61 protein-coding genes and 1 tRNA gene (1 of these 62 running past the window's edge) are annotated in these 55015 nt (G+C 62.9%); 20 read left to right on the forward strand and 42 right to left on the reverse strand.

The annotated features are described in order from the left end of the window. Positions 1–810 (forward strand): tetratricopeptide repeat protein (locus tag AB6802_RS13665; RefSeq protein ID WP_371010634.1); only part of this gene is annotated, 810 nt, incomplete at its 5' end. Between the two features lie 88 nt (positions 811–898). Here the strand turns inward: AB6802_RS13665 and AB6802_RS13670 are convergent. Further along, the gene (locus AB6802_RS13670; RefSeq protein ID WP_371010635.1) at positions 899–2302 is read right to left on the reverse strand and encodes an L-serine ammonia-lyase; all 1404 of its coding nucleotides are present in this window, start codon (positions 2300–2302) and stop codon (positions 899–901) included. 198 nt (positions 2303–2500) lie between these two features. On the opposite strand from AB6802_RS13670, the gene AB6802_RS13675 reads away from it, so the two are divergent. Continuing rightward, positions 2501–3220, forward strand: coding sequence for a DUF599 domain-containing protein (locus tag AB6802_RS13675; protein ID WP_371010636.1), 720 nt, complete (start codon positions 2501–2503; stop codon positions 3218–3220). On the opposite strand, the gene AB6802_RS13680 is transcribed toward AB6802_RS13675, so the two are convergent. From AB6802_RS13680 to AB6802_RS13705, 6 genes are all read right to left on the reverse strand, one after another. Next, complete coding sequence (locus AB6802_RS13680) at positions 3193–3990, reverse strand: YdcF family protein (protein ID WP_371010637.1); 798 nt, start codon at positions 3988–3990, stop codon at positions 3193–3195. The genes AB6802_RS13675 and AB6802_RS13680 overlap by 28 nt on opposite strands. A 108-nt stretch (positions 3991–4098) precedes the next feature. Continuing rightward, positions 4099–4629, reverse strand: a complete 531-nt coding sequence (locus AB6802_RS13685) for a hypothetical protein (protein ID WP_371010638.1) — start codon at positions 4627–4629, stop codon at positions 4099–4101. A gap of 1 nt (position 4630) precedes the next feature. Continuing rightward, positions 4631–6196 (reverse strand): amidase, encoded by a 1566-nt coding sequence (locus AB6802_RS13690; protein ID WP_371010639.1) that lies wholly within the window; start codon positions 6194–6196, stop codon positions 4631–4633. After that, positions 6196–6654 carry a GNAT family N-acetyltransferase gene (locus AB6802_RS13695; protein ID WP_371010640.1) on the reverse strand — a complete coding sequence of 153 codons (459 nt, stop codon included), beginning with the start codon at positions 6652–6654 and terminating at the stop codon, positions 6196–6198. The genes AB6802_RS13690 and AB6802_RS13695 overlap by 1 nt, the downstream gene beginning before the upstream one ends. Before the next feature lie 3 nt (positions 6655–6657). Then, positions 6658–6945, reverse strand: a complete 288-nt coding sequence (gene gatC, locus AB6802_RS13700) for an Asp-tRNA(Asn)/Glu-tRNA(Gln) amidotransferase subunit GatC (protein WP_371010641.1) — start codon at positions 6943–6945, stop codon at positions 6658–6660. Positions 6946–7099: 154 nt separating this feature from the next. After that, a complete protein-coding gene (locus AB6802_RS13705) occupies positions 7100–7807 on the reverse strand; it encodes a metal-dependent hydrolase (RefSeq protein WP_371010642.1) in 708 nt (235 codons plus the stop codon). Between the two features lie 218 nt (positions 7808–8025). On the opposite strand from AB6802_RS13705, the gene ruvX reads away from it, so the two are divergent. Continuing rightward, entirely contained in the window at positions 8026–8511 is a 486-nt protein-coding gene (gene ruvX, locus AB6802_RS13710) for a Holliday junction resolvase RuvX (RefSeq protein WP_371010643.1), read from the forward strand. Here the strand turns inward: ruvX and AB6802_RS13715 are convergent. The 3 genes from AB6802_RS13715 to AB6802_RS13725 form a co-directional block, all read right to left on the reverse strand. Next, complete coding sequence (locus tag AB6802_RS13715; protein ID WP_371010644.1) at positions 8450–8791, reverse strand: DUF6105 family protein; 342 nt, start codon at positions 8789–8791, stop codon at positions 8450–8452. The genes ruvX and AB6802_RS13715 overlap by 62 nt on opposite strands. Further along, the gene (locus AB6802_RS13720; RefSeq protein WP_371010645.1) at positions 8791–9348 is read right to left on the reverse strand and encodes a hypothetical protein; all 558 of its coding nucleotides are present in this window, start codon (positions 9346–9348) and stop codon (positions 8791–8793) included. The genes AB6802_RS13715 and AB6802_RS13720 overlap by 1 nt, the downstream gene beginning before the upstream one ends. 156 nt (positions 9349–9504) lie before the next feature. After that, the gene (locus AB6802_RS13725) at positions 9505–11133 is read right to left on the reverse strand and encodes a DNA alkylation response protein (RefSeq protein WP_371010646.1); all 1629 of its coding nucleotides are present in this window, start codon (positions 11131–11133) and stop codon (positions 9505–9507) included. 174 nt (positions 11134–11307) lie between these two features. Between AB6802_RS13725 and AB6802_RS13730 the strand changes: the two genes are divergently transcribed. The 4 genes from AB6802_RS13730 to dprA are packed head-to-tail and all read left to right on the forward strand — an operon-like array spanning position 11308 to position 15336. Beyond that, positions 11308–12288: an aspartate carbamoyltransferase catalytic subunit gene (locus AB6802_RS13730; RefSeq protein ID WP_371010647.1), complete on the forward strand. Its 981-nt coding sequence runs from the start codon at positions 11308–11310 to the stop codon at positions 12286–12288. Next, on the forward strand, positions 12285–13571 hold the full coding sequence (locus AB6802_RS13735) for a dihydroorotase (protein WP_371010648.1): 1287 nt from the start codon (positions 12285–12287) through the stop codon (positions 13569–13571). Before AB6802_RS13730 ends, AB6802_RS13735 begins: the two co-directional genes overlap by 4 nt. A gap of 59 nt (positions 13572–13630) precedes the next feature. Then, entirely contained in the window at positions 13631–14212 is a 582-nt protein-coding gene (plsY, locus tag AB6802_RS13740; RefSeq protein WP_371010649.1) for a glycerol-3-phosphate 1-O-acyltransferase PlsY, read from the forward strand. Continuing rightward, on the forward strand, positions 14209–15336 hold the full coding sequence (gene dprA / locus AB6802_RS13745; RefSeq protein ID WP_371010650.1) for a DNA-processing protein DprA: 1128 nt from the start codon (positions 14209–14211) through the stop codon (positions 15334–15336). Before plsY ends, dprA begins: the two co-directional genes overlap by 4 nt. Positions 15337–15368: 32 nt before the next feature. Here dprA and AB6802_RS13750 read toward each other — a convergent pair whose 3' ends face one another. The 3 genes from AB6802_RS13750 to AB6802_RS13760 form a co-directional block, all read right to left on the reverse strand. After that, complete coding sequence (locus AB6802_RS13750) at positions 15369–16514, reverse strand: hypothetical protein (RefSeq protein ID WP_371010651.1); 1146 nt, start codon at positions 16512–16514, stop codon at positions 15369–15371. 557 nt (positions 16515–17071) lie between these two features. Next, positions 17072–17365, reverse strand: a complete 294-nt coding sequence (locus tag AB6802_RS13755; protein WP_371010652.1) for an adenylate cyclase — start codon at positions 17363–17365, stop codon at positions 17072–17074. A 219-nt stretch (positions 17366–17584) separates the two neighbouring features. Beyond that, a tRNA-Lys gene (locus AB6802_RS13760) sits at positions 17585–17660 on the reverse strand. A gap of 292 nt (positions 17661–17952) precedes the next feature. On the opposite strand from AB6802_RS13760, the gene AB6802_RS13765 reads away from it, so the two are divergent. Continuing rightward, a complete protein-coding gene (locus AB6802_RS13765) occupies positions 17953–18414 on the forward strand; it encodes a BA14K family protein (RefSeq protein WP_371010654.1) in 462 nt (153 codons plus the stop codon). A gap of 71 nt (positions 18415–18485) precedes the next feature. Here the strand turns inward: AB6802_RS13765 and glpK are convergent, their stop codons facing one another. The 17 genes from glpK to AB6802_RS13850 form a co-directional block, all read right to left on the reverse strand. After that, positions 18486–19979 carry a glycerol kinase GlpK gene (gene glpK / locus AB6802_RS13770; protein ID WP_371010655.1) on the reverse strand — a complete coding sequence of 498 codons (1494 nt, stop codon included), beginning with the start codon at positions 19977–19979 and terminating at the stop codon, positions 18486–18488. Between the two features lie 3 nt (positions 19980–19982). Beyond that, a complete protein-coding gene (locus AB6802_RS13775; protein ID WP_371010656.1) occupies positions 19983–20393 on the reverse strand; it encodes a hypothetical protein in 411 nt (136 codons plus the stop codon). Positions 20394–20455: 62 nt separating this feature from the next. Then, positions 20456–22180 (reverse strand): ABC transporter substrate-binding protein, encoded by a 1725-nt coding sequence (locus AB6802_RS13780; protein WP_371010657.1) that lies wholly within the window; start codon positions 22178–22180, stop codon positions 20456–20458. A 76-nt stretch (positions 22181–22256) separates the two neighbouring features. Further along, on the reverse strand, positions 22257–22544 hold the full coding sequence (locus tag AB6802_RS13785) for a DUF2160 domain-containing protein (protein ID WP_371010658.1): 288 nt from the start codon (positions 22542–22544) through the stop codon (positions 22257–22259). Between the two features lie 67 nt (positions 22545–22611). Further along, positions 22612–23520 carry a carbohydrate ABC transporter permease gene (locus tag AB6802_RS13790; RefSeq protein ID WP_371010659.1) on the reverse strand — a complete coding sequence of 303 codons (909 nt, stop codon included), beginning with the start codon at positions 23518–23520 and terminating at the stop codon, positions 22612–22614. 3 nt (positions 23521–23523) lie between these two features. Then, positions 23524–24390 carry a carbohydrate ABC transporter permease gene (locus tag AB6802_RS13795; protein ID WP_371010660.1) on the reverse strand — a complete coding sequence of 289 codons (867 nt, stop codon included), beginning with the start codon at positions 24388–24390 and terminating at the stop codon, positions 23524–23526. Next, positions 24391–25458 carry an ABC transporter ATP-binding protein gene (locus tag AB6802_RS13800; RefSeq protein ID WP_371010661.1) on the reverse strand — a complete coding sequence of 356 codons (1068 nt, stop codon included), beginning with the start codon at positions 25456–25458 and terminating at the stop codon, positions 24391–24393. Between the two features lie 10 nt (positions 25459–25468). Continuing rightward, on the reverse strand, positions 25469–26548 hold the full coding sequence (locus tag AB6802_RS13805) for an ABC transporter ATP-binding protein (protein ID WP_371010662.1): 1080 nt from the start codon (positions 26546–26548) through the stop codon (positions 25469–25471). A gap of 39 nt (positions 26549–26587) precedes the next feature. Then, a complete protein-coding gene (gene glpD, locus AB6802_RS13810; RefSeq protein WP_371010663.1) occupies positions 26588–28111 on the reverse strand; it encodes a glycerol-3-phosphate dehydrogenase in 1524 nt (507 codons plus the stop codon). A 125-nt stretch (positions 28112–28236) separates the two neighbouring features. Then, on the reverse strand, positions 28237–29004 hold the full coding sequence (locus tag AB6802_RS13815) for a DeoR/GlpR family DNA-binding transcription regulator (RefSeq protein ID WP_371010664.1): 768 nt from the start codon (positions 29002–29004) through the stop codon (positions 28237–28239). A 111-nt stretch (positions 29005–29115) separates the two neighbouring features. After that, on the reverse strand, positions 29116–30528 hold the full coding sequence (locus AB6802_RS13820; protein WP_371010665.1) for an aspartate aminotransferase family protein: 1413 nt from the start codon (positions 30526–30528) through the stop codon (positions 29116–29118). 101 nt (positions 30529–30629) lie between these two features. Beyond that, positions 30630–31361 (reverse strand): peptidase, encoded by a 732-nt coding sequence (locus tag AB6802_RS13825; RefSeq protein ID WP_371010667.1) that lies wholly within the window; start codon positions 31359–31361, stop codon positions 30630–30632. A gap of 32 nt (positions 31362–31393) precedes the next feature. Further along, positions 31394–32188 carry a transglutaminase domain-containing protein gene (locus tag AB6802_RS13830; protein WP_371010668.1) on the reverse strand — a complete coding sequence of 265 codons (795 nt, stop codon included), beginning with the start codon at positions 32186–32188 and terminating at the stop codon, positions 31394–31396. Positions 32189–32215: 27 nt separating this feature from the next. Next, complete coding sequence (locus tag AB6802_RS13835) at positions 32216–33157, reverse strand: alpha-E domain-containing protein (RefSeq protein WP_371010669.1); 942 nt, start codon at positions 33155–33157, stop codon at positions 32216–32218. A 141-nt stretch (positions 33158–33298) separates the two neighbouring features. Next, a complete protein-coding gene (locus AB6802_RS13840; protein ID WP_371010670.1) occupies positions 33299–34711 on the reverse strand; it encodes a circularly permuted type 2 ATP-grasp protein in 1413 nt (470 codons plus the stop codon). 166 nt (positions 34712–34877) lie between these two features. Further along, the gene (locus AB6802_RS13845) at positions 34878–35114 is read right to left on the reverse strand and encodes an Lrp/AsnC ligand binding domain-containing protein (RefSeq protein WP_371010671.1); all 237 of its coding nucleotides are present in this window, start codon (positions 35112–35114) and stop codon (positions 34878–34880) included. A 70-nt stretch (positions 35115–35184) separates the two neighbouring features. Beyond that, on the reverse strand, positions 35185–35790 hold the full coding sequence (locus AB6802_RS13850) for a DsbA family protein (protein ID WP_371010672.1): 606 nt from the start codon (positions 35788–35790) through the stop codon (positions 35185–35187). Positions 35791–36029: 239 nt separating this feature from the next. Here AB6802_RS13850 and AB6802_RS13855 point away from each other — a divergent pair, with 239 nt between their 5' ends. After that, a complete protein-coding gene (locus AB6802_RS13855; protein ID WP_371010673.1) occupies positions 36030–36449 on the forward strand; it encodes a DUF4864 domain-containing protein in 420 nt (139 codons plus the stop codon). A gap of 7 nt (positions 36450–36456) precedes the next feature. On the opposite strand, the gene tgt is transcribed toward AB6802_RS13855, so the two are convergent. The 7 genes from tgt to coaD form a co-directional block, all read right to left on the reverse strand. Next, entirely contained in the window at positions 36457–37587 is a 1131-nt protein-coding gene (gene tgt, locus AB6802_RS13860; RefSeq protein WP_371010674.1) for a tRNA guanosine(34) transglycosylase Tgt, read from the reverse strand. Beyond that, a complete protein-coding gene (locus tag AB6802_RS13865) occupies positions 37580–37849 on the reverse strand; it encodes a hypothetical protein (RefSeq protein WP_371010675.1) in 270 nt (89 codons plus the stop codon). Before AB6802_RS13865 ends, tgt begins: the two co-directional genes overlap by 8 nt. Beyond that, positions 37839–38927, reverse strand: a complete 1089-nt coding sequence (gene queA, locus AB6802_RS13870) for a tRNA preQ1(34) S-adenosylmethionine ribosyltransferase-isomerase QueA (protein ID WP_371010676.1) — start codon at positions 38925–38927, stop codon at positions 37839–37841. The genes AB6802_RS13865 and queA overlap by 11 nt, the downstream gene beginning before the upstream one ends. Further along, positions 38927–39376 carry a DMT family transporter gene (locus AB6802_RS13875; protein WP_371010677.1) on the reverse strand — a complete coding sequence of 150 codons (450 nt, stop codon included), beginning with the start codon at positions 39374–39376 and terminating at the stop codon, positions 38927–38929. The genes queA and AB6802_RS13875 overlap by 1 nt, the downstream gene beginning before the upstream one ends. A 12-nt stretch (positions 39377–39388) precedes the next feature. Next, the gene (locus AB6802_RS13880; protein ID WP_371010678.1) at positions 39389–39901 is read right to left on the reverse strand and encodes a peptidylprolyl isomerase; all 513 of its coding nucleotides are present in this window, start codon (positions 39899–39901) and stop codon (positions 39389–39391) included. Positions 39902–39928: 27 nt separating this feature from the next. After that, positions 39929–40471, reverse strand: a complete 543-nt coding sequence (locus AB6802_RS13885; protein ID WP_371010947.1) for a peptidylprolyl isomerase — start codon at positions 40469–40471, stop codon at positions 39929–39931. A 66-nt stretch (positions 40472–40537) separates the two neighbouring features. Next, positions 40538–41038 (reverse strand): pantetheine-phosphate adenylyltransferase, encoded by a 501-nt coding sequence (gene coaD / locus AB6802_RS13890; protein ID WP_371010679.1) that lies wholly within the window; start codon positions 41036–41038, stop codon positions 40538–40540. 239 nt (positions 41039–41277) lie between these two features. On the opposite strand from coaD, the gene AB6802_RS13895 reads away from it, so the two are divergent. Then, positions 41278–41430: a hypothetical protein gene (locus AB6802_RS13895; protein ID WP_371010680.1), complete on the forward strand. Its 153-nt coding sequence runs from the start codon at positions 41278–41280 to the stop codon at positions 41428–41430. 51 nt (positions 41431–41481) lie between these two features. Here AB6802_RS13895 and gyrA read toward each other — a convergent pair whose 3' ends face one another. Further along, positions 41482–44265, reverse strand: a complete 2784-nt coding sequence (gene gyrA / locus AB6802_RS13900) for a DNA gyrase subunit A (protein ID WP_371010681.1) — start codon at positions 44263–44265, stop codon at positions 41482–41484. 186 nt (positions 44266–44451) lie between these two features. Between gyrA and AB6802_RS13905 the strand changes: the two genes are divergently transcribed. Together AB6802_RS13905 and AB6802_RS13910 are read left to right on the forward strand one after the other, a co-directional pair. Next, complete coding sequence (locus AB6802_RS13905; RefSeq protein ID WP_371010682.1) at positions 44452–46185, forward strand: SulP family inorganic anion transporter; 1734 nt, start codon at positions 44452–44454, stop codon at positions 46183–46185. Then, positions 46182–46805, forward strand: coding sequence for a ParB-like protein (locus AB6802_RS13910; RefSeq protein WP_371010683.1), 624 nt, complete (start codon positions 46182–46184; stop codon positions 46803–46805). The genes AB6802_RS13905 and AB6802_RS13910 overlap by 4 nt, the downstream gene beginning before the upstream one ends. A gap of 69 nt (positions 46806–46874) precedes the next feature. On the opposite strand, the gene AB6802_RS13915 is transcribed toward AB6802_RS13910, so the two are convergent. Next, the gene (locus AB6802_RS13915) at positions 46875–47705 is read right to left on the reverse strand and encodes a helix-turn-helix transcriptional regulator (RefSeq protein WP_371010684.1); all 831 of its coding nucleotides are present in this window, start codon (positions 47703–47705) and stop codon (positions 46875–46877) included. An 86-nt stretch (positions 47706–47791) separates the two neighbouring features. Here AB6802_RS13915 and AB6802_RS13920 point away from each other — a divergent pair, with 86 nt between their 5' ends. From AB6802_RS13920 to AB6802_RS13930, 3 genes are all read left to right on the forward strand, one after another. Further along, positions 47792–48322: a hypothetical protein gene (locus AB6802_RS13920; RefSeq protein WP_371010685.1), complete on the forward strand. Its 531-nt coding sequence runs from the start codon at positions 47792–47794 to the stop codon at positions 48320–48322. Positions 48323–48354: 32 nt separating this feature from the next. Next, the gene (locus tag AB6802_RS13925; protein WP_371010686.1) at positions 48355–48732 is read left to right on the forward strand and encodes a VOC family protein; all 378 of its coding nucleotides are present in this window, start codon (positions 48355–48357) and stop codon (positions 48730–48732) included. A gap of 93 nt (positions 48733–48825) precedes the next feature. Next, entirely contained in the window at positions 48826–49455 is a 630-nt protein-coding gene (locus AB6802_RS13930; RefSeq protein ID WP_371010687.1) for a MarC family protein, read from the forward strand. A 17-nt stretch (positions 49456–49472) separates the two neighbouring features. Here the strand turns inward: AB6802_RS13930 and AB6802_RS13935 are convergent, their stop codons facing one another. The 3 genes from AB6802_RS13935 to AB6802_RS13945 are packed head-to-tail and all read right to left on the reverse strand — an operon-like array spanning position 49473 to position 50885. Further along, positions 49473–49898 (reverse strand): OsmC family protein, encoded by a 426-nt coding sequence (locus tag AB6802_RS13935; RefSeq protein WP_371010688.1) that lies wholly within the window; start codon positions 49896–49898, stop codon positions 49473–49475. Positions 49899–49929: 31 nt separating this feature from the next. Continuing rightward, positions 49930–50328: a DUF2306 domain-containing protein gene (locus AB6802_RS13940; RefSeq protein WP_371010689.1), complete on the reverse strand. Its 399-nt coding sequence runs from the start codon at positions 50326–50328 to the stop codon at positions 49930–49932. Between the two features lie 32 nt (positions 50329–50360). After that, positions 50361–50885, reverse strand: coding sequence for a single-stranded DNA-binding protein (locus AB6802_RS13945; protein ID WP_371010690.1), 525 nt, complete (start codon positions 50883–50885; stop codon positions 50361–50363). 235 nt (positions 50886–51120) lie between these two features. Between AB6802_RS13945 and AB6802_RS13950 the strand changes: the two genes are divergently transcribed. The 5 genes from AB6802_RS13950 to uvrA all read left to right on the forward strand — a co-directional run. After that, positions 51121–51435, forward strand: a complete 315-nt coding sequence (locus tag AB6802_RS13950; RefSeq protein ID WP_371010691.1) for an ArsR/SmtB family transcription factor — start codon at positions 51121–51123, stop codon at positions 51433–51435. Next, positions 51432–51908: an SRPBCC domain-containing protein gene (locus AB6802_RS13955; protein WP_371010692.1), complete on the forward strand. Its 477-nt coding sequence runs from the start codon at positions 51432–51434 to the stop codon at positions 51906–51908. The genes AB6802_RS13950 and AB6802_RS13955 overlap by 4 nt, the downstream gene beginning before the upstream one ends. A 24-nt stretch (positions 51909–51932) precedes the next feature. Further along, positions 51933–52535, forward strand: a complete 603-nt coding sequence (locus AB6802_RS13960) for an ATP-dependent Clp protease proteolytic subunit (RefSeq protein ID WP_371010693.1) — start codon at positions 51933–51935, stop codon at positions 52533–52535. Positions 52536–52622: 87 nt separating this feature from the next. Beyond that, positions 52623–52886, forward strand: a complete 264-nt coding sequence (locus tag AB6802_RS13965; protein ID WP_371010694.1) for a hypothetical protein — start codon at positions 52623–52625, stop codon at positions 52884–52886. Between the two features lie 748 nt (positions 52887–53634). Then, on the forward strand, positions 53635–55015 hold the beginning of the coding sequence (gene uvrA / locus AB6802_RS13970) for an excinuclease ABC subunit UvrA (protein WP_371010695.1). It continues 1541 nt past the right edge of the window; 1381 of the gene's 2922 nt are visible here — the first part of the coding sequence; it begins with the start codon at positions 53635–53637; its stop codon lies beyond the right edge, outside the window.

Raw genomic sequence — 55015 nt, forward strand, 5'->3', positions numbered from 1 at the left:
GCCGCCGGCAACATCAACGCCATGGTCGATCTGGGCTGGCTCGACGAGGATGGGAAGGGCATTCCCGCGCCCGACTACGCCAGCGCCAGAAGCTGGTTCGAGAAGGCTGCGGCCACCGGCGATGACCAAGGGATGAACAGTCTGGGCTTGCTTGACAAGAACGGAAAAGGCATTGCCGCGCCCGACTATGCAAGCGCCCGGAGTTGGTTCGAGAAGGCTGCGGCCGCGGGCAACAGCGACGCCATGGCCAATCTGGGCCTGCTCGACGAGAATGGGAAGAGCATTGCCGGGCCCGACTACACCAGCGCCAGAAGCTGGTATGAAAAGGCAGCGGCCGCCGGCAACAGCGACGCTATGGCCAATCTGGGCTGGCTCGACGAGAATGGGAAGGGCATTCCCGCGCCTGACAACGACGGCGCGCGAAGCTGGTTCGAGAAAGCAATGCTCGCTGCGGCAGCCAAGGCCGACGCGGAGCGGTATTCCGTTGAGGATACAGTCCTAGATGTGAGTTGGTATGCCTTATTAGCCAAGCATTTCGACCGCGCTTTGGATGCAGGCCAGCAAGCGCTAAGGATCGATCCGGCCTCGCTTGATGCGAAATCCAACATTGCGCATGCGTTGATGCTTCTCGGACGAACCGAAGAGGCCCGCATTGCCTATCTAGCTGAACGCGGCAGGATCGTTGCCAACCAAGATTCGTGGGAGGACATTATCCAAAACGATTTCGTTGACCTGCGAAAGGCCGGACTTTCAGATCCACTGATGCATGAAATCGAAGTCGCGTTAGCCAAACCGGTTTCGGCCAAGTAGACTTACAGAAACCGCGATAAATCCAAGCGGGATTTTTTGGCAGCCAATTCGTCGAGAAACTACCAACCGCACTTTGAGCGCGGTCATCTCAGCACTCCACCACGTTCACCGCCAGCCCGCCGAGGCTGGTTTCCTTGTACTTCTCGTTCATGTCGAGGCCGGTCTGGCGCATGGTCTCGATCGCGGCGTCGAGCGGCACGAAATGGGTGCCGTCGCCCTTGATGGCAAGCGAAGCCGCCGTCACCGCCTTGACCGCGCCAAGCGCGTTGCGCTCGATGCAAGGCACCTGCACCAGGCCGCCGACGGGATCGCAGGTCATGCCGAGATGGTGCTCGAGCGCGATTTCGGCGGCGTTCTCGACCTGCTCGGGCGTGCCGCCCATGACGGCGCAAAGCCCCGCTGCCGCCATCGCCGAAGCCGACCCCACCTCGCCCTGGCAGCCGACTTCGGCGCCTGAGATCGAGGCATTGGATTTGATGATGCCGCCGACGGCAGCCGCAGTCAGCAGGAAGTCGCGGATGCTCGGCTGGTCGGCTTCGGGGTGGAAATGCAGCCAGTAGCGCAGCACGGCCGGCAGCGTGCCGGCGGCGCCATTGGTCGGCGCGGTGACGACGCGGCCTCCGGCGGCATTCTCTTCGTTGACGGCCATGGCGTAGATCGACAGCCAGTCATTGGCGAGCAACGGGTTGGGTTTGTTTTGCTGCCACTGCTCCTGGAGCTTGTCGTGCAGCATGCGCGCCCGGCGCCGCACCTTCAGTCCGCCCGGCATGATGCCGTCCTGCGACAGGCCACGGTCGATGCAGCCCTTCATCGCGCTCCAGATCGCGTCGAGGCCAGTGTCGAGCTCCTCGCGCGACATATGCTTTTCCTCGTTGACGCGCTTCATCTCGGCGATCGAAAGCCCGCTCTTGGCCGCCATCGCCAGCATTTCGACGGCGTTCTTGAAGGGGTACGGTACTCGTCTGCCTTCGGTCGTCACCGAGCCCTTGACCTTCATGCGCTGCAATTCTTCCTCGGAGACGACGAAGCCGCCGCCGATCGAATAATAGATGCGCTTGAGCAGCAACCGGTCCGAATTGTCATAGGCATAGAAGGCCATGCCGTTGGCATGACCGGTCAGCGGCGTTTTTCGGTCGAGCACCAGGTCCCTGGCCGGATCGAAGCGATAGGTCGGATGTCCCGGCGGGGAAATGCGCTTTTCAGCGGTAATTCCAGCGACGATGCCCTCGGCTTCGTCCGGATCGACCTTCTGCGGCGTCTGCCCCGCGAGGCCGAGGATGACGGCGCGGTCCGAACCATGGCCGATGCCGGTGTAGGCGAGCGATCCGTGCAGGCTGGCGCCGATCCGATCGACCTTGACGCCGGCAGGACGTGGCCAGTCATCGCCGGCGACCTCGTCGAGGAAACGCCGCGCCGCCGTCATCGGTCCCATCGTATGCGAGCTCGACGGGCCGATGCCGATCTTGAACAGGTCGAAAACCGAAAGGAACACTGGACTTTGGTCTCCTGAGGCCGCCCCGGCACTTCATATGGGACTCGGCACTTCATATAGGAACTGCAATGATGTTTGTGCTGTTTTGTGTTCGGCGGCGCAGCATCTGCCGACCTTGTTTGCTCCGCCAGCGACATTGGAGCGCGCAAGCTTCTACAGACCGTCGAAGCGACCGCCTGGCCTGTGATAAAAGAGGACATGGGCGATTCCCTGCATCTTTCTGCGGCTGACCTGGCGGCACTGGCCTTCTTCCTGGTGGCCTGGGTGCTGCATACCTATGCTTCCGACGGCAAGCTCGTCAGCCGCGTCTCGTTGAGCAACGCGATGAACGCCCAGCGCGAGGCCTGGATGCGCAACATGGCCGAGCGCGAGGTGCGCATCGTCGACACCGCCATCATGAGCGGGCTGCAGCAAGGCACCGCCTTCTTTGCCTCCAGCTCGCTGATCGCGCTTGGCGGCTGCTTTGCGCTACTCGGCGCTTCCGACCGGGTGCTGACCGTGCTGGCCGACCTGCCCTTCGGCGCGCTCGCCTCGCGTGAGGCTTTCCAGACCAAGGTATTCGGCCTGGTGCTGATCCTGGCCTTCGCCTTCTTCAAATTCGGTTGGGCCTACCGGCTGTTCAACTACTGCACGATCCTGATCGGCGCGGTGCCGACCCCGCATGGCGCGGCCTCGCGCAATCCGGTTACCGACGCGGCGGTCTGGCGGGCGACGCGCATGAACGTGCTGGCCGGCAAGCATTTCAACTCCGGCTTGCGCGCCGTCTTCTTCTCGATCGGCTATCTCGGCTGGTTCGTCGATCCGATGGTGTTCGTGCTGTCGACGCTTCTGCTTTTGGCGGTGCTGGTGCGCCGCCAGTTCTTTTCCGCCGCCCGGCAAGCCGTCATCGGTCAGCCGCCCGGCCCGGGAAAGAACTGATCGATCTTGCCGGACAGCCTGTAGGCGAACAGCCCGATCCATTCGCGGATCGCCATCGTGGTCGTCAGTAGGGAATCTGACGGGTTGTCACGATAGAAGCCAATCCCCTCCCGGCCCGATGTGCGGTAGTCGACCGGCCAGGCCACCGTCGGAAATCCTGCCTTGTCGAACAGCGCCTTGGCGCGCGGCATGTGGAAGGCCGAAGTGACCAGCAGCCAGGTTTCGCCCGGCTTCGGCTCGACAAGCTTGCGGCTGAAGACGGCATTTTCGTAGGTGTTGCGCGATTTGTCCTCGAGGATCATCCGATCCGCCGAAACGCCCAAGGCGCCAAGCAGTCGGGGTGCTGTGTCGGCATCGCCCTCGCCATCGAGGAAAAGCGAGCCGTTGCCGCCAGAGACAACGACCTTGGCTTGCGGGAAGCGGCGGGCAAGGATCGCGGTCTCGACCATGCGGTCGCCGCTGCTGTTCAATTCATAACCGCCACGCGCCAAGTTGATGGCGCCTTCGAAGCCACCGCCGAGCACGACGATGCCGTCGACCTTTTCCGGCAATGCAGGCTTCGGAAAGCGTTCCTCGAGCGGCGTCAGCATCATCGCGCCAAGCGACGTCCAGGCCGAGAGGGCCAGGATCAGGAAGCCGAGCACGCTGCCGGTGGCAGCCAGGCGTCGCCGGCGAAACAACGCGGCCAACAGTCCTGCAAGCAGCAGGAAGATCGCCAGGTTGAGCGGCTGGATGAAGAACCAGAAGACCTTGGACAGGATGAAAAACACGTTGAACCCCAAAGCAATTCCAGGAAAAGTGTGAGCGGCTTCACGTCAGGAATTGCGTCAAAACAAAGAGATAGGGCATTTCTCCGTTTCCGTGAAACGGTGAAATGCTCAAGGAGAGCGCGAATTGTTGCGGGCGGTGAAGCGGCTGATGGCCTCGGCGACCGCTTCTGCCTCCGGGCGGCTGAGTTCGCGGCCAAAGGAGATCGAACCGCTGGTGCTGCTCAGGCGCATGACTTCCTTCAGGCCGGTTTCATCGGTCGGGTAAGGATGATCGAGAATCGCGGCCGATAATGGCCCGCGGAAGCTCAAGGAGACTCGGTTCGGGAACACACCCCTGACTTCGCGAAACACAGTATCTCTCGTGAGGCGCAACTCCTCGCCGCTGGACGCCAGCCAGGCGAGTTCCGTGCCGAGGAAATAGGCAAACAGGGCGAAAATCGCCAGGAACGAGAGGAGGCCGAAAAGGCCCATGGCGATCGTTTCAGGCGATCTGTGGAACAGGCCCCATCTTGCGGTGATGGCGACGATCGCGATCGAAATGACGACAAAGCCGACCCTGATCGCCGCGCGTCTCGGCGGATTTCTGATCAGCAGCTCGTTCCCCGTCTCGACAATTGCGATGCGAGACGGGACAGCCATTTTACCACCACTTCTCCGGCTGGAACTTGCCCGCAGCCTGCTCGATGACATGCGCCGTCTGGAACAGCGTTTCCTCATCGAACGGCCGGCCAATCAGCTGCAGCCCCAGCGGCAGGCCCTTGCCGTCGAGGCCGGCCGGCACCGAAATGCCGGGAAGGCCGGCCATATTCACCGTCACGGTGAAGATGTCGTTGAGATACATCTTCACCGGGTCGGAAGCCATGTCCTCGTCGGCGACGCCGAAGGCGGCCGACGGGGTCGCAGGCGTCAGGATCACATCGACGCCGGCGGCAAAGACGTTCTCGAAGTCGCGCTTGATCAGCGTGCGCACCTTCTGCGCCTGCAGGTAATAGGCGTCGTAGTAGCCGGCCGACAGCACATAGGTGCCGATCATGATGCGGCGCTTGACCTCGCGGCCGAAGCCGGCGGCGCGGGTCTTCTCATACATGTCGATGATGTCCTTGCCGGGCACGCGCAGGCCGTAGCGGACCCCGTCATAACGCGCCAGGTTGGACGAGGCTTCGGCCGGCGCCACGATATAATAAGCCGGCAAAGCATATTTGGTATGCGGCAGCGAGATGTCGACGATCTCGGCGCCGGCGTCCTTCAGCCAGGCGATGCCTTTCTGCCAGAGCGCCTCGATGTCTTCCGGCATCCCGTCGACGCGATATTCCTTGGGAATGCCGACCTTCATGCCCTTGATCGGCTTGCCGATCGCCGCTTCATAGTCCGGCACCGGACGGTCGACTGAGGTCGTGTCTTTTGGATCGACCGAGGCCATCGACTTCAACAGGATCGCGGCGTCGCGCACGTCGCGCGCGATCGGCCCGGCCTGGTCGAGCGAGGAAGCGAAAGCGACGATGCCCCAGCGCGAACAGCGCCCGTAAGTCGGCTTGATGCCGACCGTGCCTGTAAAGGCGGCTGGCTGGCGGATCGAGCCGCCCGTGTCGGTCGCGGTGGCGCCGGCGCAGAGGAACGCGGCGACGGATGACGCCGAGCCGCCCGACGAGCCGCCCGGCACCAGCTGGGCGTTGTCCAGCGTGCGCTGGGTCTTGCTGCCGCCGGCGGAGACAAAGCCGCCATCGCCCTGATGCGTCGTCGGCATCACCACCGTGTCGAGCCGCGAGCGGCGCCACGGGTTGATGACCGGGCCATAATAGGAGGTCTCGTTCGACGAGCCCATGGCGAACTCGTCCATGTTGAGTTTGCCGAGCATGACGGCGCCGTCGGCCCACAGATTGGAGGTCACGGTGGACTCGTAACGCGGCTCAAAACCGTCCAGCACGTGGCTGCAGGCCTGGGTGTGGATGCCTTCGGTGGCGAAAAGGTCCTTGATGCCGAGCGGGATGCCTTCCAGCGCGCCGCCCTCGCCCTTGGCGAGCTTCGCATCGGAGGCCTTGGCCATGTCGCGCGCCTTGTCGGCGGTCACGGTTATGTAGGCATTGAGCACCGGATTGGCGCGGTCGATAGCCGAGAGGTAGGCGTCGGTGATCTCGGCAGCGGAGATCTCCTTGCCGCGCAGCTTGGCGCGGGCCTCGGAAATGGTCAGATGTGTAAGATCGCTCATCAGGCTAGGCTCTTTTCGTAAAACACCGACCATTCGGAGTCGGGATAATCCAGCACCGGTCCGCAACGCGAGAATCCGGCGCGCTCATAGACGGTCCAGGCCGCGGGATGGCGGTCGCCGGTTTCGAGAACGAGACGCTTCAAACCTTCCTGCCTGGCCAGCGCCTCGACCTGCCCGACGATCCGGGCGCCGATTTTCTGGCCGCGATGCGAAGGCCGTGTGTACATACGCTTGACCTCGCCGACAGTGCTGTCATGGCGCTTCAACGCGCCGCAACCGATGGCGAGGCCATTGTCGCGGGCAATGAACACGGTCGTGTCCGCGCCGGCCATCTGCTCGACCGTCAGATGATAGCAATGTTCGGGCGGCGTCAGTTCGAGCAGTGTCGCGTTGAGCTCGGCGACCAGCGCGCGCACGTCGTCCTGCAAAGGCGTCTCGACGGCGATCTCGACAGCCACGCTTTACTCCACCACCTTTGGGACGAGGAAGAAGTTCTCTTCCGTCGCCGGCGCGTTGGCGACGATATCGGCGGCTTTGTTGCCGTCGGTGACCGCATCCTGGCGCTTCTTCATCTCCATCGGCGTGACCGAGGTCATCGGCTCGACGCCCGAGACATCGACTTCGTTCAATTGCTCGACGAAGCCAAGGATGGCGTTCAATTCGCCGGTCATGCGCTCGGCATCCTCCTCGCTCGCCGCGATACGGGCAAGACGCGCGACGCGCTTAACGGTCTGAAGATCAACGGACATGTTCTATCGCCTCGGGAAAACCACTGCGGCCTATAGCGGCGCGGCGCTTGGCGCGCAACATCGATGATAACCGGCGATCACGCCGTAGCGCCGCCACGCGCTCAGGTAGCGCGCGGCGCCGGCGGTCCGAAAGCCGCATTCCCGGGAGAGCGAGCTAGATTGTGATCGTCTTGCCGATCTCCGGCAGCGCCACCGTGACGCCCGAACCTTCCATGCCGGCCACGAATTTGTCGGCAGTCTGGTCGATCATCGGAAACGTGCCGAAATGGCAGGGAACGACCGTATCGAAGTGGAAAAAGCGCTGGCAGGCAAGCGCTGCCACGGCACCGCCCATGGTGAAACGGTCGCCGATCGGCACGATGCCGACCTTCGGCTCGTGCAATTCGTTGATCAGCGCCATGTCCAGGAAGATGTCGGTGTCGCCCATGTGGTAGAGCGTCTTGTCGTCCGGAAAATGCAGGACGAGGCCGCCCGGATTGCCGAGATAGGTGTTGGTGCCGCCTTCGCCGCTGAAGGAAGATGAATGCAGGGCGTGGACGAAGGTGGTGGTGAATGGCCCGCAGTCGACGGTGCCGCCAATATTGCCCGGATTGATCTTGTCGCCGCTGACGCCCTTGCCGACCAGATACATGCATATCTCGAAATTGGCGACCAGCATGGCGCCGCTCTTGTTCAGCACTTCGATCGCGCCGCTGACATGGTCGTTGTGGCCATGCGTCAGCAAGACATGGGTTGCGCCTTCGGCCGGACCTTCCCAGCCACCGGTCCAGGATGGATTGCCGATCAGGTAAGGATCGATGAGGATGGTGGCGTCCTTGGTCTCGACGCGAAATGCCGAATGTCCGTACCAGGTCAGTTTCATGAATGCTTTCCTCGATTTTTACGTTGCCGGAAGATAGAACGCTCCCGGCAAATTGAAAGTGGCGCGCCGCTCCTAGAACTCAAAAGGATGTGACGGCCTTGAGCAGTTCCAGGAAAAGTGCGATCGGTTTTCCGTCCGGAACTGCGTAAAAAATAAAGAGATAAGGCATTTCACCGTTCCCCTGAAACGGTGAAATGCTCTGATGTCAGAGGGTATCGTTGGCCGTTATTTCAATCGAGGAATTGCCGCCGCGACTTGCCGGCGGCCGCACGCTCGCCGGCCTCGATCTTGGCGACAAGACGATCGGCGTCGCGGTATCCGACCGCGGGCTTTCCTTTGCCCATCCCCGTCCGGTCATCATGCGCAAGAAGTTCTCCATCGATGTGGCGCAGCTGCTCTCCCAGCTCGAGAAGGACAATGTCGGGGCGTTCGTGCTCGGCCTCCCCGTCAACATGGATGGCACCGAAGGGCCCCGCGCGCAAAAATCGCGCGCCTTCGCCCGCAACATGGCCACGCTTTCGGATCTACCCGTCGTGCTGTGGGACGAGCGGCTCTCTACGGTGGCGGTGGAACGGACGCTGATCGAGATGGATTTCTCGCGCAAGAAGCGCGCCGGCAAGATCGATTCGGCGGCGGCCGCCTTTATTCTGCAGGGAGCCTTGGACCGGCTTCAGTCGCTCGGCTCAGATGATCTTCTCCGATAGCGCCCTGCCGGCGCTGCCTGATCCACTCGGCGATGTTGCGCCGGCGGCGGAAGGCCCATAGACCCATGAGCAGGAAAAAGTCGAAAACACAGGTCCGAGCCACCATGCCCGGAATGATCGCCGGATCGATGCCGAGCATCTGGCCGTAAAGCTGGAAGGCGAAATCGTGCACCTGCCGGCTGAGCATCACATAGCCGAAATTCATGTCGTTGGCCGACAGGAAGTACCAGCCCCAGAAGATCGCCATCGGAGCGGCCCAGAGTGTGAAGATCGTGCGCATCAGCGGCGGCCTCCGGGCTTGGTTTCAGGTCGGCCGGAGATGCGCGAAAGCAGCGAGCTGTGCGCGGCGCCCATCGCCATGCGCGCGGCGGCACGAACATCGCTTTCCTGCAGGGCCATGGCTGCGACAACGGAGCGGCGCTCGGCCTGCACGGCGACATAGGATGCCAGCAACGCGGTCATCTGGATCGCGATGACCATGAAGAGTCCGTCTATGCCCTGCGCGACGCCGCCGATGAGGATCAGCGACGAGAGGAACGAGGCGGCAATGAAGGCGATCTGCATCACGCTATCGCCCGCGTCGGCCCTCGCCGTCGCGTTCAGCAGCGTCTCGACGAAAGCCCAGCAGAACAGGACAGCGACAATCAAAAGCGCGATCGAGAGCGGCGCGACGACGGCAAAATAACCGAGCGCGGGGAAGCGATCGCCCTGGATCGGCACGCCAAGCACGCCGAGCGCCGCATCGATGCCGTGACCGCCATCGATGCAAATATAGGCCAGCAGGGCGAAAACCACCGCCCAATGCAAGGCCAGAAAAGAGCTCAACACGTGCCGCATGCGCTTCCCGCTTTGCGGAGCCCGGGAGGTTATGGTTAACCCTTCCCTACTCCAGCATGCGGAGAGTGGGCTTTGCGAACGCTGCCCGCAATGGAAACCATTTGTTAAGGTTAACGGCTATCCACAGGGCCGGCAATTCGGTCCCTGGCGAGGAACTCAGGTCACCGGCGGATAGAGCGTATCGATGATCATGCGCGCGTCGTGGCGCGAATCGAGCATGCCGTAAGTGGTGCGCCACTGTCCGGCTAGCCGCGTCTCGACGAAGGCGTCGGCGATGCGCCCGGCCCCCAGACGACGCAATTCCGCCGCCGCGGCCGACAGCGCCAGTTGCTCGGTCAGCAGGCGCGCCGAGCCCTCGTCAGTCGAGGCCACCTGCATCGCCGCCTTGAGCACGCCGATGGTGCCGCGGCCGCCGGCGCCAAGATCGCGGTCGATGCCGGCCAGCACCTCTTCGAACAGGCCGGGAGCACGGCCGAGCACGCGCAGCACGTCGAGCGCCATGACGTTGCCGGAACCTTCCCAGATCGCATTGACCGGCGCCTCGCGATAGTAACGGGCGAGCGGTGCTTCCTCGACATAGCCATTGCCGCCAAGGCATTCCATCGCCTCGAAAAGCAGCGCCGGCGCGATCTTGCAGACCCAATATTTGACCACCGGCGTCATGGCGCGGGCAAAGGCCGCCTCGCCGCGATCGCTCGCCGCCTCGTCGAACGAGCGCGCCAGCCGGAATGACAGCGCGGTCGCGGCCGCGACGTCGAGCGCCATGTCGGCAAGCACGCGCTGCATCAGCGGCTGGTCGATCAGATTGGCGCCGAACACCTGGCGATGGCGCGTGTGGTGAACGGCTTCCGCCAGCCCTGCCCGCATGATCGCTGAGGACGCCACGGCACAATCGAGCCGGGTCAGCGTCACCATGTCCATGATCGTTTTCACGCCCGCGCCGGGATCGCCGACCATCTCGCCGATGGCATTGACGAACTCGACTTCAGACGAGGCGTTGGAGCGGTTGCCGAGCTTGTCCTTCAGCCGCTGAAAGCGGAAGCCGTTGCCGGTGCCGTCGCCCAGGATGCGCGGCACGAGGAAGCAGGACAGCCCCTCCGGCGCCTGGCCGAGCACCAGGAAGGCGTCCGACATCGGCGCCGACATGAACCATTTATGCCCGGTGAGCCGATAAAAGCCGCTGCCGGTGCGCTCGGCCCGAGTCGTGTTGGCGCGCACGTCGGTGCCGCCCTGCTTCTCGGTCATGCCCATGCCGAGCGTGAGCCCGGTCTTCTGCACCGGTGGCTTCTGCGTCTGGTCGTATTTGCGCGTCGTCACGCGCGGCGCCCATTCGCGAAACAGTTTCGGGCTCGCCATCAGCGCCGCGAGCGAGGCGTTGGTCATGGTGATGGGGCACAGGTGCCCCGTCTCCAGTTCGGCGGTCAGGTAGAAGCGCGCCGCCCTCACCTGGTGGCGGCGGCCGATCTCGGTATCGCCGTTCTCCCACACCGAGGAATGCAGGCCGCCGGCAACCGAGCGGCGCATCAGCGCATGATAGGCCGGATGATATTCGACAAGGTCAAGACGCCGGCCCTGGCGGTCGTGCGTCCTCAGCCTCGGCGTGTCGGTGTTGGCCAGGCGCGCGAGTTCCTGCGCCTCCGGCGTCATGGCGAATTTGCCGAGAGCGTCGAGGTCCTTGCGCACCGGGTCCGAAAAACGCTCCGCGAGCTGGATGAGCAACGGATCGCCCCGCCATGCATTGCCGCCCGTCAACGGCGGCGGCTGGTTGATCACCTCGTCGGTCACGCGTCTTCCTTACATCCCAACTTGCATCCCGCGGCCACGATCACGAATCCGGGGCCATCCGGCCTTATAGCTTATGCGTTAGCGGGCGCGCGACGAAAATACCGGGGAGAACGCCCGCAATCCAAAGCTGGCGCTTGCGGCGGCCAGGAGCGCGCCCTATAGCAGCGCCTTGAGATGACCGACGCTTCGTCCCTGCCGCTTTATCCTCACCGCCATCTTCTGGGCATCCGCGATCTTTCCCCCGCCGACATCGAGCTTTTGCTCGACCGCGCGGACCGCGCCGTTGCCATTTCCCGGCAGTCCGAGAAGAAAACCGCGACGCTGCGCGGCCGCACCCAGATCAACCTTTTCTACGAAGCCTCGACCCGCACGCAGTCCTCTTTCGAACTCGCGGGAAAGCGCCTTGGCGCCGATGTCATGAACATGTCGGTGGCGAGCTCTTCGGTAAAGAAGGGCGAGACGCTGATCGACACGGCGATGACCCTCAACGCCATGCGGCCGGACATCCTGATCATCCGCCATCAATCGGCGGGCGCCGCCGCACTTCTGGCGCAGAAGGTAGGCTGCTCGGTGGTCAATGCCGGCGACGGCGCGCATGAGCATCCGACGCAGGCGCTGCTCGACGCGCTCACCATCCGCCGCGCCAAGGGGCCGCTGTCGAAGCTGATCGTGGCGATCTGCGGCGACATCCTGCATTCGCGCGTCGCGCGCTCCAACATAATGCTCCTGAACGCGCTCGGCGCGCAGGTGCGCGTGGTGGCGCCCTCGACGCTCTTGCCGTCCGGCATCGACAGGATGGGCGTGATCGTTTCGCGTTCGATGGCCGAAGGCCTCAAGGACGCCGATGTGGTGATGATGCTGCGCCTGCAGCGCGAGCGTATGGAAGGCGCTTTCGTGCCGTCGATCCGCGAATATTTCCACTATTTCGGCCTCGACGCCGAGAAGCTGAAAGCCGCCAAGGAAGACGCGCTGGTCATGCATCCGGGGCCGATGAACCGCGGCGTCGAGATCGCCTCCGAAATCGCCGACGGGCCGCAAAGCGTCATCCAGGAACAGGTCGAGATGGGTGTCGCCGTGCGCATGGCGGTCATGGAAGCCTTGCTTGATCCCCGTCGCAATGATGAGGGCCGCAACCATGAGGGGCGCGGCGCATGAGCGTGACGGTCTTCAGCAAGGCGCACATTGTCGACCCCTCGCGCGGCATTGATGAGATCGGCAGCGTCATCGTCGACGGTCGAAAGATCGTTGCGGCCGGAAAGGCTGCGCTGAACCAGGGAGCGCCCGAAGGCGCTACCCTGATCGACTGCGCCGGAAAGACCATCATTCCGGGCCTGATAGACGGCCGCGTCTTCATCGGCGAGCCCGGCGGCGAGCATCGCGAGACCATCGCCTCGGCAAGCCTCGCGGCGGCGGCCGGCGGCGTCACCTCTATCGTCATGATGCCCGACACCGATCCGGTGATCGACAATGTGGCGCTGGTCGAATTCGTGCTGCGCACCGCGCGCGACACCGCAAGCGTCAACATCTTCCCGGCCGCGGCGATCACCAAGGGCCTCGAAGGCCGCGAGATGACCGAATTCGGCCTGCTGCGCGAGGCGGGCGCGGTTGCCTATACCGATGGCCGCCACACGATCGCCAATGCGCTGGTGATGCGCCGCGCGCTGACCTATGCGCGCGATTTCGGCGGCATCATCGCGCACGAGATCCAGGACGCCAACCTCGCCTCGTCCGGTGTGATGAACGAAGGGCTCTACGCAAGCTGGCTCGGCCTGTCGGGCATTCCGCGCGAAGCCGAGCTGATCCCGCTGGAGCGCGACCTGGCGCTGGCGCGGCTCACCGGCGGCGCCTACCACGCGGCAAAGATCTCGTCCGCGATGGCGGCCGGCGCGGTGAACCGGGCCAAGACCGATGGCGCCAATGTCACCGCGGGCGTCGCCATCCACAATCTGTCGCTCAACGAGAACGACGTCGGCGAATACCGCACCTTCTTCCGGCTGACACCACCCTTGCGCGCCGAGGACGACCGTCTGGCGATGATCGAAGCGATCAAGGACGGCACGATCGACATCATCGTTTCCTCGCATGATCCGCAGGATGTCGACACCAAGCGCCTGCCCTTCGCCGATGCCGCCGCCGGCGCGATCGGGTTGGAAACGCTGCTTGGCGCGGCACTTCGGCTCTACCATAATGGCGATGTTCCATTGCTCAGGCTGATCGAGACGCTGTCGACGGCGCCGGCAAGATTGTTCGGCCTGCCCGGCGGCACGTTGAAACCCGGCGCGCCGGCCGACCTTGCCGTTGTCGATCTCGACGAGCCATGGATCGTCAGCGAAACCGGCCTGCGTTCGCGCTCGAAGAACACCTGTTTTGAAGGCGCGCGCCTCCAGGGCAAGGTCTTGCAAACGATGGTGGCGGGCCGCACAGTGTTTTCGGCTTGAATATCGGCCCACAAGGCAGGACGGCCGCCGCGACCGCGGAATAATAAAGGGGGGAAACAATGGGTTACGCGATCGCCCTGATTTTCGGCTATCTGCTTGGCTCCATCCCGTTCGGGCTCTTGATCACGCGTGCGGCCGGCCTCGGCGACGTGCGCAAGATCGGCTCCGGCAATATCGGCGCCACCAATGTCCTGCGGACCGGCAACAAGAGCCTTGCCGCGGCGACGCTGCTGCTCGATGCCTTGAAAGGCACGGCGGCCGCCCTCGTCGCCGGCCATTTCTCGCCGGAGTTCGGGCTTCTGGCGGGCTTCGCCGCGTTCCTCGGCCATCTGTTTCCGGTCTGGCTCGGCTTCAGGGGCGGCAAGGGCGTCGCCACCTATCTCGGCGTGCTGATCGGGCTTGCCTGGCAGGGCGCGCTGCTCTTCGCTGTCGTCTGGCTCGCGATGGCCTTCCTGTTCCGCTACTCCTCGCTGGCGGCTTTGGCAGCCGCAGTGGTCGTGCCGGTCGCGCTCTACTTCATCGCCACGCCTCAGGTCGCCGGCCTGTTTGCGGTGATGAGCCTGATCGTCATTGCAAAACACCGCGCCAACATTTCGCGCCTGCTTGCCGGCACCGAAGGCAAGATCGGAGCCAAGGGATGAGCGTGCCGGCCGCCGGCCCGCGCCTCAGCGACCGGCAGCGGCTTGCCTGGCTGCGCCTGATCCGCACGCCGAATGTCGGCCCTGCCTCTTTCCGCGAGCTGATCAACCGCTTCGGCTCGGCGGAAGCGGTGCTGGAAATGCTGCCGGAGTTGATGATCTCCGGCGGCGCCAACCGCATCGTGCGCATTCCCTCGGTCGCCGACGCAGAAGCGGAACTGGAGGCGGCCCGACGCGCCGGCGCGCGCTTCATCGGCATCGGCGAGGCCGACTACCCCACCATGCTGAAGCGCTTGGACAACCCGCCGCCGCTGATTGCGGTCAAAGGTGAAGGTGCGGTGTTCCGCCTGCCGGCGGTGGCCATTGTCGGCGCCCGCAACGCCTCGCTCGCCGGCATCAAGATGGCGCGCATGCTGGCGGCGGATCTTGGCCGCGAGGGTTATGCCATCGTCTCCGGCCTGGCGCGCGGCATCGACACATCCGCGCACAAAGGCAGCGTCTCGACCGGCACGGTCGGCGTGCTGGCCGGAGGCCTCGATGTCCCCTACCCGCCGGAAAATGCCGGCCTGTGCGAGGAGATCGCCGATCGCGGCGGCGCCATCGTTTCGGAAATGCCGTTCGGCTGGCAGCCGCGGGCCCAGGATTTTCCGCGCCGCAACCGCCTGGTCGCCGGCATGGCGCTGGGCCTCATCGTCGTCGAGGCGGCGCAGCGCTCCGGCTCGCTGATCAGCGCCCGCCTTGCCAATGAGATGGGCCGCCTGGTCTTCGCCGTGCCCGGTTCGCCGCTCGACCCTCGCGCCGCGGGCTGCAATGCCCTGCTCAAGGACGGCGCCACGCTGGTCACCGAAGCCGCGGATGTTCTCAGCGCATTGGCGCCGCTTGCCGGCACCCGCTCCCCTCGCGGCATACCGCTCGCCGAGGCGCCGGACCTGGCGGCCTTGCCGCCGCCCGGCGAGAACCAGCGCGCCGACGTGCTGGAAGCGCTTGGGCCGACGCCCGTCGCGGTCGACGAAATCATCCGCCATACAGGACTAAGCGCCGCGCAGATCGCCATGGTGCTTCTGGAACTCGACCTTGCAGGGCGGCTGGAGCGTCACGCCGGCGGCAATGTCTCGCTGGTTTCCTGATCCGCCGCCCTGTCAGTGGCTTCGGGCCTCGCCTACCGGAACAGATATTTCGACACTTCCGGATTGCCCCGGCGCCACATCACATTGTCGAGGAAATAGTGGTGCACATTGATGAAGATCAGCACGATGAAGAAGAACAGCGAGGAGCCGAGGACCTGCTTGTCGTAAGGAACCAGGGCGGTCAACGCGGATGGGACAAGCCAGAAACCGAGATAGCCAAGTGCCGCGCCCCCGACGATGAATCCCAACAGCCGCAGCCTGTACCGGGGTCCGAGCACGGATAGTATCCTCGGCTCCGGATCCTGCGCGGCATCCGAGACATCGCGCTCGACATTGGTCTGGTAGCGCCAGACCACCGCCAGGTACTGGAGCGAATGGAGCGCCGGCACCACGAGCAGCCAGAGCGGGTTTATCCTGGCAATCAGGATCCACAGATAGAGCGACGCGACATAGGCCACGATGCCATTATACGGCAGGACGCCGCCATTCTTGCGCCAGCGATTGGCGAGCATGAGAAGCGTCGCCGCCGTGGATGCGACAGCCGCCACCAAGGCAATATCGGCGATCCAGGACGGTGCAGCGAACGTGTAAAATTGCAGGCCGTAGTACTGTCCCTGGGTCACCGCCGTGTTGGTCTGCAGCCAGGCAAGGATCCACACCGCGTAGCTGTTGACCAGCAGCACCTTCTTGTCGCGCTCGTCGAAGAATTTGCGCTTCAGCACGGCGTCGACCATCAGCATGCCGTAGCCCTGCTTGACGTAGTGCCAGCCGACGAAGAAGAACATCGCGTTGGCGGCAAATCCAAGCAGCCGCGTGTTCGACGTCGCCGCGCCATAGGCGAAGAACAGCGCCATGACCACCGGAACCACGATGCCCGCGAAACCGTAGCGAAGCTGCAGGCTGCGGTCATAGCCCTCGCCGCGCAGCTTGCGCCCGAAATTGCGGTAGAAAATCTGGTACGAGTGCGCGAAGTGAGGATAGTTCACCGCGTAGGCCACGATGACCATCGTTGCAGCCAACGGACCTTCGTACGCGCGCGGCACCAAGAACAGGATCGGCAGAATCAAAAAGGCGGCGCCGCCAAGCATGAGAAAATCGGCGATCGGGCCGAAGAGATATCTGCCAGGCGGCGTCGCCGCCTTTGGGGCCGCGGTATCTACCGAAAGGTCAAGTGTCATCTTGGAGCCTCCCTCGGGAGCTTTGAGTTTAGCCACCGCCTCGACCGACAACAAGGTGCCGAAGATCACCGATTGGTTGAACGCATCCGACCTCCCCGGAATCCGTCAGCAACCCATGCCACAGATTCCTGCTTTCAAGCCATGCGCCGTTTGGGATCCCGCGCTCAACTTCGAATGAGCGGCGTTGCTGATTTGCGCTGAAATTAGTGAGCGTGATGTGGTGCGAGCCCCTGCCATCGCGAACAGTCCGGCTCGTTTACGACTAACCTTGGCCCGCTGCCTCGCGATGGCGGGCCTTTTCAATGGGCAATAGGAACAACACAGCGGCGATTCCGTTTAACCGGCTATGCAGGGCAAAACCAAAGAACAACCGCCGAAGCCAGATCCGAAGACGAAACCAGTTCGCCGGCCCGACGAGGAATCGTCGCCTGAGCCTAAACATGTCGATCCGCCGCCGCGAGACGTGCGGGAGGCTCCGGCGACAAATCCAAACAGTCCCAGCCGCCCGGCTGGCCCGGCCGCTTAGACGGCCGGGGCCCTTTTTTGTTTGGCTGGTGCTACTTGTGGGACTGCTGGAAGCCGGCCACGTCGTACTGGGATACGCTCTTCGGGTTCTTGGAATTCTGCGGCTGCTCGCCCGCATAATGCGTTCCAGCGTTGCCATCCGGGTTAAAGGCTGAGCCCGGAGCAGAGGCCGCGTGGCCCGGCGTAGCACTTCCCGTCTCAGACGTGCCGATCGTTTGATTGGGCTGGCCTGTGGTGCCTGTTACCGTGTGGACGTTGCCCGCGAAAGTCATGCCGGTGGAGGCAAGGAATAGGCCTGCCGTAATCGGCGCGAAAAGATGTTTCATGGGGTTTCTCCTAAAGCAGTGTTTCAGGAGGGCGCTCGGGTCTTGCGAGCACCCGGCATGAAGCACAAACGCTTTCCGGAGCTTGTTTCGTCCCGAGCATCGCCGGCTGTGGCTGCCCTCACGGTGGCCGCTTTTTCGGACATGGAGCGGACACGGATCCGAGCGGACGCAAAAAGAAACCGCCAAACTTTTCGCAAGACCTTGATTTGTATCATGTTTTGGTGAGCGCGATGGGATTCGAACCCATGACCTACTGATTAAAAGTCAGTTGCTCTACCGGCTGAGCTACGCGCTCCCGCGGGCCCGGAACTGCCGCCCTCGAAATTGCGCGGAACATAGGGAGAGTGCCGCGGCGGGTCAACCGGAAAAAGCAGGCGTTCAGGCCGGACTTTCCCAGTGCGACCGCGGTGCATGAACCGCGAGGTCGGCGCGCCCTTCCGACAGGTCAAACAGGCTACGCCGGGCCGGCCAAAAACCTCCGAAGAACATTACAAATCAGTAACTTGGGACTGGAGTGGGAACAACCGCTCGTCCTCCCCGTTACCTCGTCACAAGGGACGTCAATCACCCTTTCGAAGGAGAAGACCATGAACAAGATCGTAACGGGTATTATGGCGACCACACTGTCGGTTTCATTCGCGGCCGCCGCGGCAGTGCCTGCCGGTGCGGCGCAGGTGTTCGTCCCGCAGGCTTCGCCGGCGACGTCCAACATTCAGAATGTTCGCGATCTTAGCGATTGGAGACGCGGCCATTGGCGCGGCGGCCGGAATTTCTCGCGCGACGATGGCGGCGCGTATTGGAACGGGCATCACGGTTATCGCAACTGGCGCCACGGCTACCGCCGGCACGGCGACTACTGGTTCCCGCTGGCGGCATTCGGCGCTGGCGCACTCATTACGGGCGCGATCATCAACAGCGAGAACAATCGCGTCTATCGCGGCAACTCGCATGTCCAATGGTGCTACGACCGCTATCGCTCGTATCGCGCCTCTGACAACACTTTCCAGCCCTACAACGGCCCGCGTCAGCAGTGCATGTCGCCCTACTGACGGCCTCCAGTCAGTAACAGGGTCGTTGACTGAGCCCGTGCCTCGAGAGGCACGGGCTCTCCATTTTCGGCTTAGCTCGCGCTCAGAGTCCTGCGCACCGCATTGCGCCAGCCTGCCAGCTTGGCTGCGCGCGCTGCGGCGTCCATGTCCGGCTTGAAGCGCCGCTCGAGCGCCCAGGTCTTGGCGAATTCCTTCGCCTTCGGCCACACACCCGCTTTCGATCCGGCAAGCCATGCGGCACCCAGCGCGGTTGTCTCCAGGATGGTCGGGCGGTCGACGGGCGCATCGAGAATGTCGGCCAGTCGCTGCATGGTCCAGTCGGAGGCCACCATGCCGCCGTCGACGCGAAGCACCGTCTTGGCGGCGCTGCCCTTCCAGTCCTTGCGCATGGCGTCGAGCAGATCGCGCGTCTGGAACGCGACCGATTCGAGTGCGGCGCGCGCGAACTCCGCCGGACCGGAATTGCGCGTCAGCCCGAAGATCGCGCCGCGTGCGTCGGCATCCCAGTGCGGCGCGCCGAGGCCGACGAAGGCCGGCACCAGATAGACTTGCTGCGCCGGATCGGCGGACGCGGCGAGTACGCCGCTTTGCTCGGCCTTGCCGATCACCTTGATGCCGTCGCGCAGCCATTGCACGGCAGCGCCCGCAATGAAGATCGAGCCTTCCAGCGCATAGGTTGTCTTGCCGTTCAGCCGGTAGGCAATGGTGGTGAGCAACCGGTTCTTCGACCGCACCAGGTCCGGGCCCGTATTGAGCAGCGCGAAGCAGCCGGTGCCGTAGGTCGATTTCATCATGCCGGGCTCGAAGCAGGCCTGCCCGATGGTCGCCGCATGCTGGTCGCCGGCGACGCCGAGGATAGGCATCTCAGCGCCGAACAGGCTCTTCTGCGTGACGCCGAAATCATCGGCGCAATCCTTCACCTGCGGCAGGATCGCGGCCGGAATGTTCAGGATCGAGAGCAGTTCATCGTCCCAGACGTTCTTCTCGATGTTGTAGACCAGCGTCCGCGAAGCGTTGGTGGCATCGGTCGCATGGACCTTGCCGCCGGTCAGCCGCCAGATCAAAAAACTGTCGATGGTGCCGGCAAGCAGTTCACCCTTTTCAGCGCGTTTCCTGGCGCCCTTCACCTCATCCAGCATCCAGGCGATCTTGGTGCCGGAGAAATAGGGATCGAGCAGCAGCCCGGTCTTGCGCGTGAATTTCTTCTCCAGCCCCTGCTTCTTCAGCTTCTGGCACAGCGGCGCCGTGCGCCTGTCCTGCCAGACGATGGCATTGTGGATCGGCTTGCCGGTCGCCTTGTCCCAGATGGCAACCGTCTCGCGCTGGTTGGTGATGCCTATTGCCGCCACGTCCGAGGCGGAACGGCCGGCGGCCTTGAGCGCCGCTTTCACCGTCGCCAGCACGCTCGCCCAGATTTCCTCGGGATCATGCTCGACCCAGCCGGAGGCCGGATAATGCTGGGTGAATTCCTGCTGGCCGGTGCCGGCGACCTTCATCTTGTCGTCGAACAGGATCGCCCGGGTCGAGGTCGTGCCTTGATCGATGGCTAAAACGAAGCCTGACATGGCTCATGCACTCCTGGAGAGCATATTCAGCGCTGCCGTAATTCTATCGTAGGCAACGTCGGTAAGCCGAAGCATCGGCTCGGCATTGACATCTAAATGCAGGTCGCGGCTACGAATGAAGGCCCGAACGACTGAGTGATCGGGGCGAAACCAGCGACCATCGTCGGTCGGAACCCCCTCCGGATTGATCCCTTCGCCGAAGATCATCGCGTAAGCGGCGAGATAGCCTATGGATCGCGGGTTTTCAGGACGGGTATCCTCGGGACCATTTTGCCACTTGTCCAACACCACAGACCGGTCAAAGGCACGATCTTCGATGGTGCACGCCGATGCGCGATCACGAGCGCGGCTGTCAGGATTCAACAAACCTCCAAACGATCGGATAATCTCGTCGATGTTTCGCGAGTGCATCATTCCCCCTCCAATGCAAATGGGCCGGAGATAGTTACCTCCGGCCCATAGATTAACTGACGTTCTTACTTCTGCCAGCTCTTCACCAGTTCGTCATAGTTGATGGTGATCGGCTTGTCCTTCTCCTTCTCGAGCTTCAGCTGAGGCGCCAGATTACCGGCCTTGACCGCGTCGGCATTCCAGTAGGCAAGGTCATGCTCTTCGGCCATCTTCGGTCCGATGTCGCCCTGGACACCGGATTTCTCGATACGGGCCATGACTTTTTCCTGATCGGCGCAGAGCGAATCCATGGCTTCCTGCGGTGTCTTGGCACCCGAGGATGCGTCACCGATGTTCTGCCACCAGAGCTGCGCCAGTTTCGGATAATCCGGCACGTTGGTACCGGTCGGCGTCCACTGCACACGGGCCGGCGAGCGGTAGAACTCGATCAGACCGCCGAGCTTCGGCGCACGTTCGGTGAAGCTCTTGTCATGGATGGTGGAGTCGCGGATGAAGGTCAGGCCAACCTGGCTCTTCTTCACGTCGACGGTCTTCGAGGTCACGAACTGCGCATAAAGCCAGGCGGCCTTCGCGCGGTCGGTCGGTGTCGACTTCATCAGCGTCCACGAACCCACGTCCTGGTAGCCGAGTTTCATGCCGTCCTTCCAGTAGGAGCCGTGCGGAGACGGCGCCATGCGCCATTTCGGCGTACCGTCATCGTTCATCACCGGAAGGCCCGGCTTGACCATGTCGGCGGTGAACGCGGTGTACCAGAAGATCTGCTGGGCAACATTGCCTTGCGACGGCACAGGGCCGGATTCGGAGAAGGTCATGCCCTGGGCTTCCGGCGGCGCATAGGCTTTCAGCCAATCAAGATACTTCTGGATGGCATAGACCGATGCTGGTCCATTGGTGTCGCCGCCGCGCGCGGTGCACGAGCCGACAGGCCGCGAATTCGCATCGACCTTGATGCCCCATTCGTCGACCGGCAGGCCGTTCGGCAGGCCCTTGTCGCCATTGCCGGCCATCGACAGCCACGCGTCGGTGAACCGCCAGCCAAGCGACGGATCCTTCTTGCCGTAGTCCATGTGGCCATAGACTTTCTTGCCGTTGACGTCGCGGCCCGTGAAGAACTCGGCGATGTCCTCATAGGCCGACCAGTTGACCGGCACGCCGAGATCGTAGCCGTACTTGGCCTTGAAGTCGGCCTTGTTCTTCTCGTCGTTGAACCAGTCGTAACGGAACCAGTAGAGGTTCGCGAACTGCTGGTCGGGAAGCTGGTAGAGCTTCTTGTCCGGAGCGGTGGTGAACTTGGTGCCGATGAAGTCGTCGACATCGAGCATTGGATCGGTAACGTCCTTGCCTTCGCCCGCCATCCAGTCGGTCAGGTTGCGCACCTGCTGGTAGCGCCAGTGCGTGCCGATCAGATCGGAATCGTTGACCCAGCCGTCGTAGATGTTCTGGCCGGTCTGCATCTGGGTCTGGATCTTTTCGACGACGTCGCCTTCCTGGATGACGTCATGCGTGACCTTGATGCCGGTGATGGCGGTAAAGGCTGGTGCCAGCACCTCTGACTCATACTTGTGGGTCGTCAGGGTTTCCGAGACCACCTTGATGTCCATGCCGGCGAAGGGCTTGGCCGCGTCGATAAACCACTGCATTTGCTTTTCCTGGTCGGCGCGGGAAAGCGTCGACACATCGCCTATCTCCTTGTCCAGAAAGGCTTTTGCCTCGTCCATGCCGGCATAGGCATGGCCCGCTCCAAGCAACAGGACCAGCGCGGTCGTCGATGTGAGAAATTGCCGTCGCATTGTTGTCTCCTCCATTTAAGTTGCAAGTTCTGTCCGGTGCGGCCGCCTTCCACGCGGCCGCACCGGCATTCCCCCTCTATACGTACCGGAACACGCCGATGGCGTAGACCACGGAGAGAGCGAGAGCCCACCAGAGACTCGGTCCGACAAGACCCAGCCAAGCGAGATGGATAAAAGCGCTGCCGAGCAGCGATAGGAACAGGCGGTCGCCGCGCGTTGTCTCGAAGCGCAGCACGCCGACGCGCGGATTGCCGCCCGGCGAGGCGTATTCCCAGGCGCCCATGCCGACCAGAAGCAGCGCGATGACGATGAAGAACGCCGCCGTCGGCCACGTCCACGCCATCCAGGAGAAGTCGAGGTTCATGGTCACGCCCTCCCCAGGGCTGAGCCCTTGAAGATGGTGTTGCGGCCGAACTCTTGTGTTCGTTTCATCACACCCTCCCCAGGGCGAAGCCCTTGGCGATGTAGTTGCGGACGAACCAGATGACCAAAGCGCCGGGGATCAGCGTCAGCACGCCGGCGGCGGCAAGCAGGCCCCAGTCCATGCCGGATGCCGAGACCGTGCGGGTCATGGTGGCGGCGATCGGCTTGGCGTCGGTCGTGGTCAGCGTACGGGCGATCAGCAGTTCCACCCATGAAAACATGAAGCAGAAGAAGCAGGCGACGCCGATGCCGCTGGCGATCAGCGGCATGAAGATCTTCAGGAAGAAGCGCGGGAACGAATAGCCGTCGATATAGGCGGTCTCGTCGATCTCCTTCGGCACGCCCGACATGAAGCCTTCGAGGATCCACACTGCCAGCGGCACGTTGAACAGGCAGTGGGCGAGCGCCACCGCAATGTGTGTATCGATCAGGCCGAAGGCCGAGTAGAGCTGGAAGAACGGCAGCGCGAACACCGCCGGCGGCGCCATGCGGTTTGTCAAAAGCCAGAAGAACAGGTGCTTGTCGCCAAGGAAGCGGTAGCGCGAAAAGGCATAAGCCGCCGGCAGCGCCACGGAAACCGAAATCACCATGTTCATGACCACATAGGTGATCGAATTGATATAGCCGGAATACCAGACCTTCTCGGTGAAGATGGTGACATAGTTGGCGATCGTCGGTGCATGCGGGTAGAGCGTCAGCGAGTTGACGATTTCGGCGTTGGTCTTGAAGCTCATGTTGATGAGCCAGTAGATCGGCAGCAAAAGCACGAAGATGTAGAGCGTCGGCACGATCCACCACCAGCGCGATTCCTCGCCCCGCCGGCGCATCAGCTTCGCCACCTCGTCCTGCGACAGCGTGCTGCCGACCTCGGTGACCGCTGTTTCGCTCACCCGTGTCGTGTCGTTGGCGCTCGTCATCTGTCAGCGCTCCGCGTCGTAGTTGGTCATCACGGTGTAGAACACCCACGACAACAACAGGATGATGAGGAAGTAGACCAGCGACATTGCGGCCGCCGGACCAAGGTCAAACTGGCCGAGCGCCGTTTTAACCAGGTCGATCGACAGGAACGTCGTCGAATTGCCGGGCCCGCCGCCGGTGACGACGAAGGGCTCGGTGTAGATCATGAAGCTATCCATGAAGCGCAACAGCACGGCGATCAGAAGCACGCGCTGCATCTTCGGCAGCTGGATATACCGAAACACCGCCCAGCGCGATGCGCCGTCGATCTTGGCCGCCTGGTAAAAGGCGTCCGGGATCGAAACCAGACCGGCATAGCAGAGCAGCACGACGAGGCTGGTCCAGTGCCAGACGTCCATGACGATGATCGTCACCCAGGCGTCGAATGGATCCTGGACGTAATTGTAGTCGATACCGATCGCGTTGAGATAATAGCCCAAGAGCCCGATGTCGTTGCGGCCGAACACCTGCCAGATGGTGCCGACGACGTTCCACGGAATCAGCAGCGGCAGCGACATCAGCACCAGGCAGACCGGCACGCCCCAGCCCTTTTTTGGCATGTTGAGCGCAATGAAGACGCCAAGCGGCACCTCGATTGCCAGGATGATGAAGGAAAAGATCAGGTTGCGGACCATCGCTTCCCAGAAGCGGTTGGACGACAACAGCTCCTCGAACCATTCGGTGCCGGCCCAGGTGAAGACATTGTTGCCGAACGTGTCCTGCACCGAATAGTTGACGACCGTCATCAGCGGGATGACTGCGGTGAAGGCAACCAGCACCAGCACCGGCAACACTAGGAACCAGGCCTTGTTGTTCCAGGTCTTGTCCATCTACGCCCCCATCTCGACGCGCCAGGAATCGGCGTAGATGTTGATACCGGCCGGATCGAAGCGCACCTTGGGCTCGGCGGGAACCTCGTCGTCCTCGCCGATGACCGCCGCGATCTCCTTGCCCTCGAGATTGGCGCGCACGACCTTGTGGCGGCCGACATCCTCGACCTTGCTAATGGATACAGCCATGCCGTCGCGGCCAAGCCGCACATATTCGGGGCGGATGCCGAGCTCAACCGTGCCGGCTTCGGCCTTGGGCACGCCCGGCAGTTCTATGCGCTGCGCGCCAAGCTTGGCCGTCTTGCCATCCAGCGACACCGGCAGCACGTTCATGCCCGGCGAGCCGATGAAATAGCCGACGAAGGTGTGGCGCGGCCGCTCGAACAATTCGGCCGGCGTGCCGATCTGGACGATGCCGCCATCATACATGACCACCACCTGGTCGGCGAAGGTCAGCGCCTCGGTCTGGTCGTGCGTGACATAGACCATGGTGTAGCCGAAACGGCGATGCAGCTGCTTCAGCTGCGAGCGCAGCATCCATTTCATATGCGGGTCGATGACGGTCAGCGGCTCGTCGAACAGGATGGCGTTGACATCCGAGCGCACCAGGCCGCGTCCAAGCGAAATCTTCTGCTTCTGGTCGGCGGTGAGCCCGCGCGCCTTCCGCTTCGCCATCGAGGCGAGATCGATCATGTCGAGCGTCTCGCGCACCTTGCGGTCGACATCGGCCTCCGGAACGCGGCGGTTGCGCAGCGGAAAGGCCAGATTGTCGTAGACGCTCATGGTGTCGTAAATGACCGGGAACTGGAACACCTGCGCGATGTTGCGCTCCTGCGTCGACAAATTGGTCACGTCGCGGCCGTTGAACAAAAGCTGCCCATGCGAGGGATGCAGCAGGCCGGAGATGATGTTGAGCAAGGTGGTCTTGCCGCAGCCCGATGGCCCGAGCAGCGCATAGGCGCCGCCATCCTCGAATGTGTGGTGCACTTCCTTCAGCGCGAAATCGGCATCCTTCTGCGGATTGGGCAGGTAGGAGTGGCGGATATGGTTGACCTCGATGCGCGCCATCCGATGCTCCTCAAGCCGCCAGCTTCGACGCGGACACGGCAAGGCCGTTCTGGTCGAAGACCATGATGTGGCGCGGGTCGATGAATACCTCGACCTCGTCGTCGGTTTCGAAATTGAGGATGCCATGCGCCAGCATCACCCAGCGCGCGTCGGCGAAATCGAGATGGACGAAGCTTTCCGAACCGGTGATCTCGGTGATCGTCACCTTGGCCCGCACCGGCACCGCGCCGGCGTTCGGCCGCTCGAGCGACAGATGATGCGGCTGGAAGCCGATCGTGTAGCTGGCGTCGGCAATGCCGGTGAGTTCCGGCGGCACCGGCAGCTTGACGCCGCCTTCGAGCAGGAAATCCGGGCCCTTCTTGGCCAGCACGATGGTGTTGAGCGGCGGGTCGGCAAAGGTCCTTGCCGTCACCAGATCGATGGGCATGCGGAACACCTCGATCGTCGGGCCGAATTGGGTGACGCGACCCTGCGACAGCGTTGCCGTGTTGCCGCCAAGCAGCAGCGCCTCATGCGGCTCCGTCGTGGCGTAGACGAAGATGGTGCCGGCGGCGGCGAAGATCTTCGGCAATTCGGCGCGCAGTTCCTCACGCAGCTTGTAATCGAGATTGGCTAAAGGCTCGTCGAGCAGCACCAGGCTGGCATTCTTGACGATGGCGCGGGCAAGCGCCGTGCGCTGCTGCTGGCCGCCCGACAGATTGAGCGGCGTGCGGTCGAGGTAAGGCGTCAATTTGAGCAGCGCGGCCGCGTTGCGCACTTCCTTGTCGATCTTGGCCTGCTCGACACCGGCCACCCGAAGCGGCGAGGCAATGTTTTCGTAAACCGTCATCGCCGGGTAGTTGATGAACTGCTGGTAGACCATGGCGATCTTGCGCTTCTGCACCGGCACGCCAGTGACGTCTTGACCGTCGAACCAGACCGAGCCGGAGGTCGGCTTGTCGAGGCCGGCCATCAGCCGCATCAGGCTGGTCTTGCCGGAGAGCGTCGGGCCAAGAAGCACATTCAGCGAGCCGTGCTGAAGCGTCAGCGAGACGTCGCGGATATGCTCCTGCGCCCCAACCGTCTTCGTCACGTTCCTCAATTCCAGCATCAAGCCTCCTCCAAAGCGTTGCGCGTCACCGGCCGATAATCACTCGGCCGCCGCCACGTGTCGTCTGCTCAGCCCACGCATGAATTCGTCGAGCGCTGCCGTCTGCTCCGGGTTGAAGTGCAGCCCGCGCTTGGTGCGGCGCCACAGCACGTCCTCGGCGGTGACCGCCCACTCGTTCTCGATCTGATAGCGGACTTCCGCCTCATAGAGGTCGCCACCGAAATTGCGGCCGAGATCGGTATAGGATTTGGCCAAGCCCAGCAGCTTCTCGGCACGTGTGCCGTAAAGCCGCGTGAACCGGCGCGCGAGCCGCTGGTCGAGGAACGGATAGGCGCTCTTCAGCCTGGCAACCTGCGCATCGAAGCCGGTCGCCGGGAAATCGCCGCCGGGCAGCGGCGCGTCATGCGTCCACGGCTTGCCGCGTTTGCCGAGAAAACCCTCGATCTTGTCCAGCATCGATTCCGCCAGCCGGCGCGACGTGGTAATCTTGCCGCCAAACGCGTTGAGGAGCGGCGCGCCCTCCCCGACATCGGCCTTCAGCACATAGTCGCGGGTCGCTTCCTGTGCTTTCGAGGCGCCGTCGTCATAGAGCGGTCGCACCGCCGAATAGGTCCAGACGATGTCCGACCGTGTGACCGGTTTCGCGAAATACTCGCTCGCCGCGGCGCAGAGATAGTCGATCTCGGTGTCGCTGATCTTCACGTCATGCGGATCGCCGGGATAGTCGCGATCGGTGGTGCCGATCAGCGTGAATTCTTCCTCGTAAGGAATGGCGAAGATGATACGGCCATCCTTGTTCTGGAAGAAATAGGCGCGGGGATCGTCGAACTTCTTGTTGATGACGATGTGGCTGCCCTGCACGAGGCGGACGTTGTGGACGTCGTTCTGGCCAACTGCGGCCTGCAGCACTTGATCGACCCAGGGTCCGGCGGCGTTGACCAGCAGCCGCGCGCGGATCTCTTCGGTCTCACCGGTCGAAACGTTCTGGATCTGTATCGTCCACAGCGCCTTCTCACGGCGCGCGCTGACGACCTTGGTGCGCGTGCGGATGATGGCGCCCCGGTCGGCGGCGTCGCGAGCGTTCAGCGTCACGAAGCGGGCATCGTTGACCCAGCCGTCTGAATATTCAAAGGCCTTCTGGAACAAGGGCTTCAAAGGCTTCCCGGCCGGATCGCTGGCCATGTCGAGCGTCTTCGTCGCCGGCAGTAGCTTGCGGCCGCCAATATGATCGTAGAGGAACAGCCCAAGCCGGATCAACCAGGCCGGCCGCAGGCCCTTGGCGTAAGGCAGCACGAAGCGCATCGGCCAGATGATGTGCGGCGCGTTCTTCCACAACACCTCGCGCTCCATCAGCGCTTCGCGCACCAGCCGGAACTCATAGAATTCGAGGTAGCGCAGGCCGCCGTGGATCAGCTTGGTCGAGCCGGAAGATGTCCCGCTGGCCAGATCGTTCATTTCCGCCAGGAAGACTGAAAATCCGCGGCCGACGGCGTCGCGGGCTATGCCGCAGCCATTGATGCCGCCGCCTATGACGAAAATGTCATGGATCGGAGATGCGTCCACAAATTCCTCCAACGATTTCGCATTGCACCATTTTTTTGTTTTGCGAAACCGTGACGGAATTATTTCGAACTCAAACCGAATGTCAAACGAAATATCGCAGCCGTGCGGGACGCCCTGCTATGCGCCTACGAAATCGTCGTCTCGATCAGGCGCACTTCCGTTTCCTCGCAGATCCGGCGAACCGAGGGGATATCGCAACGATCGGTGATGAAGGTATTGACCTGCGAAAGATGGCCGATGCGGACCGGCGCCGTGCGCTCGAACTTGGTCCGGTCGGAAACTAGAATCACGTGTCGGGCATTGGCGATGATGGCCTGAGCCACCTTCACTTCGCGAAAATCGAAATCGAGCAACGCGCCGTCATGATCGATCGCCGAGGCGCCTATAACCGCATAGTCGACCTTGAATTGACGAATGAAATCAACGGCCGCCTCGCCGACTATGCCACCGTCGGAGCCGCGCACCACGCCGCCGGCAATCACCACTTCTATCGAAGGATAGATACGCATCCTATTGGCGACATTGATGTTATTGGTGATGACCATAAGCCCGCTATGGTCGAGAAGCGCCTTGCTGACAGCCTCCGTCGTGGTGCCGATGTTGATGAACAGCGAAGCATTGTCCGGGATCAGCCGCGCTGCCGCGCTGCCGATCGCTTCCTTCTCGTCGGCGGCGATCTTGCGCCGCGCCTCATATTCCATGTTCTCGATGCCGGAGGGAAACAGCGCCCCGCCATGGATGCGGGTGAGCAGGCGCTGGTCGCACAGATCGTTGAGATCCTTGCGGATGGTCTGCGGCGTCACATTGAAATGTGTCGCCAGGTCATCGACCAGGACGCGGCCATGATCCTTCGCCATCTGGATGATTTCGGCATGGCGTGGCGACAGAAACATCGCGCGTCTCCCCCGTTTTCGTTTTTCCTCTCTATAAGCGAAAACGAAAGCGATGAAAAGGCACGCGCCGGCTAACGAAATCGACCGGACCGCGACAGAGCAGCCTGCGCGTCAGGCGAGACCGCGAGCAACCTCGATGATGACGTCGAAAGCGGCATCCACGTCCGCTGCCGTCGCCTCGAACTGGCCGGCCTGGAAGCGGATCGCAACCCGCCCATCGACCCGGGTCTGCGTCAGGTAGATGCGGCCATCCGTGTTGATGGCGTCCACCAGGCGCAGATTGTGCTCGTCAGCATCGGTGCCCGAGGGTGCGCGGTGCCGAAACGAAAACAGCGACAGCATGGGTTCGGTGACGAGTTCGAAATCGGCCTCCTTCGCCAGCCGCGCTGCCAGGCCTTCGCTCCAGGCGACATGGTTGCGGATCATGGCGCGCAGGCCTTCGAGCCCATGGGCACGCAGCAGGAACCAGAGTTTCAGCGCCCTAAAGCGACGGCCGAGCGGTACCGACCATTCCGAATAGTTGATGATGCCGTCATGGCCGCGCGTCTTGAGATAGTCCGGCTTGATGGCCAGCGTGCGCACCAAATCTTCCGGCTGGCGCACGAACTGGATCGAGCAGTCGAACTGCGCGCCCAGCCATTTGTGCGGGTTGAAGACGATCGAATCGGCGCCCTCGACACCGGCCCAGAAATGACGGTATTCCCGGCAGATCATCGCCGATCCGGCCCAGGCCGCGTCGACATGCAGATAGAGCCCGTGGCGTTTGGCGACGGCAGCCACAGCCGCGATGTCATCGGTGCCGCCGGTGCTGGTGCCGCCGACGCAAGCGATGATACCGGCAGGCAGCAGGCCGGCTTCACGGTCGGCAATGATCGCCGCTTCCAAAGCCGCCGTATCCATGGCGCGATAGCGCCCTGTGGCCGGGATGCGGACGAGGTTGTCCTCGCCGATGCCGGCGACCCAGATCGCGCGGTCGATCGAGGTGTGGACCTGGTCGGACGAATAGACACGCAGCCTCGCCTGCCCCGCCAGCCCCTGTTTGTTGCCCTGCCAGTCGAGCGACCGCTCGCGCATGGTCAGTACGGCGGCAAGCGTCGCCGACGAGGCCGAATCCTGGATCACGCCGGAAAAGCCGCCCGGCAGGCCGAGTGCCTGGCGCATCCAGTCGACAATGCGCGTCTCCAGCTCGGTTGCCGCCGGTGAGGTTTGCCACAGCATGCACTGCGCGGCCATCGCCGAGACCAGATATTCGGCCACCACCGAAACGGGCGCCGCGTTGGCCGGGAAATAGGCAAAGAAGCGCGGATGCTGCCAATGCGTCATGCCGGGCACGATCTTGTCTTCGAAATCGGCGAAGATCTTGTCCATTGGCTCGGGCGTCTCGGGCGGCGAGGCTTCGATGCTCCTGAATATGTCACCCGGAGCGATCGCCGGCCGCACCGGCCGGTCGCGCAGGCCGGCACGGTAATCGACGCCCCAGTCAGCCGCCCGTCTCGACCAGTCGCGGAACTCCTTGCTGTCCATATGTCCTCCCAATCCGGCCAACTGCGCAGCACCGCGCGCCGTTTCAGCATTTGATTAACATGTTAAATAGAATCAGGCAACGGGCGGCGAATTGCCAGGCCCTATCCCGGAAAATCCGGCAGGCTGGCAAAGGCCGTCTTCAAGGCGTTCGACCAGCCCTGGGAAATGGCGCGGTAATAGGGATCGTCCTGGCCGATCCGTTTCTTCAGTCCAACCTGGAACGCGTCGTTTTCCAGGAACAACAGATCGAGCGGCAGGCCGACCGACAGGTTCGATTTCAGCGTCGAGTCGAAGGAAACCAGGAGCAGCTTCACCGTCTCCGCCAGGCTCATCGCACGGTCGTAGGCGCGGATGATGATCGGCTTGCCGTATTTGGTCTCGCCGATCTGGAAGAACGGCGTGTCATCGGTCGATTCGATGAAGTTGCCTTCCGGATAGATCATGAACAGCCGTGGCGGACTGCCCTTGATCTGGCCGCCAAGGATGAAGGAGGCGTTGAAATAGGAATCGGCCTTCTCACCGGCGGGCGAGGCATTCGCGATGACTTCCTTCACAGTGTCGCCGACCAACCGCACCGTCTGGTACATGGACGGCGTCTCGAGCAGCGCCGCGTGGCGCTCGCCGATCGCCTTGTTGCGTTCTTCGAGCAGGCTGACGACGGCCTGCGTCGTGGCGAGGTTGCCGGCCGACATCAGCACGATGACGCGCTCGCCGGGCTGCTCCCAGACATGCATCTTCTTGAAAGTCGAGATCGAATCCATGCCGGCGTTGGTGCGCGTGTCCGACATGAACACGAGCCCGCGATCGATCTTGAGGCCGACGCAATAAGTCATAATTGCTTTCTGGTAGTGATTCCCAGCGAAGATTACTGCTCCACCGTGACCGTGACAGCAAGCTTCTCTTCCGCGTGGCCCATCACTATCCCCGATACCGGCGAGGCATCGCGGTAGTCGCGTCCCGTCGCCACGCGCACATAACGCTCATCCGGGGAGATGCCGTTCGCGGGGTCGAAGGCGACCCAGCCGAGCCCGGCAACATGCGCCTCCGCCCAAGCATGGCTCGCCGCCTGTTCGATTGCTGCGTCCATCATCAGATAGCCGCTGACATAGCGGGCGGGAAAACCCATCGCGCGCGCCGCGGCGGCGAAAATGTGGCTGTGGTCCTGGCAGACGCCGCTCTTCAGCGCCAAGGCCTCTTCGGCGGGCGTAACCACACTGGTGGTGCCTGGCTTGTAGGCGACGCGCTCGCCAATAGTGGCCATCAGCCGATGCAGCCGGTCGATATCGCTGCCCTCGCCGAGCGACCCGACAAGCGCGCGGACACCGTCGCCGGCGGTGGTCAGCGGCGTCTGCTGGCAAAACAGCCAGAGCGGCGCAAAGCCATGGTGCGGGCCCGATACCCCTGCCGTATCGCGCGTCGTCACCTCGCCTGTCGCCTCGATCGCGATGGTGTTGTGGCCGCCTTCGGCGCTGACCAGACGTGTATCGTTGCCGAACTGGTCGGTGAAACGGACCTCGCCGCGCGCGCCCTCGATGTTGATCGCCCAGGCCGCAACGGTCTGGGTGTGGCCGCTGAGCGGCAAAAGGCGCAGGCGCTGCAATAGGTATTGCACCGGCGCGTCGTAGCTGTACTCGGTTCGGTGGGTGATCTTGAGCCGCATGGTGCCCGCCTCGGTGTCAGCGCACGATCAGAAGAAACGATAGTTCTGGGCAATCTCGTCGCCCAGCCTGGTGTTGTCGCGAATGAATTCGGCCAGGAATTCATGCAGGCCGTGGTCGAAAATGTCCTTGATCGACCCCCTGCGCAACGTCGCCTGGATTTTCTCCGCCGTGGCGTGGCAGGCATGTCGCTCGCCATAGTCGTCACCGAGGAATTTGAGATGCTCGCCAAGGAAGCGGTAGCAGAAGGTGAGTGAGCGCGGCATGCGCACATTGAGGATCAGATAGTCGGCTATGTTCGTCGGTTTGTAGTCGGCTTCATAAACCCAGCGATAGGAGCGGTGCGCCGACACCGAGCGCAGGATGGATTCCCACTGGTAGTTGTCGAGCGTCGAGCCGACCCAGGAGAGCGACGGCAACAGCACATAATATTTCACGTCGAGGATGCGCGCGGTGTTGTCGGCGCGCTCGACATAGGTGCCGAGCTGCGAGAAATCGAAGATCTCGTTGCGTAGCATCGTGCCGTAGAACGAGCCGCGGATCAGCGCCGTCTCGCGCTTGATGGCATCCAGCACATTGGGCAGGTCGCGCTCGTCGATCGGCCTTGCCAGCATGCGCTTCAGCGCCATCCAGGCCTCGTTGATGCTTTCCCAGGTCTCGCGCGTCAGCGCCGTGCGCACCATGCGGGCATTGTTGCGCGCCGTCTCGATCGACGACATCGTGCTCGATGGGTTGGACGTATCGCGCAGCAGGAAGTCGGAGACGTTGGCGGCCGTATAATCCTGATATTTTCGCGAAAAGGCAGCGTCGGAGCCGGCGCTGAGCAGCACCGAGTTCCACTCCTCGGCAGCGCTTTGCGTGCGCGTCAGCGCCATGCGCAGGCCGGCGTCGACCAGGCGCGCCATGTTTTCAGCCCGCTCGATATAGCGGTTCATCCAATAGAGACCGTTGGCGGTGCGGCCGAGAAGCATGGGGGACGCCCTTCGGGCTAGTGAGTAGGGAATAGTGAGTAGGGAGCAGTAAGCGTTTGAATCTCAATGGAATATGGCATGTTTGTACCCTGTCCTTTCACTACTCACTACTCACTACTCACTATTCCCTACTCACTCGTCTCAATCATCCAACACCCAAGTGTCTTTCGTTCCGCCGCCTTGCGATGAGTTCACAACCAGCGAACCCTCTTTGAGCGCCACCCTGGTCAATCCACCCGGTACAATCTGGATCCGGTCGGAGACCAGCACATAGGGCCTGAGATCGACATGGCGCGGCGACAGGCCTTTTTCCGTCAGGATCGGGCAGGTCGACAGCGCAAGCGTCGGCTGCGCGATGTAGTTCGAGGGTTTCGCTTGCAGCTTCTTGGCGAACTCCTGGCATTCCTTCTTGGTCGCCGCCGGTCCGACCAGCATGCCGTAGCCGCCGGAGCCGTGCACTTCCTTGATGACCAGTTCGTGGATGTGTTCCAGCACATATTTCAGGCTGTCCGGCTCCGAGCAGCGCCAGGTCGGGATGTTGCCGAGGATCGCCTTGCGGCCGGTGTAGAATTCGACGATCTCGGGCATGTAGGAATAGATCGCCTTGTCGTCGGCGATGCCGGTTCCCGGCGCATTGGCGATGGTGATGTTGCCGGCGCGGTAGACATCCATGATGCCTGGAACACCGAGCGCGGAGTCCGGCCGGAAGGTCAGCGGATCGAGGAAGGAATCGTCGACGCGCCGGTAAAGCACATCGATCTGCTTGTAGCCTTCGGTGGTGCGCATCGCGACATGGCCGTCGATGACGCGCAGATCCTCCCCCTCGACCAGTTGCACGCCCATCTGGTCGGCGAGGAAGGCATGTTCGAAATAGGCCGAATTGTAGGAGCCCGGCGTCAGCACCGCGATGGTCGGTGCGCCCTTGGTGCTCTGCGGGCGCACGGCAGCGAGCGACTGGCGCAAGAGCTGCGGATAATTCTCGACCGGCCTGACTTTGATCTTCTGGAACAGCTCGGGAAAGAGCTGCATCATCGTCTCGCGGTTCTCCAGCATGTAGGAGACACCGGACGGCGTGCGGGCATTGTCCTCGAGCACATAGAATTCATTTTCCGAGATGCGGACGATGTCGACGCCGATGATGTGGGTGTACACGCCGGCCGGCGGCTTGACCCCGATCATCTCGGGCAGGAAGGCCTCGTTCTTGGCGATCAGGTCCCTCGGCACGCGTCCGGCGCGCAGAATCTCCTGGCGATGGTAGATGTCGTCGAGAAAGGCATTCAGCGCCTGCACGCGCTGCTCGATGCCTTGCGTCAACCGGCGCCATTCATTGCCGGAGATGATGCGTGGGACGATGTCGAAGGGGATCAGCCGCTCGGAGGCTTCCTGCTCGCCATAGACGGCAAAGGTGATGCCGGTCTTGCGGAAGACGCGCTCGGCATCCTGCATTTTCTGTGTGAGCCTGGCTGGATCCTGCTCCTTCAGCCAGCGATCGTACCCCTCATAAGGTCTTCTCAATCCGGAGACTTCCGGAAGCATTTCGTCGAACGCTGCCAATCGCCTACTCCCCTATGAAGCCATTTGAATGGCCTTGCCGGGAGAAAATCAAGAGCAATCGGTGATTTGAGAAGCAGCGGCGGTCGTTATGAAGAAATTGCCCAAGATTAAGGCAAGGCCTGCCGGCTTAGGTCAGGGACTGCCCGGCGACCGGGCATCGGGCGTGTCAAAACGCCCGGAAGGTGACGATCGTGAACGTGTCCTTGATTCCCGGCAGGATCTGCACACGCTCGTTGACGAAGTGGCCGACGTCTTCCTCGTCGTCGATATAGAATTTGGCGAGCAGGTCGAAATTGCCGGCGGTCGAGTAGATCTCCGAGGCGATCTCGGCATCGGCGAGCGCGCTGGCGACCTCATAGGCCTTGCCCAGATCGCATTTAATCTGCACGAAAAATGCCTTCATTGCCCGGTCCTGCCAGCCTGCTTCAAGAATAAGCGGCCCTTGTGGCAGACTGCCGCCCGGCTTTCAAGCATCAGGCGGCGCGCGCCTTGGCGACCGCTTGCCGCAATTCGGCGACCGGCAATCCGCGCCGGTAGAGATTGCCGCCGATCACGAGCGCCGGCGTGCCCCTCAGTCCGAAGGCGCCAGCCTGACCATCGGTGCGGGCCAGAAGCCCGTCAAGCTCGGCCTCGCGGCCGGCGATCCCCGCACGAATTGCAGCGGCGTCGACGCCAACGGAATCGAGAATGGCGTCGGTGCGGTGTGGGGAGAGCCCGCGCTGGTTGGTCATCAGCGCGTCAACCACCTCCGCGTAACGCGGACCGGCCGACAGCGCCATCAGTGCCGCATCGCGCGAGGCGTCGCCGAAGATCGGCCAGTCCTTCATCACCAGGCGAACGCCCTTGTCTTCGGACATGAGCTTTTGCAGCTCGATGAAGACCAGCTTGCAGACCGGGCATTGGTAGTCGACGAATTCGGCGATCGTCACATCGCCTTGCGGATTGCCAAGTGCTGGAATGGCAGGATCGAAGGCGACGTCCTTCACGCTCGGCATGGCTGCCGCCCAAACTGACACCGGGGCCAGCAGCGTTGCGGTGCCCACCAAAAACAGGCGACGATCGATTGGTCGTTCAAACATTTTCCGTCTCCGGGAAACGGTCTGCCCACCCGATGCAACGATGCGCCTTGCGCCTTAACGACTTGCTAAACACGACACCGTAGCGCCGAAAGGGCGAAATCTTCTCGCGGCCATGAAACCACGGCGCGCCGACGAGCGTATGTTAGATTACGTTCGCCAGAGCAATTCCAGGAAAAGTGTCCACGGTTTTCCGTCTGGAATTGCGTAAGGCAAAAATGGAGATTCCGGGGAGACAGGCCATGCGCCGCGCCTTGTTCGCATTCGCTTTGATGCCGATGTTCATGATCTCGCTTGCTTTTGCCGGCGACGCCGAGATCAAGGCCGCGCAGTCTGCCATCGACGGCCAGTTGAAAGCCTTCATCGCCAATGACGGCGCCGCCGCCTACGGCTTCGCGGCGCCCAATGTGAAGCAGATCTTCCCGACCGTCGACACCTTCATGAACATGGTCACCAACGGCTACGCGCCGGTGCGCAAGCCGCAGAGCTATTCCTTCGGCAAAGTCGAACAGACCGGCCCGGGCTCGATTGTTCAGCAGGTGCTGATCGTTGGCCCCGACGGCAAGGACTATGAGGCCGTCTATACACTGCAGCAGCAGCCGGACGGCAGTTTCAAGATCACCGGCTGCAGCCTGCGCGCCTCGACCTCGGTCAGCACCTGAGAGCGCTTCACAAGACTGGAATATCGCCCCGCGCCCAGCCTTCCGTGATTTCGGCGGCGCGCAGCTCGAAGGCTTGAGCCTCGATGGCGGCGCGGATGTCCTGCATCAGCTTCTGGTAGTAGGACAGGTTGTTCCAGGTCAAAAGCATCGCGCCGAGCGCTTCCTGCGAGCGCACCAGATGATGCAGATAGGCGCGCGAATAATCGCGCGCGGCCGGGCAGTCGCTCTCCTCGTCGAGCGGTCGCGGATCGTCGGCATGGCGGGCATTCCGGAGATTGACCTTGCCGCGCCGCGTATAGGCAAGGCCGTGGCGGCCGGCGCGCGTCGGCATCACGCAGTCGAACATATCGATGCCGCGCGCCACCGATTTGAGGATATCGTCCGGCGTGCCTACGCCCATCAGGTAGCGCGGCTTGTCCTCGGGGAGTTCCGGACAGGTGATGTCGAGCATTTCCAGCATCACCGCCTGCGGCTCGCCGACGGCAAGGCCGCCAACGGCATAACCTTTCAGCTCCATCGCCTTCAGCGCCTGCGCCGAGCGCACGCGCAGCTGAGCGCTGTCGCCGCCTTGGACGATGCCGAACATCGCCTTGCCGGGCTGGTCGCCGAAGGCCGTCTTGCAGCGTTCGGCCCAGCGCAGCGACAATTCCATGGCGCGCTCGATTTCTTTCGGCTTGGCCGGCAACGCGACGCATTCATCGAGCTGCATCTGGATGTCGGAATCGAGCAAGCCCTGGATCTCGATCGAGCGCTCCGGCGACATCTCGTAAGCAGCGCCGTCGATATGCGAGCGGAAGGTGACGCCTTTTTCCGTCAGCTTCCTGAGCTTCGACAGCGACATCACCTGGAAGCCGCCGCTGTCGGTCAGGATCGGCCACGGCCAGCGCGCAAACTCGTGCAGACCGCCGAGCCGCGCCACGCGCTCAGCACCGGGCCGCAGCATCAGGTGGTACGTATTGCCAAGGATGATATCGGCGCCGACGCCGCGCACCTGGTCCATATACATGGCCTTGACCGTGCCGCCGGTGCCGACCGGCATGAAGGCCGGCGTGCGGATCTCGCCGCGCGGCATGGAAACCACGCCGCGCCTGGCCTTGCCGTCGGTCGCCAGCACCTGGAAAGAAAAAGTCTCAGCCATTGAATTCCTTGTCGTGCACCGCAGCGTCGGGCGCCTGCTCATCGAGCGACTGGCGGTAGCGGATGCAGCCGCGGATGAATTTCGGCCATGGCGGCACGGCGATGGCCGGCTCGATCTTTTCCGGCAACAGCCCCCACAGGTCGGGGTGATGCCAGCACAGATCATGCCCGGTCGTGTCGCGATGCGCGCGAATGCCGGCGCGCAGCTTCTTCACTTCGCCAATCAGTGTGTCGCGGTCCATGTCATCGAGATCATCGTCCATCGCTCGTCTCCGCCCGGAAAAGCAGGCTTGCATCGCCATAGGAGTAGAATCTGTAGCGGTTGGCGATGGCGTGCGCATAGGCCGAACGCATCGTCTCCAGCCCGCTGAAGGCCGAGACCAGCATGAACAGCGTCGAGCGCGGCAGATGGAAATTGGTCATCAGCATGTCGGCCGTGCGGAAACGATAGCCGGGGGTGATGAAGATATCCGTGGGTCCGGACCAGGGTTCGACCGTGCCATCCGCTCGCGCGGCACTTTCGAGCAAGCGCAGCGACGTCGTGCCGACGGCGATGATGCGCCCTCCCCGGGCCCTGGCTTGGTCGAGCGCTTGCGCTGTCTCCGGGCTTACCGAGCCAGTTTCGGCATGCATCTTGTGGCCGGCGGTATCGTCGGCCTTCACCGGCAGGAAGGTGCCGGCGCCGACATGCAGCGTTACGAAATGGCGTTGAACACCCCTGGCATCGAGCGCGGCAAACAGCTCCGGCGTGAAATGCAGGCCGGCTGTGGGCGCCGCGACGGCGCCCTCTTCCCTGGCGTAGATCGTCTGATAATCGCTGCGGTCGCGCTCGTCATCGTCGCGCTTGGAGGCGATATAAGGCGGCAGCGGGATGTGGCCGACGGCGTGCAGCGCCTCGTCGAGGAACGGCCCGGACAGGTCGAAGCCGAGCAATACCTCGCCTGCTTCGCCCTTCTCGATCACCGTCGCGTCGAGCTGGCCAAGGAAGCAGGAATTGCCGTCATGGCCGAAATGGATGCGGTCGCCGGCGGCGATGCGCTTACCCGGCCGCATGAAGGCCTGCCAGCGGTCGGGCGCGACCCGCATATGCAGCGTTGCCTCCACCTGCGCAGCCGCCTCGCCGCGCCTGCGGATGCCCTTCAACTGCGCTGGAATGACCTTGGTGTCGTTGAACACCAGCACATCGCCTTCGCTGAGCAGCGACGGCAATTCATAGACGATACGGTCCTGCAAAGCCTCGCCAGGCCTGACGACCAGCAGCCTGGCGTTGTCGCGCGGCTCGGCGGGTCGCAGCGCGATGCGTTCGTCCGGCAGGTCGAAGTCGAAGAGGTCGACGCGCATCAGAACAGCCGGACGAGCAGCGCTCCGGCCAAGAGCAATACCGCACCGGCGACGCGACCGAGCGAGATCTCGCGCACCGCAACACCGAGGAAACCGATGCGGTCGATGAGCATGCCGGCCAGCAGCTGACCGGCAACAAGAAACGCCATCAGAGCAGCCGCGCCGATGCGCGGCGTGAGAATCGTGGAGAGCGTGACGTAGAAGCCGCCAAGCATGCCGCCGGCAACGAACAGCCACGGCGCCGGCGCCTTCCAATCCAGCGTGACGCCTTGCAGCTTCACCACCGTGACGGAGATGATGCCGAGCACGACTGCGCCCGACAGGAAGGAGAAGGCGGCGGCGGCGACCGGGAGACCCAGGCCGCGCGCCAGCTGCGAATTGATCGGCGCCTGAATGGCAATGAAGGCGCCGGACAGGATGCCGAGAAGCGACCAGACGACGCCCATCATTGTCGTTTGCCCTTACTTGACGTCGGCCGCGACCTTGAGCGACACGATCTTGTCGGGATCGACCACCGGTTCGCCGCGCTTGATCTTGTCGACATTGTCCATGCCTTCGATGACCTGGCCCCACACCGTATACTGGCGGTTGAGGAAGGCTGCCTCGTCGAAGCAGATGAAGAACTGCGAGTTCGCCGAATTCGGGTTCTGCGCGCGCGCCATCGAGCAGGTGCCGCGGCCATGGTTGGCGTTGGAGAACTCGGCCTTCAGGTCCGGCTTGTCGGAACCGCCCATGCCCGCGCGGGAAGGAGCAAAGGTGGGCTTCGACGAATTGCCGAACTTGACGTCGCCGGTCTGCGCCATGAAACCGTCGATGACGCGGTGGAACACCACGCCGTCATAAGCGCCTTCGCGCGCCAGCTCCTTGATGCGAGCGACGTGGCCGGGGGCCAAATCGGGGAACAGTTCGATGACGACCTTGCCCTTGGTCGTTTCCAGGATGAGCGCGTTCTCGCGATCCTTGATCTCAGCCATGTCAGAAATCCTTTTTAAAATAGAGGGTTATTTGCCGTCAGCGGCGATGCGAACCTTGATCATGCGGTCGGGGTCGGTGACTGAGCCATTGTCGCCCTCGTCACCCTTCTTGATCTTGTCGACGAGATCCATGCCGCTGACCACCTTGCCGACGATAGTGTACTGGCCATCGAGGTTCGGCGCCGGCGCGAACATGATGAAGAACTGCGAGTTCGCCGAATTCGGATCGGCCGTGCGCGCCATGCCGAGCACGCCGCGCGTGAATTTCTCGGTCTGCGAGAACTCGCCCGGCAGGTCAGGCAAATCGGAGTTGCCTGTGCCAACGGCTTCGGCGCTATAGCCCTTCTTCATGTTGCCGAACTTGACGTCGCCGGTCTGCGCCATGAAGCCGTCGATGACACGGTGGAAAGCGACATCGTTATAGGCGCCGTCGCGCACCAGTTTCTTGATCTGCGCGACATTCTTGGGCGCCAGGTCGGGACGCAGCGCGATCGTCACGTCGCCGTCCTTCAAGGTGATGATCATGGTGTTTTCCTTGTCGGCGGCAAAGGCCGGCAGGGATGCGGCCATAAGGCCGGCAAGCACGACAAGGAACGAGGCAAGCTTCTTCAGCTGCATAGGGATCTCCGGGAAAGCCTATTTGGTGAACTTGGCGGTGAGCGCGCCGGCAACGGCCGCCGGCACGAAGGGACGGATGTCGCCGCCCATCGAGGCAATCTGGCGGACAAGTGTGGCGGTAATGGTGCGCACCGAAGGGCTGGCGGGCAGAAAAACCGTCTGCAGCTCGGGCGCCATCGTCTCGTTCATGCCGGCCATCTGCATCTCGTAGTCGAGATCGGTGCCGTCGCGCAGGCCGCGGATCATGATCGAGGCGCCCTGCTTGCGGGCGGCGTCGATAACCAGCCCGTCGAAGGAGACAACCTTGATGCGGTCTGCGTCCTTGCCGAATTCGGCCTTCGTCGCGGCCTCGATCAGCTTGACCCGTTCCTCGAAGGAAAACAGCGGTGTCTTGCCGGGATGGATGCCGATCGCCGCGTAAACGGTGTCGGCCACCGCCAGCGATGCCTTCAGCACATCGAGATGGCCGTTGGTCAGCGGGTCGAAGGAGCCGGCATAAAGGGCGGTGCGCTCGGTCATGGCAGGCTTCTAGAGCAATTCCAGGAAAAGTGGGAGCGGTTTTCCGCCCGGAATTGCGCAAAAAACAAAAGCTAGAACCTCTCAAACAAAGGCAAATCCGCCTTTGAACCTTTCCGGCGCCATGAACGACAGATGAATGCAACGATCACGAACGCTTCACGCAGCGTTCACTAGCTTGCAGCTTTAGAAGATGAAACCAAATCCCCATCTTCTCGTTGTAAGCGCAGGAGAACACGCAAATGCTGATCTATATGCTTGCCGCCGCAATGACCGTCGTAATGCTGATCGCAACCGCATTCGGGCTGCATCAGGAAGCAGCAAGAGTTCGCGTCAAGGCCAACACCAGGCGGATCGACCATTTCGTAGTCCGCAAGCCCTATCGCCGCTTCTGATTTCCAGAATGAACGCACCGGCCCGCTGGCCGGTGCTTGTGCAGTGGGAGATTATTCGCCCTGGGCGTCGTCTTCGCTGGTTGTCTCGCCTGAGATCTCCTCGGCTTCCTCGTCGGACTGCGGTTCCGAAATCCGCTCGACTGACACCACCTTCTCCCCCTCAGCGGTATTGAAGATGGTCACGCCCTTGGTGGCGCGACTGGCGAAGCGTATGCCGTTGACCGGCACGCGGATGACTGTGCCGCCGTCCGAAACCAGCATGATCTGATCGTCATTGCCGACCGGGAAGGTCGCGACCAGCCGGCCGATCTCGGCCACTTTCGACACGTCCGTGGCGCGGATGCCCTTGCCGCCGCGGCCCGTCAGGCGGAAATCATAGGACGACGAGCGCTTGCCGTAGCCATATTCGGTAACCGTCAGAACGAGTTGCTCGTGCGCCTTGAGGAATTCGTAGCGTTCGTCGGAAAGCTCCGCCTCCTCGCCGATCTCCTCATTGGTCAGCGCAATCTCTTCCTCCTCGCCGGTGGCGCCGGCGGCAAGACGGCGCTCGGCTGCTGCACGCTTGAGGTAAGCGGCGCGCTCGGCCGGCGAAGCATCGACGTTCTCGATCACCGACATCGAGATGATGCGGTCGGTGTCGGCCATGGTGATGCCGCGCACGCCGACGGAATTGCGGCTCTGGAAGACGCGCACGTCCCCGACGGAGAAGCGGATGCACTGGCCCGAGCTCGCCGTCAGCAGCACATCGTCATTGTCGGTGCAGGTTTCGACGCCGAGGATCTCGTCGCCTTCTTCCTCCAGCTTCATGGCGATCTTGCCGTTGCGGTTGACCTGGACGAAATCGGACAGCTTGTTGCGGCGCACGGTGCCGCGCGTGGTGGCAAACATCACGTCGAGCTCGCCCCAGCTCGTCTCGTCCTCCGGCAGCGGCATGATCGTGGTGATGCGCTCGCCCTGCTCCAGCGGCAGCATGTTGATCAGCGCCTTGCCGCGCGACTGCGGATTGCCGATCGGCAGGCGCCAGACCTTTTCCTTGTAGACGATGCCGCGCGAGGAGAAGAACAGCACCGGCGTGTGCGTGTTGGCGACGAACAGCCGGGTGACGAAATCCTCTTCCTTGGTCGACATGCCGGAGCGGCCCTTGCCGCCGCGGCGCTGCGCCCGGTAGAGCGACAGCGGCACGCGCTTGATGTAGCCCGAATGGCTCACCGTCACGACCATGTCCTCGCGCTGGATCAGGTCCTCGTCTTCCATATCCGAGCCGCCCTCGGAGAGCTCGGTGCGGCGTGGTGTGCCGAACTCGTCGCGCACCACGGCCAGCTCGTCCTTGACGATCTGCTGGATGCGGGCGCGAGACGACAGGATGTCGAGGTAGTCCTTGATCTCGTCGCCGATCGTGTTCAACTCATCGGCGATTTCGTCGCGGCCAAGCGCCGTCAGGCGCTGCAGGCGAAGCTCGAGGATGGCGCGCGCCTGTTCCTCGGACAGGTTGTAGGTGCCGTCCTCGTTGATGCGATGGCGCGGATCGTCGATCAAAAGGATCAGCGATTCGACGTCGCCTGACGGCCAGCGCCGCTCCATCAACTGCTCGCGCGCCGTCTGCGGATCGGGCGCGGTGCGGATCAACTTGATCACTTCGTCGATGTTGGCGACGGCGATTGCCAAGCCGACCAGCACATGGGCGCGGTCGCGCGCCTTGCGCAGCAGGAACTTCGTGCGCCGGCTGATCACCTCCTCGCGGAAGGCGACGAAGGCCTTCAGCATGTCGGTCAGGTTCATCAGTTCCGGCTTGCCGCCGTTCAGCGCCACCATATTGGCGCCAAAAGAGGTTTGCAGCGGCGTGAAGCGGTAGAGCTGATTGAGGATGACGTCGGCGACGGCGTCGCGCTTCAATTCGACGACGACGCGGTAGCCCTGGCGATCGCTCTCGTCGCGGATATCGGAAATGCCCTCGATGCGCTTGTCGCGCACCAGTTCGGCCATCTTCTCGATCATCGACGACTTGTTCACCTGGTAGGGAACTTCCGTGATGATGATCGATTCACGATCGTTGCCGCGTTGTTCGATGTTGACCTTGCCGCGCATGACGATCGAGCCGCGGCCGGTCGAATAGGCGCTGTAGATGCCGGAGCGACCGAGCACGATGCCGCCGGTCGGGAAATCCGGCCCTGGAATGATCTCCATCAGCGCCGGCAGGTCGATCGCCGGATTGTCGATGACGGCGATGGCGCCGTTGCACACTTCAATGAGATTGTGCGGCGGGATGTTGGTGGCCATGCCGACGGCGATGCCGCCGGAACCGTTGACAAGCAGGTTCGGGAAGCGCGCCGGCAGCACCTTTGGCTCGCTGCCCGAGGCGTCGTAAGTGTCCTGGAAATCGACGGTTTCCTTGTCGATGTCCTCCAGGAGTTCATGCGCGACCTTGGTCAGCCTGGATTCGGTGTAGCGCATCGCCGCCGGCGGGTCGCCATCGATCGAGCCGAAATTGCCCTGACCGTCGATGAGCGGCACGCGCAGCGACCAGTCCTGCGCCATGCGCACCAAGGCGTCATAGATCGAGGCGTCGCCATGCGGATGGTACTTACCCATCACGTCGGCGACCGGGCGCGCCGACTTCACATATTTGCGGTTCCAGTGGTAGCCGCTCTCATGCGAGGCGTAGAGGATGCGGCGATGGACGGGCTTCAGGCCGTCGCGCACGTCGGGCAGCGCGCGGCTGACGATCACGCTCATGGCGTAATCGAGATAGGAGCGCTGCATCTCCTCGATGATGGAAATAGGCTCGATGCCGGTGGGGCCGCCGTCGCTGCCGCGCGGTGTCTTCTGGTCGGTCAAATCAGGTCACAATCCTGTCGGGAATCACTGCACGCTTATATAGGAAGCTTCGCCGAAACTCCAACCTTGGCCGGACTTTTCCAGAGACAATTTTCGTGGTAATTTCAAATGGATACCGCTGATTGCGACGATATGGCCAAAGAGCATTTCGCCTCAACGTTGCCGCTAACGGGGTAAAGGCCGGCAATGGATCGTCACCCTGAAGCGACAGTCGCAGTGAACCGAAGCCCCTGGCTGCCGCTGCGGGCCTTGAGCGGCTGGACCGCAAAGGACCTCAATGGCGATCTGGCGGCCGGCATCACGCTGGCGGCGATCGCGATACCCGAACAGATGGCGACGGCCCGGCTCGGCGGTTTCGCGCCGGAGATCGGGTTTTTCGCCTTTGTCGCCGGATCGCTGGCTTTTGCGCTGCTCGGCGCCAACCGCCATTTGTCCGTGGGCGCGGATTCAACCATCACGCCATTGTTTGCCGGCGGTCTCGCGCTGATCGCGACCGCCGGCTCGCCGCATTATCTTGCGCTGGCGGCCATGCTGGCGCTGATGGTCGGGTTCCTGGTGGCGCTGAGCGGCCTCCTGCGGCTCGGCTGGATTGCCGATCTCCTGTCGGTGCCGGTCACCACCGGTTTCCTTGCCGGCATTTCGATCCACATCATCGTCTCGCAATTGCCTTCCTTGCTCGGATTGCCGCCGGAAAGCGGCGAAACGCTGCGGCGCGTCGGCGAAATCGCCGCCAATCTCCACCTGACCAATCCGTGGAGCCTGGCGATCGGGCTTGGCGTGTTTCTGATCGTCTTCCTGGCTGAGCATATCAGCGCCCGTATCCCGGCGGCGCTGATCGGCATGGTTCTGGCAACGCTTGCCGTCATCGTTTTCGACCTCAAGGGCCACGGTGTCGACGTGCTCGGCGCCCTGCCCAACGGCTTGCCGACGCCAGCCGTGCCGCTGGTCAGCTTCCAGGACGCACAGGCGCTGGTTCCGCTGGCGCTGCTGATCGCCATCGTCGTCATGGTGCAGACTGCGGCGACCTGCCGCTCCTTCATCCCGCAGGACGGCAGCCAGCCGGACGTCAATCGCGACTTCATCGGCGTCGGCGCCGGCGGCATCCTTTCGGGCCTGTTCGGCGCCTTTGCCGTCAATTCGAGCCCGCCGCGCACGGCGATCGTCGCCCATAGCGGCGGCCGTTCGCAATTCTCGGGCCTGATCGCGGCGGCCATCGTGCTGGCGCTCGGCGCTTTCGGCGGCGGCCTGCTCGCCAACGTGCCGCAGGCGGCGCTTGCCGGCGTGCTGATGTTCGTCGCCCAGCACATCCTGCGCTGGCAGGTGTTCGCCAATGTCTATCGCCAGGCGCCGGTCGAGTTCGCGCTGATCCTGGTCACCATGGTGGCGATCGTGGTGCTGCCGATCGAAACCGGCGTCGCCATAGGCATCGGCCTGTCGCTGCTGCACGGCATCTGGAGTTTTACCCGCGCGCAGGCGATCGAACTGGCCGAGGTTCCGGGCACGTCCGTGTGGTGGCCGCCGACCGCCCAGAGCCCCGGCAAACAGCTTTCAGGCGTGCTGGTCGCGGCATTCCAGGCGCCGCTCTCCTTCGTCAATGCCGACCATTTCAAACGCGGACTGCTCGACCTGATCGACGCCAGGAGCGAAGGCGTCAAACTGGTGGTGCTGGAGGCCTCGAACATCGTCGAGATCGACTACACCGCGGCGCAGGCGCTGATCGACGCCATTCGCCATTGCCGCGACAGGAACGCGGTGTTTGCCATAGCGCGCATGGAATCGTTGCGCGCCCAGGCGGCGCTGAAGCGCTTCGGCATCGCCGAACTGGTCGGCCCGGAGCGGATTTTCCACAGCGTCGACGCCGCCATCAAATCACTCGGTCCGGGGGAACCGCGGCAGCGAAAACAGGACGAAGCACAATGATTGACCCGCGAGAACCCATTGTCACCCCGGTCCCCGTCGAGGAATTGAGGCCGACGCAGATAACCGTCGGCCTGCGTGAGGTTGAGTTGAAGCGCCAGATGATCCGGGCTCAGGACGCTCGCAGGGAGACCGGCGCATTTCTCGGCAGGCACATGGTGCCGGTCGTGCTAGGCCCAAAAAAGCGCAACTACGTCACCGATCATCATCATCTCGCGCGCGCCTTGCTCGAGGAAGGCGTCAAGGACGTGCTTGTCACTGTGGTTGCCGACCTGTCGGCGCTCGACAAGGACGCCTTCCTGTTCATGCTCGACAGTCGTGGCTGGATGCACCCGTTCGACGAGAACGGTAAGCGTCGCGACTATTCGGCGATACCAAAGACGATCGGCGAACTTGTCGACGACCCCTATCGCAGCCTCGCTGGCGAACTGCGTCGGCAAGGCGGCTTCGCCAAGGACACCACGCCGTTCAGCGAGTTCCTGTGGGCGGATTTCCTGCGCCGCCGCATTGATCGCAGCGCAGTTGCGAAAAACTTCGACAAGGCGATGAAGCAGGCGCTGACTTTGGCCAAAGGCAAGGACGCGGATTATCTGCCGGGCTGGTGCGGGCCAACCACGGACTGATCGCCAAAGCCGTCGATCAAGAAACGCTTTGTCTTCTTGTTCTAACGCAATTCCGGGCGGAAAACCGTTTCACATTTTTCCTGGAATTGCTTTGGCCCTGTAATTGCCGGGCGCCTCGCCCATTTCGCGGCGGAAACGGCGGTTGAAGGTCGACAGGTCGTTGAAGCCGGCGTCGAAAGCGATGGTCGAGATCGGCATGCCGGAGCTACGCAGCCGCACCGCCGCCCGGTGCAGCCTTGTCCGGAGCAGGAACTGGTAAGGCGTCATGCCGGCAACATGCCGGAAGATGCGCAGGAAGTGATACGGGCTGGTGGCTGTGCTGTCGGCAAGTGCTGTCAGCGAAAGCGGTTGCTCCGCCTCGAGTTCGATGCGCCGCACCGCCTCGGCAACGCGCTTCTGGTCGCGGCTGCTGGGCGTCCGGTCAGCCGGCCCTGCATCCGAGCCGGCGGCGACGACCGCGCCGGCAAGACGCAGGCCGAATTCCTCGAACGCCTCGCTGTCGCCCGTCTCCCGCGCGGCCTCGGCCTCCGCCAGCAACGGCGCAAGCGCCGGCAAGGGCGGCAGGCGTGGCGCGGCAAAGCCAAGCCGCTTCGCCCCCGGCACATCGGCGACGACGCGCTCCATATAGGCCGGGGTGAAATGGAAGGAGAGGCAGCGGTCGCCGGCGCCATGCTCATGACCGCATTCGTAGCAGGCGCCAGGATTGCCGAGCAGGATGGCGCCTGGCGCAAGCATCGCGGTGCCTTGGCTCGTGCGGTAGCGGAACGTGCCGCCGGTCACGGCGGCAACGCAGAAATTGCCATGCTCTTCCTCGAACGGCTTGTCGCCGGCGCCGGCCGTGCAAATCACGTCCGAAACCTGCCAATCAAGCCCGGAAGCGAGATTTTGCTCGGTCGTCATCACCCAAAAGATAGCAATTTTTCCCAAGCGTGAAAGGCTGCCATGCCCCTATTGCTCGCGCCTTCCTGACAAACGAGGCAGCAACCATGACCGATACCTTTGCCGAAGCTCTGCACAGCGACGGCCCCGATCCCGATCTTGCCGACAAACTGAAGCTCTATGGCCGCTTCATCGGCGCCTGGACGTTCGACGCCACACGCATTCAGGAGGATGGCACCAGGCTCACCGGGCGCGGCGAAGTGCATTTCGGCTGGGTCCTCGAAGGCAAGGCGGTGCAAGACGTCTGGATCCTGCCCGCGCGCGACGCCGGCCCCTCGCCTTCGCTTGGACCCTGGACCTTCTACGGCACGACGCTGCGCATCTACGATCCTCGTGAAGACGCCTGGCACATTTTCTGGAGCGATCCCCGCAACCAGTATTACAGCCGCCAGCTCGCTCACCTGGAGGGCGACACGATCACCCAGGTCGGCGCCGACGGCACCGGCGCGTCGGTGCGCTGGAGCTTTTCGCGCATCACCGAGGATTCCTTCCGCTGGCTCGGCGAGCGCTCGCATGACGGCGGCGCGACCTGGCGCATGGAGGTCGAGTTCCTGGCGCGGCGCATGACTCCAGCCTGATCCACCAACGCCTTGCAATCATGGAGGAAACAATGCTCGACCATATCTCGATCGGCGTTCGCGACAGCACTATCTCGAAACGCTTCTACGACGCCGCGCTGCGACCGCTCGGCTATTCCTGCCTCAGCCAGTCGCCGGGGTCGCTCGGCTATGGTGCGAAGACGGCGCAGCTCTGGGTCCAGGACGCCAACCGGCCGGTGCCGGCCGACAAGGAATCCGGGCTGCATTTCTGCTTCGCGGCGCCGACGCGCGCCAGCGTCGATGCCTTCCACGCCGCCGCGCTGCGCGAAGGCGGCAAGGACAACGGCCCACCCGGCCTGCGCGCCGCCTATGGCGACAACTACTATGCCGCCTTCGTCATCGACCCCGACGGCTACCGGCTCGAAGCCTATTGCGGCAAGGCCGAGTAGCCGGCTGAATTTGCCCTCGTCACCCGTTTTCACCGCTCCCGCTTTGCTCTACCAATTGCAGCGCATGGGCGTTGCCCGGCGGGAGGGTGAGAGATGCCGAGCTTCGACAGCCTATTCAACGCCTTCGTCACCATCCTGGTGACCATCGATCCGCCCGGGCTGGCGCCGCTCTTTCTTGCCGTGACGCGCGGCATGAACCGCGACGAGCGCCGCCAGGTCTCGGTACGCGCCTCGATCATCGGCTTCCTGGTGATGGCGCTGTTTGCGGTTGCCGGCGCCTCGATCCTGTCGGTGTTCGGCATCACCTTGCCGGCCTTCCGCGTCGCCGGCGGCTTCCTGCTGTTCTTCATCGCCTTCGAAATGGTGTTCGAGCGCCGCCAGGACCGCAAGGAAAAGATCGGCGACGTCGCCATCACCAAGGACATGATCCACAACATCGCAGCCTTCCCGCTGGCGATCCCGCTGATCGCCGGCCCCGGCGCGATTTCGGCAACGGTGCTGCTCTCCGGCTCGTTCCAGGGCTTTGCCGCGCAGGCAGCGCTGGTCGGCATCATCTTCCTGTGCCTGGCCATCACCTATCTGGTCTTCGTGCTGTCGGAACGCATCGACCGCATCCTCGGCCAGACCGGCCGCTCGATCCTGACCCGCCTGCTTGGCGTCATCCTGGCGGCATTGGCCGTGCAGTTCGTGGCCGACGGCATCAAGGCGCTGATGGCGGGGTGAGCGAAGGCGCCTGCCGCCTATTTCGTCGCCGTATCAACCACCTCGAAATCATGCGTCAGCGTCGCCGTCTTGGCCATCATGGCGGACGCGGAGCAGTATTTCTCGATCGACAGGTTGATCGCGCGTTTGACCTTGTCGTGCGACAGCGCGCGGCCCTTGACGATGAAATGCATGTGGATGCGAGTGAACACCTTGGGGTCGGTCTCGGCACGGTCGGCGTCGAGCTCGACCACGCAATCCTCGATCGCCTCGCGGCCTTTTTCCAGGATGTGGACGACGTCATAGGCCGAGCAGCCGCCTGTGCCGATCAGCACCAGTTCCATCGGGCTCGGTCCCGGCGTTGCGCCGTCAGGGCCATGCGCGGTGCCCAGCACCAGTTTGTGGCCGCTGCCGGACTCGCCGACGAAGGTGCGCTCCTCGACCCATTTGACGCGTGCTTTCACGATATTCTTCCTTGCAAGACTGCCGGTCGCATTATTGGCCGAAGACCACCGAATGCATGATCCGGCCGGGTAACAGCGTGAACACGCCGGCGCCGATCAATGCGAACAGATAGAGCTTTATCATGGCGCTGCGGTGAGCGGCGACGCGGTGGGTATGTGCGTACCATGCCGCCAGCGGCACTGTGATCAACACCAGGATCGACAACAGGTGGATTGGGCTGAACGGACCGATAAGCCTGATCTGCTGGATCCAGAAGCTGGAGATGGCGATGACCAGCATCAGCGCCACCCAGGCATAGCCGAGCACCCGGTGCCGCATCGTGCCTTTCGGCAGCGCCAGTTGCGCGCCGCCGACCGCCAGCGCGGCAAAAGCCGCGAAAGCATGCCATGGAATAGGAGGCGGCGCGGAGAGAAGCGATCCGAGCGACATCGCACCAGCCCTAGACACCGATTGCCAGATACTTAGAACGGAATCTCGTCGTCCAGTTCGCGCGATGAACCGCCGCCACCGCCGCCCCTCGGGGCATTGCCGCCGCCGCGGTTGAAACTTTCATTCGGGCTGGACTGGCCGAAATCGGAACCACGGCTCGCGCCACCGCCGGAATAGCCACCGACCTGGCCGCCTTCGCCCTGGCCGCGCGCGTCGAGCATCTGCAATTCGCCGCGGAATTTCTGCAGCACGACTTCGGTCGTATACTTGTCGGCGCCGGTCTGGTCCTGCCATTTGCGCGTCTGCAGCTGGCCCTCGACATAGACCTTCATGCCCTTCTTCAGATACTGCTCGGCCACCTTGGCGATGCCCTCATTGAAGATGACGACATTGTGCCACTCGGTCTTTTCCTTGCGTTCGCCGGAATTCTTGTCGCGCCAGCTTTCCGAGGTCGCGATGCGAATGTTGACGACCGGCTCGCCCGAATTCAGGCGGCGGATTTCCGGGTCCGCCCCGAGATTGCCGACCAGAATGACCTTGTTGACGCTACCCGCCATCGTATTTCTCCGCGCTCATCCGAAACAAATTTTAAGTCGCTCACCTTACAGCCTCGGGATCGCCCGTGCCTGCGAAGGCTGGCTTTTCCCACAAGGTTTTTGTTCTATTTTTGTTCTAGTATCAGCCGCCCATTCTGTCAAGGAATGGCAGCAAGGCGGCGTTTGAACCTGCGTTTCGATATGGCGATCAAATAGGCGCTTGCCAAATCAATAAGTATCGACTTATGCTTTCGCCATGATCGAAGCAGAGATTTTCCGGGCACTGGCCGATCCGACACGGCGCGCCGTCTATGAGCGGCTCACCGCAAGCGAGATGTCGGTGTCCGAGCTGCGTGCCGGCATGAGCGTGTCACAGCCGGCGGTCTCGCAGCACCTTGCCGTGCTGCGCGGAGCCGGGCTGGTGGTCGAGCGGCGGGCCGGCCGCAACGCCTATTACCGCGCCGACCCGCAAGGGCTGGGTCCGCTGCTTGGCTGGATCGACCGCTACCGCGCCTTCTGGCCGGAGCGCATCGAGAAATTGAAGACGGTTCTGAAGGAAATGGACCAATGACGGCAACCGAACACCCGATGACAGCCACCGAGGCGCCGCTCAGCTTCGAATGCGAGCTGGACGATCCGCCGGAAAAAGTCTGGCGGGCGCTGAGCCAACCGGAACTGCTCGCCGCCTGGCTGATGCCCAACGACATCCGGCCTGAACCCGGCGAGCGCTTCACACTTGCCGGGCCGGCTGCACCTATCGAATGCAAGGTGCTCGACGCCGAACCCGGCAAGCTGCTGCGCTTCTCTTGGCGCGAACAGCCCGGTGCGGATGCCGTCGAGTTCCCCGCCTTCGACAGCATCGTCACCTTCACGCTGGCGCGCACCGCCGCCGGCGGCACGCAGCTTCGCATCGTCCATGACGGCTTCGTGCCTGTGGCGCAGCCTGTTGTCGCCGTGTCGGGCGCCGGCTGCGGGCTTTCGCTCGATGCGCGCAAGAACCCCACCGCCGCCAATGCGCCCTGCATGATGCGGCGCGCGGCCTGAACCTGAAAGAGGAAGGGATACGCCATGAGCATTGGCAATCTGGTACCGATGGTGATCGAGCAATCGAGCCGAGGCGAGCGCTCTTTCGATATTTTTTCGCGGCTGCTGCGCGAGCGCATCGTCTTCATCAATGGCGAGATCAACGACAACGTGTCGGCGCTGGTCTGCGCCCAGCTTCTGTCGCTGGAATCGGACCATCCCGACAAGGAAATTTCGATCTACATCAACTCGCCTGGCGGCATGGTGACCAGCGGCTTCGCCATCTACGACACCATGCAATACATCTCCTGCCCGGTCGCGACCGTCTGCATGGGCTTTGCCGCCTCGATGGGCTCCTTCCTGCTGATGGCCGGCGCGCCGGGCCGGCGCATCGCGCTGCCCAACACCCGCATCGTGCTGCATCAGCCGCTTGGCGGCTTCCAGGGCCAGGCCTCCGACATCCAGCGCCACGCCGAGGACATTGTGCGCACCAAGCAGCATATGACGGAACTCTATGCCAGGCATTGCGGCCGGACCTATGAGGAGGTCGAGCGCACGCTCGACCGCGACTATTTCATGAGCGCCGAGGAAGCCAGGGTCTGGGGTCTTGTCGACCATGTCTACGACAGCCGCAAAAAGGCGGCGTGATTGCCACCGCGCGGCGATTTGATCGCCGCGCGTCTGGTTTCGCTCCGATTGCGCCCCTATAGTTCGGGAATGATCCGAGACCGCATCTTGAAGAAATCGCACGTCGCCCTTGCGGTGCTGGCTGCAGCGCTGCTCGCCGGCACAAGCGCCTTTGCCGCCGACAACGCATCGCAAAAACTTCCGGGCGTCAGCGGCGACTACCGCATCACCAAGCCCGCGCCGCAGCCGGACCCGGACGATGTGCCAACCAGCAGCGACGGCTCCTTCAAGATCGGCAACACCGATGTCAGGATCGGCGGCAGCATAACCGTCGACATGGCGACCGGCGGCACGCGGATCCCGAACCACTGATCACAAGCCGCCCGCCGGATCGAAAGCGCTCTTCGCAAAAATGTAGCCCCGCCGCTGCTTCCGCAGTCAGACGGGGCTTTCATGGATTTGAAATCCAACTTTAGCCGGGAGTGTACTGCCGGCGTTCTGTTTCGGATGCATCGCGGCATTCAGCCGACGATCCGACTATCGTCTCTGATTGTGGGGGATCGGCAAGTCACGGTTTGTCGGGCTGGCGTTTCAAGTCTGCCCTGGCACTTATGCCCGCCGCGGCTCCATCCATGTGTGGAGCCTCAAGGGACTGTCCGGTGGCGTCATGCTCCGCTCCTGGGTCCGTTGCGACAATGTCGTCCGAAGCACAAATCGCTATCACCTGCGGCGTCTCGCAGGCCGCCTGCTGGGCGGCGAGGCCATCGAAAGACGGCCGGCTTCGTTGACGCTTTTGAGACTGCGCCCCCCGGCCGGGCACGTCAACCATTGAATAGCCGGTTACCGAAAAATGTGATCGCCGGCAGGTTACGTGCAGGTAAATCGAGAACCTTTGTGGACCAGGCCCGAGGTCATGTCAGCGCTCGCTGTTTCCACAGTTTTGTCAGGAGCGTGTTCGGCCTTTGTTCTTTCCGCTTGCCCGCTCGCGCGAAAGACGGTTAAACGCTTGTGGTCGAGATTTGTGGCGTCACTCGACTTGGCGGCGAAACCACCTACATAAGGGATGGCCGGGGGCAACCCGCCAATCCAGCAAATTCCAGACCTGAGGCGGCGACCGGCTATGGCCGACCATAAATACCTTTCCATTCGCGGCGCGCGCGAACACAATCTCAAGAATGTCGATCTCGACCTGCCGCGTGACAGCCTGATCGTCATGACCGGACTGTCGGGTTCCGGCAAATCGTCGCTCGCTTTCGACACCATTTATGCCGAGGGCCAGCGCCGCTACGTCGAAAGCCTGTCGGCCTATGCCCGCCAGTTCCTCGAAATGATGCAGAAGCCGGACGTCGACCAGATCGACGGTCTGTCGCCCGCCATCTCGATCGAGCAGAAGACAACCTCGAAGAACCCGCGCTCGACGGTCGGCACCGTCACCGAGATCTACGACTATATGCGCTTGCTCTTCGCGCGTGTCGGCATTCCCTATTCGCCGGCCACCGGCCTACCGATCGAGAGCCAGACGGTCAGCCAGATGGTCGATCGCGTGCTGGCGCTGGAGGAAGACACCCGCCTGTTCCTGCTCGCGCCGATCGTGCGCGGCCGCAAGGGTGAGTACCGCAAGGAACTGCTGGAACTGCAGAAGAAGGGTTTTCAGCGCGTCAAGGTCGACGGCGTCTTCTACGAGATCGCCGACGTGCCGGCGCTGGACAAGAAGTACAAGCACGACATCGACGTCGTCGTCGACCGCATCGTGGTGCGCGGCGATCTCGCGACGCGGCTCGCGGATTCGATGGAAACCGCGCTCAAGCTTGCCGAGGGGCTGGCCGTGGCCGAGTTCGCCGACAAGCCGCTCGATGCCAGCCAGACCGGCGACGATGCCGTCAACAAGTCGAAGAACGAGACGCATGAGCGCATCCTGTTCTCGGAGAAATTCGCCTGCCCGGTGTCCGGCTTCACCATCCCGGAGATCGAACCCAGGCTGTTCTCCTTCAACAACCCGTTCGGTGCCTGCCCGACCTGCGACGGCCTCGGCAGCCAGCGTGCCATCGACGTGAATTTGGTCGTTCCCGACGAAAACGTCTCGCTGCGCGACGGCGCCATCAGTCCGTGGGCGAAATCGACCTCGCCCTACTACGCGCAGACGCTGGAAGCGCTCGGCAAGGCCTATGGCTTCAAACTCGGCGACAAGTTCAAGGATCTGAGCGCGGAAGCACAGAATGCCGTGCTGCACGGCACGGGCGAGCGCGAGATCACCTTCCAGTATGATGACGGCCTGCGCTCCTACAAGACCACCAAGACTTTCGAGGGCGTCGTTCCCAATCTCGACCGGCGCTGGAAGGAAACGGAATCGGCCTGGATGCGCGAGGAGATCGAGCGCTTCATGTCGGCCACCCCCTGCCCGGTCTGCAAAGGCTATCGTCTGAAGCCCGAGGCGCTGGCCGTGAAGATCGCCGGCAAGCATATCGGCGAGGTCACCGAGCTGTCGATCCGCAAGGCCGACC

Source organism: Mesorhizobium sp. RCC_202 (genome assembly GCF_041355295.1).
Lineage (GTDB): Bacteria > Pseudomonadota > Alphaproteobacteria > Rhizobiales > Rhizobiaceae > Mesorhizobium.

Excerpts from the sequence above, each read along its gene's own strand:
- AB6802_RS13675 (WP_371010636.1), top strand. The coding sequence starts at position 2,501 with ATGGGCGATTCCCTGCATCTTTCTGCGGCTGACCTGGCGGCACTGGCC.
- AB6802_RS13685 (WP_371010638.1), bottom strand. The coding sequence starts at position 4,629 with ATGGCTGTCCCGTCTCGCATCGCAATTGTCGAGACGGGGAACGAGCTG.
- AB6802_RS13690 (WP_371010639.1), bottom strand. The coding sequence starts at position 6,196 with ATGAGCGATCTTACACATCTGACCATTTCCGAGGCCCGCGCCAAGCTG.
- gatC (WP_371010641.1), bottom strand. The coding sequence starts at position 6,945 with ATGTCCGTTGATCTTCAGACCGTTAAGCGCGTCGCGCGTCTTGCCCGT.
- AB6802_RS13705 (WP_371010642.1), bottom strand. The coding sequence starts at position 7,807 with ATGAAACTGACCTGGTACGGACATTCGGCATTTCGCGTCGAGACCAAG.
- AB6802_RS13715 (WP_371010644.1), bottom strand. The coding sequence starts at position 8,791 with ATGCGCACGATCTTCACACTCTGGGCCGCTCCGATGGCGATCTTCTGG.
- AB6802_RS13720 (WP_371010645.1), bottom strand. The coding sequence starts at position 9,348 with ATGCGGCACGTGTTGAGCTCTTTTCTGGCCTTGCATTGGGCGGTGGTT.
- AB6802_RS13730 (WP_371010647.1), top strand. The coding sequence starts at position 11,308 with ATGACCGACGCTTCGTCCCTGCCGCTTTATCCTCACCGCCATCTTCTG.
- AB6802_RS13735 (WP_371010648.1), top strand. The coding sequence starts at position 12,285 with ATGAGCGTGACGGTCTTCAGCAAGGCGCACATTGTCGACCCCTCGCGC.
- plsY (WP_371010649.1), top strand. The coding sequence starts at position 13,631 with ATGGGTTACGCGATCGCCCTGATTTTCGGCTATCTGCTTGGCTCCATC.
- dprA (WP_371010650.1), top strand. The coding sequence starts at position 14,209 with ATGAGCGTGCCGGCCGCCGGCCCGCGCCTCAGCGACCGGCAGCGGCTT.
- AB6802_RS13750 (WP_371010651.1), bottom strand. The coding sequence starts at position 16,514 with ATGACACTTGACCTTTCGGTAGATACCGCGGCCCCAAAGGCGGCGACG.
- AB6802_RS13755 (WP_371010652.1), bottom strand. The coding sequence starts at position 17,365 with ATGAAACATCTTTTCGCGCCGATTACGGCAGGCCTATTCCTTGCCTCC.
- AB6802_RS13765 (WP_371010654.1), top strand. The coding sequence starts at position 17,953 with ATGAACAAGATCGTAACGGGTATTATGGCGACCACACTGTCGGTTTCA.
- glpK (WP_371010655.1), bottom strand. The coding sequence starts at position 19,979 with ATGTCAGGCTTCGTTTTAGCCATCGATCAAGGCACGACCTCGACCCGG.
- AB6802_RS13775 (WP_371010656.1), bottom strand. The coding sequence starts at position 20,393 with ATGATGCACTCGCGAAACATCGACGAGATTATCCGATCGTTTGGAGGT.
- AB6802_RS13780 (WP_371010657.1), bottom strand. The coding sequence starts at position 22,180 with ATGCGACGGCAATTTCTCACATCGACGACCGCGCTGGTCCTGTTGCTT.
- AB6802_RS13785 (WP_371010658.1), bottom strand. The coding sequence starts at position 22,544 with ATGAACCTCGACTTCTCCTGGATGGCGTGGACGTGGCCGACGGCGGCG.
- AB6802_RS13790 (WP_371010659.1), bottom strand. The coding sequence starts at position 23,520 with ATGACGAGCGCCAACGACACGACACGGGTGAGCGAAACAGCGGTCACC.
- AB6802_RS13795 (WP_371010660.1), bottom strand. The coding sequence starts at position 24,390 with ATGGACAAGACCTGGAACAACAAGGCCTGGTTCCTAGTGTTGCCGGTG.
- AB6802_RS13800 (WP_371010661.1), bottom strand. The coding sequence starts at position 25,458 with ATGGCGCGCATCGAGGTCAACCATATCCGCCACTCCTACCTGCCCAAT.
- AB6802_RS13805 (WP_371010662.1), bottom strand. The coding sequence starts at position 26,548 with ATGCTGGAATTGAGGAACGTGACGAAGACGGTTGGGGCGCAGGAGCAT.
- AB6802_RS13815 (WP_371010664.1), bottom strand. The coding sequence starts at position 29,004 with ATGTTTCTGTCGCCACGCCATGCCGAAATCATCCAGATGGCGAAGGAT.
- AB6802_RS13820 (WP_371010665.1), bottom strand. The coding sequence starts at position 30,528 with ATGGACAGCAAGGAGTTCCGCGACTGGTCGAGACGGGCGGCTGACTGG.
- AB6802_RS13825 (WP_371010667.1), bottom strand. The coding sequence starts at position 31,361 with ATGACTTATTGCGTCGGCCTCAAGATCGATCGCGGGCTCGTGTTCATG.
- AB6802_RS13830 (WP_371010668.1), bottom strand. The coding sequence starts at position 32,188 with ATGCGGCTCAAGATCACCCACCGAACCGAGTACAGCTACGACGCGCCG.
- AB6802_RS13835 (WP_371010669.1), bottom strand. The coding sequence starts at position 33,157 with ATGCTTCTCGGCCGCACCGCCAACGGTCTCTATTGGATGAACCGCTAT.
- AB6802_RS13845 (WP_371010671.1), bottom strand. The coding sequence starts at position 35,114 with ATGAAGGCATTTTTCGTGCAGATTAAATGCGATCTGGGCAAGGCCTAT.
- AB6802_RS13850 (WP_371010672.1), bottom strand. The coding sequence starts at position 35,790 with ATGTTTGAACGACCAATCGATCGTCGCCTGTTTTTGGTGGGCACCGCA.
- AB6802_RS13855 (WP_371010673.1), top strand. The coding sequence starts at position 36,030 with ATGCGCCGCGCCTTGTTCGCATTCGCTTTGATGCCGATGTTCATGATC.
- tgt (WP_371010674.1), bottom strand. The coding sequence starts at position 37,587 with ATGGCTGAGACTTTTTCTTTCCAGGTGCTGGCGACCGACGGCAAGGCC.
- AB6802_RS13865 (WP_371010675.1), bottom strand. The coding sequence starts at position 37,849 with ATGGACGATGATCTCGATGACATGGACCGCGACACACTGATTGGCGAA.
- queA (WP_371010676.1), bottom strand. The coding sequence starts at position 38,927 with ATGCGCGTCGACCTCTTCGACTTCGACCTGCCGGACGAACGCATCGCG.
- AB6802_RS13875 (WP_371010677.1), bottom strand. The coding sequence starts at position 39,376 with ATGATGGGCGTCGTCTGGTCGCTTCTCGGCATCCTGTCCGGCGCCTTC.
- AB6802_RS13880 (WP_371010678.1), bottom strand. The coding sequence starts at position 39,901 with ATGGCTGAGATCAAGGATCGCGAGAACGCGCTCATCCTGGAAACGACC.
- AB6802_RS13885 (WP_371010947.1), bottom strand. The coding sequence starts at position 40,471 with ATGGCCGCATCCCTGCCGGCCTTTGCCGCCGACAAGGAAAACACCATG.
- coaD (WP_371010679.1), bottom strand. The coding sequence starts at position 41,038 with ATGACCGAGCGCACCGCCCTTTATGCCGGCTCCTTCGACCCGCTGACC.
- AB6802_RS13895 (WP_371010680.1), top strand. The coding sequence starts at position 41,278 with ATGCTGATCTATATGCTTGCCGCCGCAATGACCGTCGTAATGCTGATC.
- AB6802_RS13905 (WP_371010682.1), top strand. The coding sequence starts at position 44,452 with ATGGATCGTCACCCTGAAGCGACAGTCGCAGTGAACCGAAGCCCCTGG.
- AB6802_RS13910 (WP_371010683.1), top strand. The coding sequence starts at position 46,182 with ATGATTGACCCGCGAGAACCCATTGTCACCCCGGTCCCCGTCGAGGAA.
- AB6802_RS13915 (WP_371010684.1), bottom strand. The coding sequence starts at position 47,705 with ATGACGACCGAGCAAAATCTCGCTTCCGGGCTTGATTGGCAGGTTTCG.
- AB6802_RS13920 (WP_371010685.1), top strand. The coding sequence starts at position 47,792 with ATGACCGATACCTTTGCCGAAGCTCTGCACAGCGACGGCCCCGATCCC.
- AB6802_RS13925 (WP_371010686.1), top strand. The coding sequence starts at position 48,355 with ATGCTCGACCATATCTCGATCGGCGTTCGCGACAGCACTATCTCGAAA.
- AB6802_RS13930 (WP_371010687.1), top strand. The coding sequence starts at position 48,826 with ATGCCGAGCTTCGACAGCCTATTCAACGCCTTCGTCACCATCCTGGTG.
- AB6802_RS13940 (WP_371010689.1), bottom strand. The coding sequence starts at position 50,328 with ATGTCGCTCGGATCGCTTCTCTCCGCGCCGCCTCCTATTCCATGGCAT.
- AB6802_RS13945 (WP_371010690.1), bottom strand. The coding sequence starts at position 50,885 with ATGGCGGGTAGCGTCAACAAGGTCATTCTGGTCGGCAATCTCGGGGCG.
- AB6802_RS13950 (WP_371010691.1), top strand. The coding sequence starts at position 51,121 with ATGATCGAAGCAGAGATTTTCCGGGCACTGGCCGATCCGACACGGCGC.
- AB6802_RS13955 (WP_371010692.1), top strand. The coding sequence starts at position 51,432 with ATGACGGCAACCGAACACCCGATGACAGCCACCGAGGCGCCGCTCAGC.
- AB6802_RS13960 (WP_371010693.1), top strand. The coding sequence starts at position 51,933 with ATGAGCATTGGCAATCTGGTACCGATGGTGATCGAGCAATCGAGCCGA.